At 39.5% G+C, this 57,671-nt stretch carries 53 protein-coding genes and 4 tRNA genes (1 of these 57 running past the window's edge); 15 read left to right on the top strand and 42 right to left on the bottom strand.

The window, feature by feature from the left end:
• Positions 1 to 454: the 5' portion of a LysR family transcriptional regulator gene (locus ACIF8R_RS16220; protein WP_396481924.1), read on the bottom strand. 419 nt of this gene lie to the left of the window's left edge; 454 of the gene's 873 nt are visible here — the first part of the coding sequence; its start codon is at positions 452 to 454; the stop codon falls past the left edge of the window.
• 255 nt (positions 455 to 709) lie between these two features.
• Between ACIF8R_RS16220 and ACIF8R_RS16215 the strand changes: the two genes are divergently transcribed.
• Entirely contained in the window at positions 710 to 1,318 is a 609-nt protein-coding gene (locus ACIF8R_RS16215; RefSeq protein ID WP_396481922.1) for a LysE family translocator, read from the top strand.
• 101 nt (positions 1,319 to 1,419) lie between these two features.
• Here the strand turns inward: ACIF8R_RS16215 and ACIF8R_RS16210 are convergent, their stop codons facing one another.
• Positions 1,420 to 2,445, bottom strand: coding sequence for a fatty acid desaturase (locus ACIF8R_RS16210; protein WP_396481948.1), 1,026 nt, complete (start codon positions 2,443 to 2,445; stop codon positions 1,420 to 1,422).
• Positions 2,446 to 2,660: 215 nt separating this feature from the next.
• On the opposite strand from ACIF8R_RS16210, the gene ACIF8R_RS16205 reads away from it, so the two are divergent.
• Positions 2,661 to 3,668: an AraC family transcriptional regulator gene (locus ACIF8R_RS16205; RefSeq protein ID WP_233930547.1), complete on the top strand. Its 1,008-nt coding sequence runs from the start codon at positions 2,661 to 2,663 to the stop codon at positions 3,666 to 3,668.
• A gap of 57 nt (positions 3,669 to 3,725) precedes the next feature.
• On the opposite strand, the gene ACIF8R_RS16200 is transcribed toward ACIF8R_RS16205, so the two are convergent.
• Both ACIF8R_RS16200 and ACIF8R_RS16195 read right to left on the bottom strand, forming a co-directional pair.
• Positions 3,726 to 5,093: an amidohydrolase gene (locus tag ACIF8R_RS16200; RefSeq protein WP_396481920.1), complete on the bottom strand. Its 1,368-nt coding sequence runs from the start codon at positions 5,091 to 5,093 to the stop codon at positions 3,726 to 3,728.
• Positions 5,094 to 5,126: 33 nt separating this feature from the next.
• Positions 5,127 to 6,512 carry a long-chain fatty acid transporter gene (locus tag ACIF8R_RS16195; RefSeq protein WP_396481918.1) on the bottom strand — a complete coding sequence of 462 codons (1,386 nt, stop codon included), beginning with the start codon at positions 6,510 to 6,512 and terminating at the stop codon, positions 5,127 to 5,129.
• A gap of 298 nt (positions 6,513 to 6,810) precedes the next feature.
• Here ACIF8R_RS16195 and ACIF8R_RS16190 point away from each other — a divergent pair, with 298 nt between their 5' ends.
• The 6 genes from ACIF8R_RS16190 (at position 6,811) to tcuB (ending at position 13,904) form a co-directional block, all read left to right on the top strand.
• Positions 6,811 to 7,740: a LysR family transcriptional regulator gene (locus ACIF8R_RS16190; protein ID WP_032050009.1), complete on the top strand. Its 930-nt coding sequence runs from the start codon at positions 6,811 to 6,813 to the stop codon at positions 7,738 to 7,740.
• Positions 7,741 to 8,018: 278 nt separating this feature from the next.
• Complete coding sequence (locus ACIF8R_RS16185; protein WP_191000678.1) at positions 8,019 to 9,329, top strand: MFS transporter; 1,311 nt, start codon at positions 8,019 to 8,021, stop codon at positions 9,327 to 9,329.
• 86 nt (positions 9,330 to 9,415) lie between these two features.
• Positions 9,416 to 10,210, top strand: a complete 795-nt coding sequence (locus ACIF8R_RS16180; protein ID WP_396481916.1) for a substrate-binding domain-containing protein — start codon at positions 9,416 to 9,418, stop codon at positions 10,208 to 10,210.
• 131 nt (positions 10,211 to 10,341) lie between these two features.
• Positions 10,342 to 11,271, top strand: coding sequence for a LysR family transcriptional regulator (locus ACIF8R_RS16175; RefSeq protein WP_396481914.1), 930 nt, complete (start codon positions 10,342 to 10,344; stop codon positions 11,269 to 11,271).
• 103 nt (positions 11,272 to 11,374) lie between these two features.
• Complete coding sequence (tcuA, locus tag ACIF8R_RS16170) at positions 11,375 to 12,781, top strand: FAD-dependent tricarballylate dehydrogenase TcuA (RefSeq protein WP_396481912.1); 1,407 nt, start codon at positions 11,375 to 11,377, stop codon at positions 12,779 to 12,781.
• Positions 12,771 to 13,904: a tricarballylate utilization 4Fe-4S protein TcuB gene (gene tcuB, locus ACIF8R_RS16165; protein WP_396481910.1), complete on the top strand. Its 1,134-nt coding sequence runs from the start codon at positions 12,771 to 12,773 to the stop codon at positions 13,902 to 13,904. Before tcuA ends, tcuB begins: the two co-directional genes overlap by 11 nt.
• Before the next feature lie 77 nt (positions 13,905 to 13,981).
• On the opposite strand, the gene ACIF8R_RS16160 is transcribed toward tcuB, so the two are convergent.
• Complete coding sequence (locus ACIF8R_RS16160) at positions 13,982 to 14,515, bottom strand: HPP family protein (protein ID WP_348889094.1); 534 nt, start codon at positions 14,513 to 14,515, stop codon at positions 13,982 to 13,984.
• A 97-nt stretch (positions 14,516 to 14,612) separates the two neighbouring features.
• On the opposite strand from ACIF8R_RS16160, the gene ACIF8R_RS16155 reads away from it, so the two are divergent.
• The gene (locus ACIF8R_RS16155) at positions 14,613 to 15,161 is read left to right on the top strand and encodes a TetR/AcrR family transcriptional regulator (RefSeq protein WP_014208449.1); all 549 of its coding nucleotides are present in this window, start codon (positions 14,613 to 14,615) and stop codon (positions 15,159 to 15,161) included.
• A 14-nt stretch (positions 15,162 to 15,175) separates the two neighbouring features.
• Positions 15,176 to 15,835 (top strand): VOC family protein, encoded by a 660-nt coding sequence (locus tag ACIF8R_RS16150; RefSeq protein WP_396481908.1) that lies wholly within the window; start codon positions 15,176 to 15,178, stop codon positions 15,833 to 15,835.
• Positions 15,836 to 15,920: 85 nt separating this feature from the next.
• Here ACIF8R_RS16150 and ACIF8R_RS16145 read toward each other — a convergent pair whose 3' ends face one another.
• From ACIF8R_RS16145 to ACIF8R_RS16135, 3 genes are all read right to left on the bottom strand, one after another.
• Positions 15,921 to 17,150: a CaiB/BaiF CoA transferase family protein gene (locus tag ACIF8R_RS16145; RefSeq protein ID WP_396481906.1), complete on the bottom strand. Its 1,230-nt coding sequence runs from the start codon at positions 17,148 to 17,150 to the stop codon at positions 15,921 to 15,923.
• A gap of 52 nt (positions 17,151 to 17,202) precedes the next feature.
• Positions 17,203 to 18,525, bottom strand: a complete 1,323-nt coding sequence (locus tag ACIF8R_RS16140) for an MFS transporter (protein ID WP_396481904.1) — start codon at positions 18,523 to 18,525, stop codon at positions 17,203 to 17,205.
• Positions 18,526 to 18,750: 225 nt separating this feature from the next.
• Positions 18,751 to 19,971, bottom strand: coding sequence for an acyl-CoA dehydrogenase (locus ACIF8R_RS16135; RefSeq protein WP_002055095.1), 1,221 nt, complete (start codon positions 19,969 to 19,971; stop codon positions 18,751 to 18,753).
• A gap of 246 nt (positions 19,972 to 20,217) precedes the next feature.
• On the opposite strand from ACIF8R_RS16135, the gene ACIF8R_RS16130 reads away from it, so the two are divergent.
• The gene (locus ACIF8R_RS16130; protein ID WP_396481902.1) at positions 20,218 to 21,165 is read left to right on the top strand and encodes a LysR substrate-binding domain-containing protein; all 948 of its coding nucleotides are present in this window, start codon (positions 20,218 to 20,220) and stop codon (positions 21,163 to 21,165) included.
• A gap of 89 nt (positions 21,166 to 21,254) precedes the next feature.
• On the opposite strand, the gene ACIF8R_RS16125 is transcribed toward ACIF8R_RS16130, so the two are convergent.
• The gene (locus ACIF8R_RS16125; protein ID WP_396481900.1) at positions 21,255 to 22,430 is read right to left on the bottom strand and encodes a zinc-binding dehydrogenase; all 1,176 of its coding nucleotides are present in this window, start codon (positions 22,428 to 22,430) and stop codon (positions 21,255 to 21,257) included.
• Between the two features lie 402 nt (positions 22,431 to 22,832).
• Between ACIF8R_RS16125 and add the strand changes: the two genes are divergently transcribed.
• On the top strand, positions 22,833 to 23,828 hold the full coding sequence (add, locus tag ACIF8R_RS16120; RefSeq protein ID WP_396481898.1) for an adenosine deaminase: 996 nt from the start codon (positions 22,833 to 22,835) through the stop codon (positions 23,826 to 23,828).
• A gap of 276 nt (positions 23,829 to 24,104) precedes the next feature.
• On the opposite strand, the gene ACIF8R_RS16115 is transcribed toward add, so the two are convergent.
• From ACIF8R_RS16115 to rpe, 14 genes are all read right to left on the bottom strand, one after another.
• Positions 24,105 to 24,181 (bottom strand) — tRNA-Pro (locus ACIF8R_RS16115).
• A gap of 4 nt (positions 24,182 to 24,185) precedes the next feature.
• Positions 24,186 to 24,261, bottom strand: a tRNA-His gene (locus ACIF8R_RS16110).
• A 33-nt stretch (positions 24,262 to 24,294) separates the two neighbouring features.
• Positions 24,295 to 24,371, bottom strand: a tRNA-Arg gene (locus ACIF8R_RS16105).
• Between the two features lie 56 nt (positions 24,372 to 24,427).
• Positions 24,428 to 24,504, bottom strand: a tRNA-Pro gene (locus ACIF8R_RS16100).
• 142 nt (positions 24,505 to 24,646) lie between these two features.
• Positions 24,647 to 25,711, bottom strand: a complete 1,065-nt coding sequence (gene nadA / locus ACIF8R_RS16095; protein WP_024433993.1) for a quinolinate synthase NadA — start codon at positions 25,709 to 25,711, stop codon at positions 24,647 to 24,649.
• A 145-nt stretch (positions 25,712 to 25,856) separates the two neighbouring features.
• Positions 25,857 to 27,077, bottom strand: a complete 1,221-nt coding sequence (gene argJ / locus ACIF8R_RS16090; RefSeq protein WP_396481896.1) for a bifunctional glutamate N-acetyltransferase/amino-acid acetyltransferase ArgJ — start codon at positions 27,075 to 27,077, stop codon at positions 25,857 to 25,859.
• A gap of 136 nt (positions 27,078 to 27,213) precedes the next feature.
• Complete coding sequence (locus ACIF8R_RS16085; protein WP_100290458.1) at positions 27,214 to 27,693, bottom strand: methylated-DNA--[protein]-cysteine S-methyltransferase; 480 nt, start codon at positions 27,691 to 27,693, stop codon at positions 27,214 to 27,216.
• 11 nt (positions 27,694 to 27,704) lie between these two features.
• A complete protein-coding gene (locus tag ACIF8R_RS16080) occupies positions 27,705 to 28,025 on the bottom strand; it encodes a multidrug efflux SMR transporter (RefSeq protein WP_002050323.1) in 321 nt (106 codons plus the stop codon).
• A gap of 149 nt (positions 28,026 to 28,174) precedes the next feature.
• Complete coding sequence (locus ACIF8R_RS16075) at positions 28,175 to 29,161, bottom strand: cation transporter (RefSeq protein WP_396481894.1); 987 nt, start codon at positions 29,159 to 29,161, stop codon at positions 28,175 to 28,177.
• A gap of 28 nt (positions 29,162 to 29,189) precedes the next feature.
• The gene (locus ACIF8R_RS16070) at positions 29,190 to 29,945 is read right to left on the bottom strand and encodes a copper resistance protein B (protein ID WP_396481892.1); all 756 of its coding nucleotides are present in this window, start codon (positions 29,943 to 29,945) and stop codon (positions 29,190 to 29,192) included.
• Positions 29,932 to 31,869 (bottom strand): copper resistance system multicopper oxidase, encoded by a 1,938-nt coding sequence (locus ACIF8R_RS16065; protein WP_396481890.1) that lies wholly within the window; start codon positions 31,867 to 31,869, stop codon positions 29,932 to 29,934. The genes ACIF8R_RS16070 and ACIF8R_RS16065 overlap by 14 nt, the downstream gene beginning before the upstream one ends.
• Positions 31,870 to 31,908: 39 nt before the next feature.
• A complete protein-coding gene (locus ACIF8R_RS16060) occupies positions 31,909 to 32,301 on the bottom strand; it encodes a hypothetical protein (protein ID WP_396481946.1) in 393 nt (130 codons plus the stop codon).
• A 101-nt stretch (positions 32,302 to 32,402) separates the two neighbouring features.
• Complete coding sequence (locus ACIF8R_RS16055; RefSeq protein ID WP_396481888.1) at positions 32,403 to 33,224, bottom strand: Cof-type HAD-IIB family hydrolase; 822 nt, start codon at positions 33,222 to 33,224, stop codon at positions 32,403 to 32,405.
• A gap of 436 nt (positions 33,225 to 33,660) precedes the next feature.
• Positions 33,661 to 34,347: a ribulose-phosphate 3-epimerase gene (gene rpe / locus ACIF8R_RS16050; protein ID WP_019456697.1), complete on the bottom strand. Its 687-nt coding sequence runs from the start codon at positions 34,345 to 34,347 to the stop codon at positions 33,661 to 33,663.
• A 184-nt stretch (positions 34,348 to 34,531) separates the two neighbouring features.
• Between rpe and ACIF8R_RS16045 the strand changes: the two genes are divergently transcribed.
• Complete coding sequence (locus tag ACIF8R_RS16045) at positions 34,532 to 34,804, top strand: DUF2218 domain-containing protein (RefSeq protein WP_396481885.1); 273 nt, start codon at positions 34,532 to 34,534, stop codon at positions 34,802 to 34,804.
• 3 nt (positions 34,805 to 34,807) lie between these two features.
• Here ACIF8R_RS16045 and fghA read toward each other — a convergent pair whose 3' ends face one another.
• The 6 genes from fghA to ACIF8R_RS16015 form a co-directional block, all read right to left on the bottom strand.
• On the bottom strand, positions 34,808 to 35,653 hold the full coding sequence (gene fghA, locus ACIF8R_RS16040) for an S-formylglutathione hydrolase (protein ID WP_396481883.1): 846 nt from the start codon (positions 35,651 to 35,653) through the stop codon (positions 34,808 to 34,810).
• Positions 35,622 to 37,073, bottom strand: coding sequence for a C13 family peptidase (locus tag ACIF8R_RS16035; protein WP_396481881.1), 1,452 nt, complete (start codon positions 37,071 to 37,073; stop codon positions 35,622 to 35,624). Before ACIF8R_RS16035 ends, fghA begins: the two co-directional genes overlap by 32 nt.
• 136 nt (positions 37,074 to 37,209) lie before the next feature.
• A complete protein-coding gene (locus ACIF8R_RS16030) occupies positions 37,210 to 38,001 on the bottom strand; it encodes a class I SAM-dependent methyltransferase (RefSeq protein ID WP_396481879.1) in 792 nt (263 codons plus the stop codon).
• 11 nt (positions 38,002 to 38,012) lie between these two features.
• Positions 38,013 to 38,678: a tRNA (adenosine(37)-N6)-threonylcarbamoyltransferase complex dimerization subunit type 1 TsaB gene (tsaB, locus tag ACIF8R_RS16025; RefSeq protein ID WP_002050333.1), complete on the bottom strand. Its 666-nt coding sequence runs from the start codon at positions 38,676 to 38,678 to the stop codon at positions 38,013 to 38,015.
• A gap of 132 nt (positions 38,679 to 38,810) precedes the next feature.
• Positions 38,811 to 39,338 carry a gamma carbonic anhydrase family protein gene (locus ACIF8R_RS16020; protein ID WP_114253416.1) on the bottom strand — a complete coding sequence of 176 codons (528 nt, stop codon included), beginning with the start codon at positions 39,336 to 39,338 and terminating at the stop codon, positions 38,811 to 38,813.
• A 22-nt stretch (positions 39,339 to 39,360) separates the two neighbouring features.
• Positions 39,361 to 39,987 (bottom strand): CoA pyrophosphatase, encoded by a 627-nt coding sequence (locus ACIF8R_RS16015; protein WP_396481877.1) that lies wholly within the window; start codon positions 39,985 to 39,987, stop codon positions 39,361 to 39,363.
• Between the two features lie 114 nt (positions 39,988 to 40,101).
• On the opposite strand from ACIF8R_RS16015, the gene ACIF8R_RS16010 reads away from it, so the two are divergent.
• Positions 40,102 to 40,650 carry an NUDIX hydrolase gene (locus ACIF8R_RS16010; protein ID WP_396481875.1) on the top strand — a complete coding sequence of 183 codons (549 nt, stop codon included), beginning with the start codon at positions 40,102 to 40,104 and terminating at the stop codon, positions 40,648 to 40,650.
• Positions 40,651 to 40,698: 48 nt separating this feature from the next.
• Here ACIF8R_RS16010 and ACIF8R_RS16005 read toward each other — a convergent pair whose 3' ends face one another.
• The 6 genes from ACIF8R_RS16005 to ACIF8R_RS15980 form a co-directional block, all read right to left on the bottom strand.
• Positions 40,699 to 42,624 (bottom strand): protein FilF, encoded by a 1,926-nt coding sequence (locus tag ACIF8R_RS16005; protein ID WP_396481873.1) that lies wholly within the window; start codon positions 42,622 to 42,624, stop codon positions 40,699 to 40,701.
• Between the two features lie 18 nt (positions 42,625 to 42,642).
• Entirely contained in the window at positions 42,643 to 43,896 is a 1,254-nt protein-coding gene (filE, locus tag ACIF8R_RS16000; protein WP_396481944.1) for a putative pilus assembly protein FilE, read from the bottom strand.
• 14 nt (positions 43,897 to 43,910) lie between these two features.
• Positions 43,911 to 45,575 (bottom strand): OmpP1/FadL family transporter, encoded by a 1,665-nt coding sequence (locus tag ACIF8R_RS15995; RefSeq protein ID WP_396481871.1) that lies wholly within the window; start codon positions 45,573 to 45,575, stop codon positions 43,911 to 43,913.
• A 12-nt stretch (positions 45,576 to 45,587) separates the two neighbouring features.
• Entirely contained in the window at positions 45,588 to 46,772 is a 1,185-nt protein-coding gene (locus tag ACIF8R_RS15990) for a hypothetical protein (protein WP_396481869.1), read from the bottom strand.
• Between the two features lie 44 nt (positions 46,773 to 46,816).
• Positions 46,817 to 47,650 (bottom strand): C39 family peptidase, encoded by an 834-nt coding sequence (locus ACIF8R_RS15985; RefSeq protein ID WP_396481867.1) that lies wholly within the window; start codon positions 47,648 to 47,650, stop codon positions 46,817 to 46,819.
• Between the two features lie 297 nt (positions 47,651 to 47,947).
• The gene (locus ACIF8R_RS15980; RefSeq protein WP_002050459.1) at positions 47,948 to 48,796 is read right to left on the bottom strand and encodes a DUF6160 family protein; all 849 of its coding nucleotides are present in this window, start codon (positions 48,794 to 48,796) and stop codon (positions 47,948 to 47,950) included.
• A gap of 351 nt (positions 48,797 to 49,147) precedes the next feature.
• On the opposite strand from ACIF8R_RS15980, the gene ACIF8R_RS15975 reads away from it, so the two are divergent.
• The gene (locus tag ACIF8R_RS15975; RefSeq protein WP_396481942.1) at positions 49,148 to 50,503 is read left to right on the top strand and encodes an anthranilate synthase component I family protein; all 1,356 of its coding nucleotides are present in this window, start codon (positions 49,148 to 49,150) and stop codon (positions 50,501 to 50,503) included.
• Positions 50,504 to 50,506: 3 nt separating this feature from the next.
• On the opposite strand, the gene hisC is transcribed toward ACIF8R_RS15975, so the two are convergent.
• From hisC to ACIF8R_RS15940, 7 genes are all read right to left on the bottom strand, one after another.
• A complete protein-coding gene (gene hisC, locus ACIF8R_RS15970) occupies positions 50,507 to 51,592 on the bottom strand; it encodes a histidinol-phosphate transaminase (RefSeq protein WP_396481865.1) in 1,086 nt (361 codons plus the stop codon).
• A 69-nt stretch (positions 51,593 to 51,661) separates the two neighbouring features.
• Positions 51,662 to 52,951: a histidinol dehydrogenase gene (hisD, locus tag ACIF8R_RS15965; protein WP_396481863.1), complete on the bottom strand. Its 1,290-nt coding sequence runs from the start codon at positions 52,949 to 52,951 to the stop codon at positions 51,662 to 51,664.
• A gap of 105 nt (positions 52,952 to 53,056) precedes the next feature.
• Positions 53,057 to 53,740: an ATP phosphoribosyltransferase gene (gene hisG / locus ACIF8R_RS15960; RefSeq protein ID WP_068934120.1), complete on the bottom strand. Its 684-nt coding sequence runs from the start codon at positions 53,738 to 53,740 to the stop codon at positions 53,057 to 53,059.
• A complete protein-coding gene (gene murA / locus ACIF8R_RS15955; RefSeq protein WP_396481861.1) occupies positions 53,740 to 54,996 on the bottom strand; it encodes a UDP-N-acetylglucosamine 1-carboxyvinyltransferase in 1,257 nt (418 codons plus the stop codon). Before murA ends, hisG begins: the two co-directional genes overlap by 1 nt.
• A 6-nt stretch (positions 54,997 to 55,002) precedes the next feature.
• Positions 55,003 to 55,254 (bottom strand): BolA family iron metabolism protein IbaG, encoded by a 252-nt coding sequence (ibaG, locus tag ACIF8R_RS15950; RefSeq protein ID WP_002050455.1) that lies wholly within the window; start codon positions 55,252 to 55,254, stop codon positions 55,003 to 55,005.
• Positions 55,255 to 55,392: 138 nt separating this feature from the next.
• Positions 55,393 to 55,731 carry a ribosome hibernation-promoting factor, HPF/YfiA family gene (gene hpf / locus ACIF8R_RS15945; RefSeq protein ID WP_001167461.1) on the bottom strand — a complete coding sequence of 113 codons (339 nt, stop codon included), beginning with the start codon at positions 55,729 to 55,731 and terminating at the stop codon, positions 55,393 to 55,395.
• 169 nt (positions 55,732 to 55,900) lie between these two features.
• Positions 55,901 to 57,349, bottom strand: a complete 1,449-nt coding sequence (locus tag ACIF8R_RS15940) for an RNA polymerase factor sigma-54 (protein ID WP_396481859.1) — start codon at positions 57,347 to 57,349, stop codon at positions 55,901 to 55,903.
• Positions 57,350 to 57,671: the final 322 nt, after the last annotated feature.

The raw sequence follows: 57,671 nt of genomic DNA, 5'->3' as shown, positions 1-57,671 counted from the left end.
AATCAAAGTCATTTCTACGAATCGCGATATCAATATTATCTTTTTCAAAATCGACCACGCCACCTGCGGTAAGTAGCACCACTTCAAAATCATGACCGAGCTTTTTAAATTTTGATAACCGCGGTATGAGCCATTTCATGGAAAGAGTGGGTTCACATGACAAAACTAGTTGCTTGTTATGAGTTTTGGGCTGGCTGAGTTCTATTAAACATTCATCAAGTTGACCAAAAACTTGATGGCAACAACTCAATAAAATTTCACCTTGCTCAGTCATCACAAGCGTTTTATTTTTTCGGTCGAATAAAGTCGTATTTAAAGCTTCTTCTAAATTATAAATCTGTTTACTAACGGCACTTTGCGTCACAAATAATTTCTTTGCGGCTAAAGTCACGCTGCCATACTTCGCCACAAAATAGAAAAATTTTAGTGAATTCAGCGATATTCTTTCGATCATTCCAAAAACTCATAGATATGTAGTCGTTTTTATCGATTTTTATTTCTAGGTTTCTGTTCAAAATAAAAATCACCTTTATTAAAACCTATTTTAGATGATGAAAAATATTTTAAATATCTATATCTATCTTCATAAATGTAAAGCCGCAATCTTTCTCACCAAAAGGATAGTAGCTTTAAGTAAAACAGTTCTCCTCTCGAATACATTCCAAAAAGTACAGAATAGATCCCTCGTTTTCACTGAGGGTACAAGATAATGGCAGAGTTTATTGCGGTTATTCTCATTACGATTTTGGCAGTGGTAAGCCCCGGCGCTGACTTCGCGATCGTCACAAAAAATAGTTATCTGTATGGCAGAAAAATAGGGGTTTTCACTTCACTCGGCATATCGCTTGGTGTGTTGGTGCATGTGACCTATACGTTAGTTGCGGTTGCCTTTGTGATGGCTTATACGCCACAAATTTTGACTATTGTTAAGTACATTGGCGCACTTTACCTGATCTATATTGGTTATAAAACCTTTACGCAAAAACCTGTTTTAGATGCTGTTGCTTTAAACGCTATAGGCACTTTTCAAGCCATAAAATACGGCTTTTTTACCAATGCCCTGAACCCTAAAACCACGCTATTTGTGATTAGTACCTATACCCAAATTGTGAGTTTAACCACGCCTGAAAGCATTCTTTTAGCTTATGGCTTTTTTATGTCATTTGCCCATTTTATATGGTTTGCACTGGTGGCTGTGCTTTTCTCTTCAATGCTCTTAAGACAGAAAATGTTAGCCAAACAAGCTCAGATTAATAAGGTAATTGGTTCTATTTTATGTGTGTTGGGTGTGATTCTGCTTTTTACTAATTTTCAGTAGAGGCACTTAATTTTTAAGAAACTCTTTAGTGAAATTATGGTTAATGGACTGAGTGCTTCGTACAGAACTCAGTCCATTTGAGTGAGATAAAAAGCTATGTTTTAACTTTTTGATTCTGATAAATCATTTACGTTCCAACGGTTTGCTCTTTTAAAGGTTCCAACATCGTTAAACCGCACTCCCATATCACGCATGACTTTATGGGCAACTGGTGCGGTCATTTGGCGAATGTAGAATGGTTCTTTCACCACAAAATGATGGATGGCATGCGTTGAACCAAAGTTAAAGCAAAACAATTGGAACGGAGTCATCCACCACGGTGTTAATACTTGAGTTTGTTGAATGACATTACCCAATTCAACGTCACCGTAGTAATGCATATTACTAGTCACAAAATGCAAGCAGAAGGTACGCAGCACATTCGGTGCAACCCAAACAACAGTCAAAATATTAACTACATGCATGATATTTAAAGTGGTAGCTGACCATGCAATCGGTGCATTCGCCCAACCTGCAACAGCATCAATTGCGTGAAAACCTAAGAAGATATACCACAGCGACCAGTGAATAATTCCTAGCGGGAAATAGGCCATAAATGCACGTTTAAAAATTACTTTTCTAACAGTCCAATTGCTTGCAGAAATAATACGGAACAAGACCGCCAAGCCGTTATCACCAATCGCGATGAGACGACGTATGCTCCACTGTTCTCCGTTGGTTAAAGCTCTTTCTTCTAAATCAACTTCGGTGCCTGAGTTTTTATGATGGTTAAAATGCAGCTCACGACGTTTCCACGGGTTAATGGTACTTGGTCGAGCTAACCAGACTAAGCCCATCATTAAATGATGTGCCCATGGTTTCTTTCTAAAATACATCCAGTGAATCAGGTCATGCTCTAACTCATGGGTGAGCGATGCAAAAAAAGCAATAATTGGAATTGCAAACCAAGCTGAAAGTTGATGATTTATATAGAGCACGGCAGTCGCTATCATGCTGACCAAAGATATAAATAGAATCATCGCCCCAATGGCATTTTGATGGTTCAAAATAGGGTGGCGTTTGCGTAAAGCCACGCCTTCTGCTGTTACTACTTTTTTAATATGTTCCGTTTTTTCGCTATCGGTCATTCCGGCAGGATTTTTATAAATATAGGTCATCCGTTATTCCTCAGTTTTTCATGCCTCTACTTTATTTAGATCACCCTAAGTGTGCTTAGCTCGAAACGCCAATCTATTGGCTATGGATGCCAAAATAAAAAGATTCAGAATAAACAAAAGATTTTTTAGTTTTGAATCTTTTATACTGTTCAGAGGAATATGAATCACAAGTTATAGGACATAACATGCCACAGACAGCAACGGCACTGGCTAGCTGGGTGAAAGCGATTCAAAAAGCGCTCGAAAAAGCCGGTGTTGATAGTCAACCTTTATTACAACAAGCAGGTTTAGATATTCAGGCTCTGAGTAATCCTGATGCACGATATTCATTAAAACAAACAGCAAATTTATGGAAATTAGCAGTTCAGAAAACTCAAGATTCATGTTTTGGCCTTAAAGTTGCCAGCCAAGTCAACCAAAATACTTTTCATGTGTTAGGGCATTCACTGATTACTAGCACCACACTAAAAGAGATGTTTCTAAGAATTATTCGTTATTTTCGTGTGGTTACGGATATTCCAGAGCTAGAGTTTTATGGACAAGGAAATAACCATTATTTCGTTATTCATGTTCCCGACGAAGTTCAGCCCGAATCTATCGATGCATTTATTTCCGTTTTTATTCGCTCAAGTCGTGCTTTACAAGGCTCTGTTTTTTCGCCATTACGCATTGAACTTAGACGTTCAGAGCCCGAAGATTTAGAAACTTTTCAGAGTATTTTAAAAGCTCCGATTGTTTTTAATGCACCCAAAGATATGATTGTGTTTGATACGGCAACGATAGAACAACCACTAGAAGGTGCAAATCCGACTCTCACTCAAGAATATGATGAAATTATTAATCGTTATCTGGCACGGCTCGATAAAGAAAATATATTGGCACGAGTGAAAGTAAAATTAATTGAAAAATTATCTACAGGTGATTTTCAACAACAAGACGTTGCGAAAAGTCTAGGCTTAAGCATACGGAGTCTGCAACGCAAACTTTCTGCCGAAAACACCTCTTATAGTGAGTTACTTGATCAGACTCGGCATGAACTCGCCTTATCGTATATTAAAAACTCAAGCCATAATATTACTGAGATTGCTTATATTCTTGGCTTTACCGATGTAAGTAGTTTTACCCGCGCGTTTCGCCGCTGGACCGATTTATCACCTATCCATTATCGAGAAAAATATTTGGCTTGCTCTTAACTTTTAAAAACTTAGATAAAAAAGATGCATGTGAATGCATCTTTTTTTATGAGTAACTTACTTTTTAGTGAGTAGTTCTAACATCGAAACTGTAGTGACCTTGGCACCAACTGGCAAAGCTTTTAAATCAACAATGTAGTTTGGACTATGTGGAATATAAGGTACAGGTTTGCCTTGCTTGACTGCATTTGCAAACACAACTGGGTCTGCCACACCAATAAACATAAAGTTAAAAGGAATATCTTTTTGGTCGCCTAACAAATGATGAACATCTTCAGACCCCATAACCGCAGGATACTCAGTTAGAACATGTTTATCGCCCAATAGTGCCTTTAAAGGCCCATTTAAACGTGCCGAAAATTCTTTATTGTTAACTACAGGTGTGCTCGAACCTTTAAACGTAAAGGTAGGTAATTGATCTTTACCCATACCCTGCATTTGGGCGGCACCTTCACTCATAGACTTAATATTATTTAACATGGTTTCACGCACTTTTGGATCAAACCAGCGCAAATTCATTTTGACTAATGCCGTAGAAGGAATCACGTTATTCGAGTTTCCAGCCTGAATTGAGCCAATCGATAACACTGCTGCTTGTTGCGGATCAACTGCATTACCCATAATGGTTTGATATTGAGTCACTGCGTTTGCAGCCATGCTAATCGGGTTCTTGGTGAGCATTGGTAATGAGCCATGCCCACCCACACCTTTAAATAAAACATCAAGCTGGTCGGTTCCCGCCATACGTGGTCCCGGTGCATTGATGACCACGCCCACAGGTGCAGGTGTGGTATGCACGGCAAAGAAATAATCAGGTTTTGGTAAGTTGTATTTTGTCCATAAGCCATCGGTCACCATAGCTTTTGCACCTGTGATCGGCTCTTCGGCAGGTTGCGCGACTAAAATAATAGTTCCGCTCCATTCCTTTTTTAAAGCCACTAATGTTTTTGCCATGCTGAGCATCCATGTCACATGTGCATCATGACCGCACATATGTGCTACAGGTGTTTCAGTTCCATCATCGAGTTTTACTCGTACTTTACTCGCATATGGTAGACCAGTCGCTTCTTCAACAGTATTGGCATCCATATCGGCACGGTACATGACTGTTGGCCCTTCACCATTTTTTAAAATACCGACCACGCCTGTTTTGGCTATTCCCGTTTTAACATCAAAACCTAGTGACTTAAGCTCTTTGGCAACAATGGCAGAAGTACGCGTTTCCATAAACCCAAGTTCAGGGTGTTCATGAATGTCTTTATAGACCTTGCTTAACCATTCTGTTTGGCCATCAATAATAGTTAACGCTTTTTGCGAAACCGCTGGCAAAGTTGTTGGACTTGCTTCCGCATGAAGGAGAGTTCCATAACTTGCAATGAAAGTCGATAATCCTAAAAATAGGCTGTTTTTAATGATTTTATTCATGAAATTAAAACCTTATAAATGACTGATTTAATTTTAAAATTTATATCCAATTTTTAAGCCATAGCTGACTGAGTGGTTATCCTTAAACTCACCTACATAATAGTCACTACCCGCCTGTGCGCCAAGCTGAGCTTTTGCATCGCCTAACCAGTAATACTTCACGCCACCAGAAATAAAGTATCGCGATGTCGGGCTATATTGAGCACCCACGCCCAAGTTGTAATATCCCTTAGTTGGGCCACCCGTTGACACTTTATCTCCTGCTCCTGAGTCCCATCCAACTGACACAGAACCTAACCATTTTGGCGAAAAGCGTTGTCCTAAACCCAAATTTAAAGACCATTGGTCATCATAATAACGAACCAAATTAAAACCTTCCGGACGGCTTGGCGTTGATAGTACGCCAACAACTTTTGAGATCTCACCGAAGCGATAAGGTTGCAAAGCAAGGTCACTCCAATTTACCCAGCGTAAACTACCAAACAGTAACGTTCCCTGACGAAGTCCTGTCTGGAACTCCAAATTCACTGAGTCTGGAGATTTAAATTTTGTTGTACCTGCATCTTCTTGTTCTGGCAAATTGCCAATAATCTGATTTAAGTAAGCTTTCTTTTGTGGAGTCATCTGACTAATAGAAATCATGTAGTCTAGATGCTGATTAACTAAATCACGACCTTGTTGAGTGCTTAACATCTCAATGAGTGGGGCATTTTCAGTCGCGTTTAGTTTGTGAGTAATGGCTGAACGGTAGGTTAATGAGACTTTCACAGCTTTTTCTGGAATCTGGTAGGCAAGCCCTGCTAACCATCCCAAGTCACCTACAGTTTTGGTGTGAAAGTCATAGCCGTTATAAAGACTAAATACATTACCCCTTAATTCAACCTGACTTTTAAAGGTTTGATAGACTGGCCCCGCATAAAGATTCCAGTTTTTTGTGGGTTGATATCCCAAAATAAAGCTTAAATTTTGTATATCAAATTCTGATTTTGCATTTCCTGTAGGAGCCTGACCAGAAGTAGCATTGGCAAGCCCTGCTGTTGTAATGCCGGGTAACATAACTGTGTCTTTTGGCGTTGCAACAAAGCCATTTAGGCCTGAATATTCTGTGTCGGCACCAAATGGTTGATCGTAAAGCAAGCCAAATGAATACTGCGGTGCTAACTGTAGTTTTAACGCTGCGGTAGGTCGATAATCGGTGTTGGCGATATCTGAAATTGAATGATGTGACGGGTTTGTGCCCGATTCTACACCACTTAAATCAGCATCTGTGATTCCTAAACTTGCTTCAAAATAGTTGCCCGGTTGTAAAAATGCCGCTACAGACTGCCCTGTTTTATCAAATGCAGCAGCATGTAATGTACTTGTGCAAATTGAAGTTATTCCTAAGATAAATATTTTTTTATTCACAACAAAATTCATAGATCCATCCTGGATATTTTTTATTTTGATTCCTCACTTTATGTAGATTTGAACGATTATGCTTAGCTCCAAACGCCAATGATTTGACCGTAGATGCCATATTGAAGAGTTAGGGTTTGTGTAGCTGTAAGCAAAACATCATCTTTTTATTAACCATAAAAATTGATTGGACTTTTAGGCTAGAGAGTGATTTTTTAAGAAACTTTTTTATATATTGCTGTTAATATTAAAACGCATGATAGATTTCCCAATCCTTCATATCTCTATAAATCAAGGATGATGAGCGAATACATTTATTATGGAAATCAAGCAAATAAAGTATTTTTTGACGGTGGTTGAATCAGGCAGTATTGGTAAAGCTGCCCAAAAACTCGATGTTGGCGCTTCGGCGATTAGTCAGCAAATTAGCAAGCTCGAACAAGAGCTAAGCATTCGCTTATTACAGCGTAATGCCTTTGGTGTCACGCCTACACCTGCCGGCCTTGCCTTTTTAAAGCACTCACAACTGATTTTGCGTCAAGTGAACTTCGCCATAGATGCTGCGCATTCTGCGCGGCTATCTGGTCATGTGAGCCTTGGTTTTCCACCGACTATTACCGCTTTAATTGGCATCCCTTTAATGAAACTAATGTCTGAACGCTATCCAGACATTCGTTTAGAGATTGTGGAAACCCTGTCAGGTAATCTCATTCAGTACATTAACTCGCGTCAGCTTGATATCGCGATTATTTTTACTAATGAGATTGATAAGCAGTGGTCTATACAGCCCTTGGTACGCGAGCAAATGTACTTGATGGCACGCAAAGAAGTGCTTGAAAAATACGGTCTTAGCGATTGCATTAAAAGCGGCATTATTCAGTCGCAGCAAATTGGCGACATTCCTTTAGTGTTGCCACGTCAGCGTCATAGCTTACGAAAGCTGCTTGAGCACAAGATTGGACAGCTTAATGTCGTCTATGAAATTGATGGCTTACACTTACTCATGGACAGTCTAATTCACCTCGACCTTGCCAGTGTTCGCCCCGGAAGTGCCTGCCTGCAAGAATACAAACATCAGCTGCAATTGCTTAAAGTGATTGACCCAGAAGTGGAACGAATTAACTACTTAGTGAGCCTTGCAGAAGAAGAATTATCACCCGCTGCACTTGCTGCCAAGTCAGCCATTAAGGCATGTGTGAAAGAGTTGATTCAAAACCAAATTTGGCCATGTTCTGAAATTATTGTTTAAAGGGTCATTAATTTTTCTAAATACCTAATTAATTTTCGCCTCTCACTCCTCCCTGCTTTTTAAGATTACATTTTTATACGAATGATAAGTGGTTTTCTGTTTATCGAAATATAGATGTGTAGTTTTAACTGGAAACAAGGCATCACATTTTCTACCAAGGACACCTTTAAATCTCATCTCTAACCCATTTCCTATTTAGGTTTATTGATTGAATCAATTTACGTCCAAACTTTGAAGATCGTGAATGTTTCCATTTTGTCAGGCCAAGGAGGTCTCCAATGGATGTCGTTAATAACCGTAGGGCTACTTTTAAAAAAATATTAAATGTAACGAGTGGCAACTTTTTAGAACAGTACGATTTTTTTCTTTTTGGTTTCTATGCTACTTATATCGCAGCAAAATTTTTCCACTCTGAAAATGAATATGTCTCGTTAATGATGACATTTACCGTATTTGCTGCGGGCTTTCTTATGCGTCCTCTCGGCGCTATTTTCTTGGGTGCTTATGTCGACAGAATCGGTCGCCGTAAAGGTTTGATTGTGACTTTAAGCCTCATGGCTATTGGTACAATCTTAATTACCTTTGTACCGGGTTATGACACCATTGGTATTATGGCTCCTATTTTGGTGGTCATTGGACGCCTATTACAGGGCTTCTCGGCAGGTGTTGAATCTGGCGGTGTGTCTATTTACCTTGCAGAAATTGCAACCGATAAAAACCGTGGTTTTATCACAAGCTGGCAGTCTGGTAGCCAACAAATTGCGGTGGTGTTTGCTGCGTTATTTGGTTATTGGCTCAACACCGTCTTAACTCATGCGCAAGTGAGTGAATGGGGCTGGCGTATTCCGTTCTTAATTGGTTGTTTAATCATTCCTTTAATCTTCTTATTCCGTCGTACTTTAGAGGAAACTGAAGCATTTAAAGCGCAAAAAACTCATCCTTCAACCAAAGAAATTTTCAGCACACTGGCGAGCAACTGGCGCATCGTACTTGCAGGTATGATGATGAGTGCGATGACCACAACCACCTTCTACTTTATTACGGTTTACACCACAGTATATGCAAAACGTACTTTAGAAATGTCGGTCACAGATAGCCTGTTAGCAACCGTGTTTGTGGGTTTATCGAATTTCTTCTGGTTACCAATGGGTGGCTTACTTTCAGACAAAATTGGTCGCCGTCCAGTGTTAGTGGGTATTACGACACTTGCGATCTTTACCAGTTATCCAGTTTTAAGCTGGTTGGTGAGCGACATTAGTTTTTCAAACTTACTGATCACGCTTGCTTACTTCTCGTTCTTCTTTGGTATGTACAACGGGACTATGGTCGCAACACTTGCCGAAGTAATGCCAAAACGTGTACGTACAGTTGGCTTCTCTTTAGCGTTTAGTCTTGCAGCCGCTATTTTTGGTGGTATGACGCCAATGGCATGTACTTACCTTGTGGAAAACACAGGCAATGCAAGCACACCAGCGTACTGGCTGATGCTCGCTGCGGTATGTAGTCTCATCTCAAGTTTATATCTATGTCGCGGTTCTAAACAGAACAAATCTGACGCGATTGCTGAACCTGCAAAGGTTAGCGCTTAAAACAACTCCTTAACCTGAAATTTTAATGAACAGTACGGCGCATGTTGCAGCCGTACTGTGCTCTCCTATCATTAAAGCGAGATACTATGAAAAAGTCCCCTATCTTCATGACCATTTGCCTAGCTGGTGCAGGCTTAGGCTCAACCCTTGCTAACGCAGATACCCTCGAAGTGATTAGCTCAGGCGGTTTTTATTCATCTATGGAAAAACTCATTCCAATATTTGAAAAGCAAACTGGTCACACGGTTCACCTTTCGTCTGGTTCATCTATGGGTGCATCGCCAACGGCAATTCCAAACCGACTTGATCGTGGTGAACATTTTGATGTGGTGGTGTTGGCTGCTCCTGAACTGAACAAGCTTGCAGAAAAAGGTTATGTAGACCCAAATTCACAAAGTGCTTTAGTCAATTCAAGCATTGGCATGGCTGTGCCTAAAGGTGCACCAAAGCCAGACATTAGCTCTGCGGCAAAATTTGAAAAAGTTTTATTAAATGCCAAGCACATTGGCTATTCAGCAAGTGCAAGCGGTACGCATCTTGAAAAAGATGTTTTCCCAAGCTTCCCACCTGTCGAGTACAAAGTGATTTCTGGTAAAGCAGAAAAAGTAGTCGGTGACCGTGTTGCAAAACGTATTGCTGAAGGTCAGTTCGATATTGGTTTCCAGCAAATTAGTGAAATCAAACCTTTTACTGGCCAATATGGTCAAGTTGATTTAGTCGGTCCAATTCCTGCCCCTTATCAAAAAGTCACCGTGTTTGCTGCTGGCATTGGTAAAAACTCTGAACATGCAAAAGTCGCAAAAGAACTTATTCAATTTGTGAAATCGCCTCAAGCGAAACAAATTATTGAAGAACAGGGTCTTGAGCAGGTTAAACAATAAAAGCTCTAAAAGGCAGCATTTTGAGAGGATGTTGCCTTTACTCTTTAGACGGTTTACGTAGCGTAATAGAACAAAATGCAGAGCGATAAACCAGTGTAGAATAATGAACAAAGGACAATGTAGTATTTGCCGTGGAACTCAAACAATTAAAGTATTTTATTGCAGTGATCGAGTCTGGAAGCTTAGGTAAAGCTGCAAAAAATCTCGATATTGGAACTTCTGCATTAAGTCAGCAAATCTCAAAATTAGAAAGTGAGCTTTCTATTCGCCTTTTACAACGTACTGCTTTGGGTACGGTTCCCACCCCCGCGGGCTTAGCTTTTTTTCAACAGATTCAACTGGCACTTAGACACTTAGACCATGCTGTAGATTCTGCACACTCTTCACGTTTAAGTGGTCACGTCACTGTCGGTTTTTCGCCAAGTGTCGCATCGGTTATAGGCACGCACTTTTTAAAACTCATGAGAAACCGTTATCCCGACATTAAAGTCCGTTTAATTGAAGGGTTATCGGGTGACCTCAAGGCATTAGTTAATGCAAGGCAGCTCGATGTCGCGATCATCTTTAGTGACGATGTCGACCCGCAGTGGGCTATACAGCCTTTAGTCAAAGAACAGATGTTTTTAATCTCGCCTAAAGAAGTGCTGAGTCAGTACCATCTTGAAAGCTGTATCGACACTCAAACCATTACTCATTCACAGCTTAAAAAACTTCCGCTGATTTTACCGAGTCAACGACATGGACTGCGCTTGTTGCTTGAACAGAAAATTCATCAGCTTAAAGTGGCCTATGAAATTGATGGGCTACATTTGTTAATGGAAAGCATTAGCCAACTCGAAATGGCAACCATTCAACCTGCTGGTGCCTCATTAAACTCACGGCAAGACCTATGTTTGCTACGCATTGTAGAACCTGCCATTGAGCGTATTAACTATTTAATTAGTCTGTCTGAAGAGGAACTCTCGCCTGCTACCTTAGCTACGAAAGTAGTGATTCGTGCTTGTGTCACCAACCTGATTAATGAAAAGCGTTGGCCAGGTGCGGAACTCATAAACACTTAAGCGCTTAGTGTTTATTTTTACTAAACACCCATTCAAGCTTAGCCTCTCACTTCACCTTCCCTTTTAAAGCTACATTAGTCCTAGCTGAGAAAGGGAGAAATCCATGCATGATGTGATTGTAATTGGTGGTGGGAATGCCGCACTCTGTGCCGCGCTCACGGCAAAAGAAAGTGGCGCGTCTGTGCTAGTAATAGAAGCAGCACCTAAAGAATGGCGTGGTGGTAACTCACAACACACTCGTAACCTTCGCTGCATGCATGATGCTCCTCAAGATGTATTGGTCGATGCCTACCCCGAAGAAGAATATTGGCAAGACCTACTTAAAGTGACTGCGGGCAAAACCAATGAACATTTAGCTCGTCTGGTCATTCGTAGCACGGCAACCTGTCGTGACTGGATGCGTAAACATGGCGTGAATTTTCAGCCACCCCTATCGGGAGCTTTACATGTTGCACGTACTAATGCCTTTTTTATGGGTGGCGGTAAAGCCCTCATTAATGCGTATTACCGTAGTGCCCAAGAACTTGGTATTGAGATTTTATACAACACAAAAATTAAAGATCTAAAGTTAAACCAAGGACATTTTGAAGCTGCAATTGCGGAAGATGGCCGTGTATTTAAAGCGAAAAGCTGTGTATTGGCCGCAGGTGGTTTTGAGTCAAATCTGGAATGGTTAAGAGAAGCATGGGGACAAAATGAAAACGGTGAATGGCCTGCCGATAATTTCATTATTCGTGGAACCCGCTTTAATCAAGGCAACTTACTCAAATTTATGATAGATCAAGGCGCAGATATTATTGGTGACCCATCGCAATCGCATTGTGTAGCTGTAGATGCACGCGCACCGTTATATGACGGCGGCATCTGTACCCGTATTGACTGTGTTTCATTAGGTATTGTGGTCAATAATAAAGCCGAACGTTTTTACGATGAGGGCGAAGACTTCTGGCCAAAACGTTATGCGATTTGGGGCCGCCTTGTTGCCAAACAACCTCAGCAAATCGCCTATTCGATTATCGACTCAAAAGCCATTGGTCGCTTTATGCCACCTGTGTTTGCGGGTGTAAAAGCGAATAGCATTCAAGAGTTAGCCGAAAAAATCGGGCTAGATGTAAAAACCTTCTGTCACACGGTAGAAGAATTTAATCAAGCCTGTGTGCAAGGTACCTTTAACCATACCGTTTTAGATGACTGCACCACCGAAAATATTGTTCCCAACAAGACCCATTGGGCCGTTCCTCTTGATCGCCCACCCTTCTATGCCTATGCGCTTAAACCCGGCATTACCTTTACCTATTTAGGCTTAAAAGTCGAAGATGATGCTGCTGTGCGTTTTAACAATAAAGCCAGCCGTAACCTGTTTGTCGCTGGCGAAATGATGGCAGGTAATGTACTCGGTCAGGGCTATACCGCAGGCGTTGGTATGTCGATTGGCACAACCTTTGGACGCATTGCCGGAAAAAATGCAGCCCACTATGCACTTTCACAAGGAGTTGAACATGAATGCTAGTACTAAAGCCCTAATTCCAGTTGTTCAGCTCTCTGACCATGAGCAGGAAGTTCAAAGAGCACTACAAATTTGTAATGCTTGTCGTTACTGTGAGTCGTTTTGTGCTGTATTTGCGGCCATGACCAAACGTCTTGAGTTTAATCAAGCCGATATTCATTACCTCGCAAACCTGTGCCATAACTGTGGTGCATGTTTACACGCTTGCCAATATGCCCCGCCACACGAGTTTGGGGTAAACATTCCAAAAGCGATGGCGCAAGTACGTTTGGAAACTTACCAAGAGTTTGCGACCCCTCAGCCTTTAGGCCGACTTTATAAGTCTGTTGGGATTCCTTTTGTTTCGGCGTTATCAGTTATTTTCTTCTTATGCATGTTAGCTGTGGTGTGGTACAAAGGCACCGACCTGTTTGCAGGCTATCAAGGTAATTTCTATGCAATTTTCCCGCATAACTTTTTAGCGCTACTGTTTGGAGCGACCTTTACAGTTGCGATTGTTCTGCTCGGCATTGGGATTAGTAAATTTTGGAGACAGACATCTAAAGTTATTCACGGCAAAGTTGAGAAACCCGACCTTATTCAAGCCTCTCAAAATGTATTAACACTTAAATATTTAGATGGTGGACATGGCAAAGGCTGTAATGAGCAAGATGACCGTTACACACAAATCCGCCGCGTATTCCATCACCTGACGTTTTATGGCTTTATGCTCTGCTTTGCAGCCACAGGTGTAGCGACTTTATATCACTATTTCCTAAACCTACATGCCCCTTACCCTATCTTTAGCTTGCCTGTTATTTTGGGTACTTTGGGTGGGTTGGGCTTAGTGATTGGACCAGCTGGTTTGCTTTATTTAAACCTTAAACGTCATCCATTACATGGTGACCGTGAGCAAAAACCTGTAGATCGAGGCTTTATTTTCCTTTTAATTTTAGTCAGTGCTTCAGGCTTAGCTCTTATGGCATTTCGCAATACACCCTACATGGCACTTTTACTGATTTTCCATTTAGCTACGGTCATGACCTTCTTCATTACCATGCCATTTGGAAAGTTCGCACATGGTTTTTACCGCAGTGCTTCTTTACTCAAATTTGCCATCGAAGAACGTATTTCTAAGAAGTCATAATTTCATTCAAAAGTATTCACTATCTTGGCGTAGTGAATACTTTCATTATTTTAAGCTCAAAATACTTCATAGCTTCCCTACTTTTTACTATTTAAAATTCCCAAGCCATACATCGGCCACTTGGTACTCGCTTTAATATTATTAATCAGCATCGCCACCAAAACTAAAGACACTGCGCCCACCAAAACAGGGAAAATTAAGAAACTCCACTCATAATGTATGCTGCTTGCGGTGAGTAAAATAACTAAAGGATTGGCCCCAGCAGGTGGATGAACGCATTTAAACACTTGCATGAGCGCAATTGCGCAGCCCACTGAAAAAGCAATTGTAAAAATAGAAACACCGACAAATTTTAGAAAAAACAAACCCACAAAAGCCGAAATAAGATGTCCAAATATAATATTTCTCGGCTGCGCCAAAGGTGACTGCGACACGGTATAGAGCAATACACAGGTCGCACCAAACGGCGCCATGATAAAGATATTGTGTGTGAGCTTACTCAACCACAAAAGTATAAAAATACTGACCGTCCCCCCAATAAGGCTTCTTAAAACATCAACTTTAGTGGGCGATGGAGCCAGTTTTTCTTTGCCATAAAAGATCGAGAACATGGTTTTATTCCTTAAACAGACATTGCTTTTTAAAAAGCATATAGATAAAATTTCAAATAGTACAGATCTGTACTATTTTATTTTTTGGAAAAGACACATGTCAAAATCTGCCTTAAAAATATTAGATACAGCCGAGAAGTTATTTAACGAAAATAGTTTTGTCGGGGTTGGCGTTGATTTGATTCGCGATGAATCTGGTTGCTCTAAAACCACCATGTACACGTACTATAAAAATAAAAATCAACTAGTTAAGTCTGTACTTGTTGCACGTGATGAGCGGTTTAAGCAAAGCCTTCTAGGCTATGTTGGAGATGCAACAGGGTTAGAAGCCATCAATAAAATTCTGGATTGGCACACCAATTGGTTTAGACAAGATTTTTTTAAAGGCTGTTTATTTGTAAGAGCGGTCGCTGAATCTAACCAAGATGATCAAGACATTATTTCTATTTCTAAAGCCCATAAACAATGGATTAAAGTATTGATTGCGGAAAACTGCAATATACCGAATGGTGAAGCTTTATCTGAGCTGATCTATACGGTGATTGAAGGATTAATTAGCCGCTTTTTAGTCGATGGTTTCGATGAAACACTTGCGATAAATATGAAAAATTCTATTAATCAATTATTTAATATTCATCAACATTAGCATGAGAACTTAAAATGGAAGTGGACCATATTTTTATTTGTGTACAATCAGGCGCTCCCGAAGCTGAAACTTTAAAAAAATTCGGTCTAACAGAAGGTTCATCCAATAAGCATCCGGGTCAAGGTACCGAAAACAGACGCTTTTTCTTTAAAAATAGCTTTATCGAGTTAATCTTTTTAAATAACCCAGAAGAAGCCTCAAGTGATCTCGCCAAACCTACTCTGCTTTTTGAGCGACTAAGTACTCAAAATAATATCGCGTCCCCTTTTGGTATTTGTTTTCGCCCTAAAAATAAAGATGATAATGGTGCAAAATTTCCTAATTGGGTTTACAAGCCAAGCTATTTACCAGCCAGCTTAGAAGTAAATGTTGCCAAAGATTCTGTGGTATCTGAACCAATGTGGTTCTTCCTTTCATTTGCTTCACGACCAGACCTTGCTGCGAAAGAAAAACAACAACCACTTGTGCATAGCAAAGATTTATCAGAAATCACTGCGATTAAAGTTTCTGTTCCAAACCTAGAGCAGCACCCTACTTCGTTGCTGTTCAATACAGTTGATAATTTTGAAGTCACCGATGGATCGGAGCATTTAATGGAAATTAGTTTTGATCATGAGCCTCAAGGAATAATTCATGATTTCAGACCAGAACTGCCGCTTATTTTTAAATATTAAAACGCTTACTTTTTAATAAAAAAACTGTGATTTATTGCAAATCACAGTTTTTATTTAAATTGAATCACATTAAAAAAGTAACAGCTTAAGCAATTTTTCCATCAATAATGCCCTTCTCTTTTAACGCAACCAGTTCTTCTGCTGTTTTAAATCTCGATAAGATTTGAGCCGTATGTTCACCTAGCTCTGGCGGTGCATGATGATATTCAACTGGAGTATCAGACAACTTGATGGGTGAGCCAATCGTTTCGAAGTTTTCATTTAAACGATGAGGAATATTCACCACCAAATTACGATGTACGATTTGTGGTTCAGCCAAAGCATCTTCAATAGAGTTGATAACACCTACTGGCACTTTAAGCGCATGAATCATCTCAACCCATTCTTTAGCAGTTTTCTGCAAAAAGTGCTCGGACAATAAAGGAATCAGTTCATCTCGATATTTGACACGATCCTGATTACGCACAAATTTTTCATTTTCGAGTAGCTCTGGATAACCAATCGCAATACACAAATCTTTAAATTGTTTGTCGTTACCACAAGCAATAATAAATTCTTTATCTTTGGCCTTAAAAGTTTGATACGGCACAATACTCGGGTGTTGATTACCCATGCGCTGTGGCGCCTTACCCGAAGCTAAATAGTTCATTCCCTGATTTGCCAATGCCGCGACCTGTACATCAAGGAGTGACATATCAATATACTGACCACGTCCCGTTTGCGAGCGTGCAATCAACGCCGCCTGAATCGCGATGGTGGAGTACAATCCAGTTTGAATATCTACAACAGCCACACCAACTTTTTGCGCACCACCGCCTGCCACATCATCAGGCTCGCCAGTAATGCTCATTAAGCCAGACATACCCTGAATAATAAAATCATAGCCGGGTTCTTCTGCACGTGGGCCATCTTGCCCAAAACCAGTAATCGAGCAATAAATAATATTTGGATTTAACGCACTTAAGGAAGCATAGTCCAAACCATATTTAGCCAAAGATCCTGTCTTATAATTTTCAATTACTACGTCGGCAGTCTTGGCAATTTCATAAATTAAGGCCTGACCTTCTGGTGTGGTAATGTCCACTGCAACCGAATATTTATTGCGGTTGGTACACTGGAAATAACCAGATTCACGGGTCATGTTTCCATCTTGGTCGAGCATCCATGGTGGGCCCCACATACGGGTGTCATCACCGACTCGAGGACGTTCAATTTTAATCACTTCTGCGCCAAGGTCTGCCAAGATTTGCCCACACCATGGCCCCGCAAGCACACGACTTAAATCTAAAACCCGAATTCCTTGTAATGCACCCATAACGATACCCTTATCTTTTTAGAAGGTACTCAGAGCACCTTCCTGTCATTGTTTATGATTGTTTTTGCGGATCGTATTGACGATCTTTAATAAATAATCCCGGCAATACACCTGCAACAAAATACGCAGCGCCCATCACAATAAAGGCCATAGTAAACGTACCGCCCGATGCCAAGAATCCAATGGTGGCTGGTGCAATAGCAGCCCCGACACGACCAATGTTATAGGCACCGCCAATGGCTGTTCCGCGTACATCAGTTGAAAAACTTTCAGCCATATAAGTCGCGTTTACACCATATGGAATGCCATATAAGAAGCCAAAAGTGATCAATAAATACAAAATATTGTCAGGAGTATTGAAGAAAATAATGATTGGCAAGAACACGGCGCTGGCAATTGTTCCAAACACAAAAACAGCACGGCGGTTAAATTTGTCAGCAAGATACCCTGCTAAAATTTTGCCTAAAATCATTGCGGTATATGAACCCACCATATAACTGGTTAAATTTTTAAAGTTCATATGTACTTCTGTTTCTAAATAACTTGGCATCCAGTTGTTAATGCCGTAATAACCAAACTGTAAGAAGAATGCTGTGGTCATCCACAACAAAAACATTTTACGGTGCTTAAAGTTATTAAAGATTTGCTTATAAATGCTGCTACTTTTTGGCTTTTCAGCCACCACTCTTTCTTTAGGCTGTCTGCTGCCTTGCAAGCTTTCAATTTTGGTGAGCTGCCAAGATTTTGGCTCCGGCACAAATCGTTGTAGGAAAATATTAACGAAAGCAGGTACAACGGTCAGGAAGAATAAAACACGCCAGCCATGATCTGGAATAATTGCGCCAGCTAATAGCGTCGCAGCAATATAACCTACGGTTTGTCCCGTCTGTAATGTGCCCAAGACCGTTGTACGGTAAGTGGTGGGTACATATTCAGCCATTAAGGTATTACAAGCCATATAAAGTGCTCCAATACCCAAAGCACCAATAAAACGTAAGGCCATAAATTGCTCGAAGCTTTGCGTAAAGCCCAATAAGCAAGTCGCCACCGAAAAGAAAGTTACCGAGTTAGCAATGGTTCTTACACGGCCAAACTTGTCACATGCCCAGCCACCCAAAATACCGCCAATACCCATACCCGCCAAAGAAGCACTACCTAAGGCACCCGCTTGAAAGGTACTTAACCCAAACTCTGCTTTTAAACTGGTCAAGCTATAAGACAGCAGCATAATATCTATGCCATCGACCACCATCGCAAAATAGGCAAATAACAATGCCCATTTCCATGTATTTGGTCCAATCTTTTCATATGTTCCTAGGTTACTTGGAAATGTAGTTCTTAACTCTTTCGATATTACTTGAACGTCATTGTTCATCTTTAGTTCCTCATTTTCCCAAATGAGTCATCGATAGCTTACTTATGTTTTCTGTATGACTTAATCTTCTATACTTTTCATCATCTTACATTTAGTTTTAAGTACACAGAGGCACATCTTTACATGAGTATCCTTACGATGAATCTTGTCATTTTCCATAAATTTTTGCGTAAAAATCCCTAAAGGCGTTCTCGAAAGAACACCTCTATCTTTTAAATGAATGAGTTAGTTACTAAATGCTGCGATGCCTGTTTGTGCACGACCTAGAATTAAAGCATGAACGTCATGTGTACCTTCATAGGTGTTCACAACTTCAAGATTGACCAAATGACGTGCCACGCCAAACTCGTCACTAATACCGTTTCCACCCATCATGTCACGCGCCATGCGGGCAATATCAAGCGCCTTTCCACAGTTGTTACGCTTAATTAAAGATGTGCCTTCAACTGATGCAATGCCTTCATCTTTCATACGGCCAAAACGTAAAGCTACTTGCAAGCCTAATGCAATTTCAGTTTGCATATCTGCCAGTTTCTTTTGAATCAACTGATTTGCAGCCAACGGACGACCAAATTGTTTGCGGTCCATGGTGTATTGATGTGCAGTATGCCAGCAAAACTCGGCAGCACCCATTGCGCCCCATGCAATACCATAACGGGCGCTATTTAGACAGGTAAATGGGCCTTTTAAACCTCGAATTTCAGGGAACGCATTCTCTTCAGGTACAAATACGTTATCCATCACGATTTCACCTGTAATCGATGCACGTAAACCAACCTTGCCATGAATGGCAGGTGCAGATAGACCTTCCCAGCCCTTTTCTAAAATAAAGCCGCGAATATCACCGACATTGCCTTCAGCAGAAACTTCTTTTGCCCATACTACAAATACATCGGCAATTGGACTATTGGTAATCCACATTTTTGCGCCAGTCAAACGGTAACCACCATCAACTTTCTTAGCACGGGTAATCATACTGCCCGGGTCTGAACCATGGTCAGGTTCAGTCAAACCAAAACAACCAATGTATTCACCCGTAGCTAGTTTAGGTAAGTACTTTTGCTTTTGCTCTTCGGTACCAAATTCATGAATCGGAACCATGACCAATGAGCTTTGCACACTCGCCATAGAGCGGTAGCCCGAATCGACATATTCAATTTCACGCGCAACCAAACCATAACTCACATAGTTCAAACCCGCACCACCGTATTGCTCAGGGATGGTTGGACCCAGTAAGCCAAGCTCTCCCATTTCACGAAAAATAGATGGATCTGTTGTTTCATGACGGAATTGTTCAAGTACACGGGGTTGCAGGCGTTCTTGGCAATAGGCATGAGCTGCATCACGAATCATGCGCTCATCTTCGGTAAGCTGTTGTTCAATTAAAAATGGGTCTTGCCAGTTAAATTGAACTTTTGCCTTTTTTGTTGTCACCATGTGATTCATCGCATCCTCTGCTTGATTTAATCTTCTTTATTTAACTCGATGTTATGCGTGAAAAATGCAGTAATCAAACGATAAATGTTCATGCAGATATGCGACTTACGCATATTTAAAACAAGACGCATTAAATTTAGATATTTAATTCATTGTATTTCATTAAAAATGGCTTATTTTTATACTAAACTCGGATAACTGCATTTAGGTCATATGCTGTTTTGAAATATGACGACAAATAAAAGGATTTTATTTATGCGAAGAAGCATCCCATCCATTCAGGGCCTGATTTGCTTTGAAAGTGCAGCAAAACATCTAAGTTATACCTATGCTGCGCAAGAGTTATGTATTACCCAAAGTGCGGTCTCTCGCCAAATTCAGCAGTTAGAAGATTTCTTGGGTGTTGAACTCTTTATACGTACTCGGCATGGTGTTGAACTAACCATTGCAGGTCAGCAGTATTTTAAAAGTATTAAGCCTTATTTATTGGGTTTAGAGAAATGTACAGCCGATGTGATTTCTCATAAAGGTTTAGGTGGAACATTAAAGTTAGGCGTGGTGCCTACCTTTGCAACGCGTTGGCTGTTACCCAAGCTCCATCTTTTAAATCAAAAACACCCTGAAATTACAGTACATTTAGAAACCAGTACCAAACCTTTTTTATTTAACGATAATATTTTTGACGCTGCTATTTTTGCAGGTACTCAGCAGCAAATTGACCACTGGCCTGGCATACAAGCACATTATTTAATGGATGAAGAAATTGTACCTGTGTGCTCACCCAGACTCATCGAGAAGTATTTTCCAGATGCTGTGATGATTAATGAAAATACCTATGATCTAAGCTCAGAAGATTTACTGAAAATTCCCCTGCTACAACAAACCACTCGGCCTAGCATTTGGCAAGAATGGTTTCTGACCCATCAGATGCAGCACCCTAAACCTTTTGATGGACAACGCCATGAGCTATTTTCAATGCTTGCGGTTGCTGCCAGCCATGACATGGGAATGGCTCTAATTCCGCAAATGCTGATTGAATCTGAACTACAAAAAAAGGAACTGGTGATTGTTTCCAATAAGAAACTAAAAGGTAGCCGAAAATACTATCTCATTCACTCAAGCCAAGACATAACCCCAACCATTCAGAAATTTGTTGACTGGATTTACCAAGAACTAGGACAACTAAAAAGCAATACAAATTAGCTGAGCCACTTTGTGCGATCTATACGCATAAAAAAAGATTGTGATTGATAAGATCACAACCTTTTTAGTTAAGCATAAATGACTTTGAATTAATGACTCATCAACTGAATGTCTGGACCACTACGTTTTGGGTCAATCAAAATTTTGGCATGCTGTTCAGGGTCACGTAACGCTTCAAATGCATTGGTAACTCCTTCTAGGCCAACAACACCGGTAATGAGCGGTAAACAGTTCACTTTACCTTCTGCAATCATGTGTAATGCATCTCGGAACTCCAGCGGTGTATAACCCAACACAAACTGAATTTCTAACTCTTTATTAATTGCAAGTGCTGGTTCTATTTTGTCGCTTTGCATGCAGACGCCCACCCCAACAATTCGGGAAAACAAAGGTGCACCTTCAATAATTTGCTGCAAAACACCCGGTACGCCCACACATTCAAAAATAACAGGACGTTTTGGCAGAGCACCTAACTTATCAATCATGCGCCATCCATGCCACCACGGTAAGCGTGTCGCTTGCAACTTATCAAATAGTCCCATGCCCATGTTAATTGCGTCAGAAACATTGCCAAGCAAACCAAACTCTTTCCAGTTGGCAAATGGCGATGTCTCTTTAGGGTCTACCACAATATCCGCACCACATTGCTCGGCAAGCTTACGGCGGTTTGGTGAAAAGTCACTGGCAACTACAGTTTTAACCCCAGCCGCTTTAAGCATTAATATGACACCTAGCCCAACAGGACCGCAACCAATCACAATAGCGGGTTCACCAGTTTTCACACGGCTACGGCGAACAGCATGCAATGCAACAGCCATAGGTTCAGTCATGGCAGCACTATCTGCATCTAGACCATTGGGTACTTCAAACATCAAACTCGACTGAGCCAATACTTGCTCGGCATAACCACCTGAAGCATTTGGAGAAAGTCCTGTAGACAAGTAACCATGCTGATCTACATTTAAAAGCGGCATTGCACAAACAAGTGTATCTGCTTTAAATTTATGACGTGTTTTTGGACCATAATCCAAAACCTTGCCACAGAACTCATGTCCTAGTACAAACGGATCTGTAGACTTCGCTAAACCATTAAACCCTACACGTGCAGCCAAATCATGCATGTGGTCGCAGTGATGCTGCATATGCAAATCAGAGCCACAGATCCCACATCGCACCACTTCCAATAAAACCTGTCCTTTAGCAGGGGTTAATTTTGGTTGGTCCACCACTTGTAGTTTTGCTTGATGACAAAGTACCGACTTCATTTGAGTGCTTCCTATTTCTTCTTTTTCATTTACTTGCCAGAAATAGATTTCTACAGATAAATTAATCGCTTTATCAGTTTGGTCTTTAGCAAGCCTTTATTCATATTTACAAGTAAAAGCCAAAATACCAATGACCATTCTTCAGCCAATCCACTCTTGAAGAGTCAACAAAAAATAGGCTCAGCGAAATTAAAAACAATAAAAATCTTGGTGCTCGTATCTTACACAGACTGCGTTGTCTTCTTAGGCCAGAACAATGTCATCAAAATTAAAACTAATACAAATATAGTAAGTTCAAAAAACTCAACTCAACGCTTTTCACAAAAACATAGCAAATCCAAACTTTTATCAGCAGTCTTAAACAGGCATGATGAATTAATAGCAACAGATAAGAAGAAATTTATGATTACTAAAATGCTTCCACTTACAGATATACACCGCCACCTTGATGGCAACATCCGCATTCAAACCATTTTAGACTTGGGGCAACAATACAATTTAGATTTACCTGCTTACGACATTGAATCTTTACGACCCCACGTACAAGTGATGGATAACCAACCAGACTTATTAAGTTTTTTATCTAAGCTCGATTGGGGTGTAAAAGTATTAGCGAGCCTAGATGCCTGCAAACGTATTGCTTTTGAAAACATGCAAGATGCAGCACAACAAGGCCTAGACTATGTAGAACTACGTTTTTCATCAGGTTATATGGGAATGACCCATCAGCTCCCCCTCGAAGGTGTGGTTGAAGCAGTTATTGCTGGTGTAAAAGAAGGTAGTCAGGCGTACGGTGTAAAAGCGAATTTAATTGGCATTATGAGCCGTACTTTTGGTCAGGAAGCATGCGAAAAAGAATTAAATGCCCTACTCGCCCATAAAAATGATATTAAAGCACTGGATCTTGCTGGAGATGAGCTTGGTTTTCCGGGCAATTTATTTATTGATCACTTTAAAAAAGCGCGTGATGCAGGTTGGCACATTACTGTACATGCAGGTGAAGCTGCCGGCCCAGAAAGTATTTGGCAAGCTATTGAAGAATTAGGGGCCGAACGAATTGGACATGGCGTTAAAGCAGTTCAGGATTTAAAACTTTTAGATTATTTAGCGAAACATAAGATTGGTATTGAATCTTGTCTCACCTCAAACATTCAAACTAACACAGTGCCTTCTTTGGCAGAGCACCCATTAAAGACTTTTTTAGAACATGGTGTACTTGCCACCATTAATACGGATGACCCAGCAGTAGAAGGCATTGAGATACAACATGAATATTTTACTGCCGCCCCATTAGCAGGTTTAAGCCCTGAGCAAATTTATACAGCTCAAGAAAATGGTCTTAAAATCGCATTTTTATCAGATCAAGAAAAGGATGAGTTAAGACAGAAATATCAATAACAGAGAACAGAGAACAGAGAACAGAGAACAGAGAACAGAGAACAGAGAACAGAGAACAGAGAACAGAGAACAGAGAACAGAGAACAGAGAACAGAGAACAGAGAACAGAGAACAGAGAACAGAGAACAGAGCTTATATAAAGAAGTTCAAATATTGGAGTGTGTATGAATTAAAATTTAAATATATAAAAACAAAAAAATTCCTTCTGCCTGTAAGACTAGAAGAAATTCTTTTCAATATTTGGGATATTTTTAAAGCTTGAACGCTTTTTAAATATGGTCGGAGCAGTAGGATTCGAACCTACGACCCCCTGGTCCCAAACCAGGTGCACTACCAGGCTGTGCTATGCTCCGAAATTGGGGTGAATGACGGGATTCGAACCCGCGACAACTGGAATCACAATCCAGGGCTCTACCAACTGAGCTACATCCACCATCAAATAAGTTCTATGTACCAAGCTACCAAATGGCGCGCCTGACAGGATTCGAACCTGTGACCATCCGCTTAGAAGGCGGATGCTCTATCCAACTGAGCTACAGGCGCTTAACCGATGATACTTATCATGCGATACTTCGCCGATCTTAAAATATTATTTTAAGTGGTCGGAGCAGTAGGATTCGAACCTACGACCCCCTGGTCCCAAACCAGGTGCACTACCAGGCTGTGCTATGCTCCGATCTATCTCAGCTTTTGCTGTATCGCACATCGTGCGGTACGGTGTGCATTCTAGGCGCGACGCCCTCAGACGTCAACACCTATTCTCAAAAAAAGTTAAAAATCCTTATCAAATGTATATTTAACAAGCATTTTGAGGTTTTTTAACGTTTTAACGATGCACTAAAGGCTAACATTCGATCTAAAGGCATTTTGGCACGTTCAGCTAGCGCTGGATCAACGTGTATTTCCTGATCACCTTTTTGTAAAACTTCTAAAATTCCGTCGAGTTCATTCATTGCCATCCACGGACAATGAGCACAGGAACGACAAGTTGCCCCCTCACCCGCTGTTGGTGCTTCAACTAAAATCTTATTTGGTACCGCTTGCTGCATTTTGTAGAAAATACCGCGGTCAGTTGCCACAATGAGTCTTTCGTTTGGCAAAGTCTGCGCAGCTTTAATCAGTTGAGAAGTACTACCTACCGCATCGGCAATTTCTACAACCGACTCTGGTGACTCTGGATGTACCAATACAGCCGCATCTGGATACAGTGCTTTCATGTTGGCAATGCCACGTGCACGGAATTCTTCATGCACAATACATGCACCATCCCAAAGCAACATATCTGCACCAGTTTTCTTTTGAATATAGCGACCTAAGTGCTGATCTGGTGCCCAAATAATTTTTTCGCCCAAGCTATCTAGATGCTCAACAATTTCAACAGCACAGCTTGAAGTCACTACCCAATCTGCACGTGCTTTAACAGCTGCCGATGTGTTGGCATAAACAACTACGGTATGGTCAGGGTGCTGATCACAAAATGCCGTGAACTCATCAACTGGACAACCCAAGTCGAGTGAGCAGGTTGCTTCAAGTGTTGGCATTAAAATTGTTTTTTCAGGAGACAGAATTTTAGCTGTTTCTCCCATAAACTTTACACCAGCCACAACCAGTGTAGAGGCTGCATGATCTCGTCCGAAACGGGCCATTTCTAAAGAGTCAGAAACGCATCCACCTGTTTTTTCAGCAAGTTCTTGTACATCCGGATCGCAATAATAGTGAGCAACAAGGACAGCATCACGTTTTTTGAGCTCTGCTTCGATCTGTGCAAACTTTTGTTGTTTTGCTTCTTCACTTAGGCGGTTGTCTTTTGGCTCACCTAAACGGTCTAAATGCGCTTGTACAATGTTTTTTGCATCGTTGGCAATTAAAGTCGCATCACTCATAAAACGTCTTCTCTATCCTTCATGCTGGCATACCTGCTCGCATATAACGTTACTGCTTAAATGATTTACGGATTGAATCATTTAATATCAAAAGTTGGGGCTAATAAAAAAGCCTCTTTGTCGAGGCTTGATTATAACTGAATATTTACGAACGGTAATCTGCATTAATCTTGACGTAGTCGTAAGATAAGTCACAGGTGTAGACTGTGTCCTTGGCTTGACCGCGACCTAAATCAACACGAATGGTAATTTCCGTTTGTGCCATAACGCGCGCACCAGCTTCTTCGGTATAGTCCTCTGCCGCACCACCATCTTTACAGATTTGTACGTCGTCTAGCCACACCTGAATTTTAGACACGTCTAAGTCTTTCACTCCAGCATAGCCAATTGCCGCTAAAATACGTCCCCAGTTCGGGTCAGATGCAAAAAGTGCAGTTTTAACGAGTGGAGAATGCGCAATGCTGTACGCAATGTCACAACACTCCTGAATGTTACCGCCGCCCTCTACAGCAACAGTAATAAACTTCGTTGCACCTTCGCCATCACGAATAATTAACTGCGCTAAACGGTTCATGACACGAGCAAGCACTTCTAATACTTTTGCGTAGCGTGCATCGCTTTCTGATGTAATTTCAGTGCCACCTGCCTGACCAGTCGCCACAAAAATACAAGAGTCATTTGTTGAAGTGTCACCATCAATGGTAATACGGTTAAATGAATGCTCAACCGTTGTCTTTAATAGTTTTTGTACTAAATCGCGGCTAATAGGCGCATCTGTCGCAACAAAGCTCAACATAGTTGCCATATTAGGACGGATCATTCCAGCACCTTTACTAATACCTGTCATGGTATAAGTAATGCCATCAAGTTCAATTTTTTCAGATGCACCTTTAGGCACTGTATCTGTCGTCATAATACCAGTTGCAGCATCATTCCAAGCAGCATCTTGTACGCTATTTAATGCAGGCTGAAGTCCAGCAAGTAAACGCTCCATTGGAAGCTGCTCACCAATCACACCTGTAGAAAACGGAAGTACTTCAAAACTGTTCACACCAGCAAGCTCAGCTAACTTCGCGCAAGTGTCTTGGGCATTTTTTAAGCCTGTAGGCCCAGTACCCGCATTGGCATTACCTGTATTAATCACTAAATAACGAGGATTACTTTGAGCAAGATGAGCTTTCGATACATGAACAGGTGCTGCACAGAACGCATTTTTGGTAAATACACCCGCAACATTTGAACCTTCTGCAAACTCAAAAATGACTAAATCTCGTCGGTTTTGGTAACGTACATATGCTTCTGTTGAGCCAATTTTTACACCTTTTACCACATGCATTTGTGGCATTGTTACGTCGCCGACAGCCATTTTTAGAACATCCAGAGTTTGTTATGAAAAGATTAATATTTCAGAAAATAGCGATGCAAGAAAAGCCGCTTTACATGAAATATCAGTGTTAACAGCTTATTAGAAAAGCCTGAAAAAATCGAGCGCTAAAAATAGCTTATTTTTGCTCTAATTTTAATAAAATATCTTTCTTATCAAGACCACCAGCAAAACCGACCAAGGCACCGCCTGCCCCAATGACTCGGTGACAAGGTGCAATAATTGAAATCGGGTTTTTACCATTGGCAGCACCTACTGCACGCACGGCTTTTTCATTACCAATTTGAACAGCAATCTCTTTATAACTTCTTGTTTCACCATAAGGAATGCTGAGTAATGCCGCCCACACCTGTTTTTGAAATGGTGTACCTTCAAAATCTAATGGCAATGTAAATTCACGGCGCTTGCCTTCAAAATATTCTTTTAATTGTTGTTCAGTTTTTAATAAAACCGGATGCTCAGTTTGTTCGACCAGCTCTGCCAGTCGAACACGTTTTGGATTTTCATTGTCCCAAAGTACTGCTACCAAAGCATTTTCATTCGCAACTAGTTTTAATTGCCCAACAGGCGAATTGATATACTTATAAGACAGCAACATACTTTATCCTTTTAAGATGGAGACGAAATTTTCATTAGAACCAGTCCCGATACAATCAGTACAGCGGCAATCATTCTCATCGCACCAATAGGTTCATTAAGAAAAAATATACCCACTAAAAATGATCCAATTGCACCAATGCCTGTCCAAACCGTATAAGCAGTACCAAGGGGTAACGTTTTCATTGATATTGAAAGCAGAACTACACTCAAAATCATAAAAACTACGGTAATAACACTAGGGGTTAAACGTGTAAAACCTTCAGACATTTTCATAGAATATGCCCAAATGATTTCAAATACACCTGCTAAAATTAAAATAGCCCAAGCCATAACATTCACTAATTTTTATAGTGTCAGGTCGTCCTGACATGATTACCCATTATGGGGGAGGTCGTTCCTCCTTATGTGAAGACCCAGTTTACTTTAAAATAAAAAATGAAGGCAAACCTGCACTCAAGTCCGCCGTAAATCTATAAATCTTATTCATTTTTGAGTTGTAAGATTTTTCGTGCACCATTTAAAACAAATAAAACAATAATCAATCCAATAATTAAATCAGGATAACGAGAACCTGTGATTGCAACTAATATTCCCGCAATAATGACACCTAAGTTTACGATGACATCATTTGCAGAAAATATATAACTCGCCTTCATATGTGCCCCACTCTCCTTATGGTCTCTCATTAAATAAAGACAACTAATATTGGCCGCAAGTGCTAAGCCACCAATTAAAATCATGAGAATTGAAACAGGTTCACTGCCGTATATAAAACGGCGCAATACATCAACTAACACAATGATGGCTAAGCCAAACTGAAACCATCCGGAAATATGTGCAGCCTTTAATTGAGCATTGAGGTTTTTACCCACCACAAATAAAGCAATGCCATAAATTGCCGCATCGGCAAACATATCGAGTGAGTCAGCAATTAACCCAGTTGATGACGCAATAATACCTGCCATAAATTCGATAAAAAACATCACAGCATTAATGAGTAAAAGCCACTGTAAAACCTGTTTTTGTGCTGCATGGTTTGAAGAGCTAGCACGTACCTTTTTAGGTTTTTCAACAGGTTCATAGTGTGGCTGGGTTTGTTGCAACTCTGCCCCTAAACCTAAGCGTTGCAGGCTTCGGGTAATTTTTTCAGCGTCTGTACTGTGATACACCGCTAAATGCCGAGCAGGCAAATCAAATTCAAGTTCTTGAATATGTTCAGCATAAAGTGCTAAAGCCATTCGCACCATTTGCTCTTCTGCTGCGCAATCCATGTGAGGAATATGATAATAACTCACCCATTGGATTTTATTCGCCATAGATTCACTCGGCATAGAATAGTCCTGAGTTGCTACGCTTGAGCACCCACAGCTTTTATTTACATTTATTTGATTCTCTTGTTTTTCTAAAGCCATCTTTGCACCATAACTGACACAAAAAACAATGCCATCAGTATAAACCAATGGCATGTCATTAAGCTTACTTTTTGTTCGGCAATTAAAACTTAAGTGTTAACCCTGCACCATAATACCAACCATGTTCAGAGTCAGTTCCAGTTTGCCAAGCAGTTTGTTTTAAGCCTTTTTCATAGCCGTAACCGACATCAACAAATGGCATGACCTTTTTATTGATTTCATAACGGGTTTGAAAGCCAGCTTGTAAACTTGATAGCCCCGTTTTACTGGCATAGCGAGATTCATCTTGTAAAACAACATTTGCTTTTAAATAGGGCTTACCAATCAACTTTTGGGTAAAGAGTAAGTCCCTTTCAGTCTCTAGGCTCAACTTCCATAACTGATCTTCACCTGCGTAAAGATAAGCATCGGTTTCAAAAAAGTAAGGCGCCATGCCATGTAAACCCACTACACCTGCCCAGCGATCTTGCTTTTCATCTTCACGTTGTAAACGCTCATAGTTTACCCCGGCCTGCACATCCCAATAGTCAGCTACATTTCGGCTATAAAGTACTGAACCGCCATAATTAGCATCTTCTGACTCGGCTTTTTCAACGTGGGCTTTGATGAATAATTTATTTTCATCAGTTCCCACCCAGCTTTCCAATTCAGAAGAAAAACTGCCTTCACCCTCTTCATTTTGAGTCCAGCCAGTATCAATCTTTGTTGCTTGATAGATCTGTCCACCATGTTCACGTAAATGATCATGAGTTAAAGGTTCTTGTGCCAAAGCAAGAACCGATACACCAGAGAAAACACCGCAACATATCATTTGAGAAAATAACTTAGTGATGCGCATGACTAGCTCCTTTTTCATTTTCAGATTGAACAGGTGCTTGAGATGCATCTACTACTCCATCATTCACTTGAGCCACAATCAACTTATTCATCATTCCCGCACTCATGTGATAGAGCAAATGACAATGAATCGCCCATTCACCCAAGGCATCGGCTGTTAATAACGCAGTAACTGTCTTTCCGGGTGGAACAATAACGGTATGTTTATTTGGCAAGTTTTCAGCTTGTTGACCATTTTCCAATTGCATGAACATGCCATGTAAATGCATTGGATGGGCCATCATGCTGTCATTCACGAACTTCAAGCGAATACGTTCGCCATATTCAACTTGTAATGGTGCAGCTTCGTTAAATTTCTTGCCATTAATGGTCCAGATATAACGTTCCATGTTGCCGCCTAAACGAATGACTAACTCACGCTCGGGCGCACGAGTATCTGGCTGCGGTGTTAAAGACTGCAAATCACTATATTGCAGTGCTTTCATACCTGCTGGTGTTGAAGCATTTGCCCAGCCATAAACGGGCTCATCATTTTTAGTCTTATTCTCAGATTGAGATGGCATCTCATGCTTCATATTCATCATAGCGTGGTCATGTTCGCTAGACGACATTGCCTGCATATCATGTTTCATTTCAGGCATAGCCGACATATCGTGCTTCATTTGCATCATAGAGTGATCATGTTCTTCAGATGACATATTTTTCATGTCATGATCCATGTTCATCATTGCATGATGATGGTTAGCACTATTTTGAACAGCCTCTTTTTTCATTTCAGGCATTGATGGCATGTCATGTTGCATATTCATTTGATGGCCAGCATGTTCATCACTTCCACTACCATGATTCATGCCCATATCGTCCATGGTTAATAAAGCACGCGGACGCGGCTGTGCCATTTGAATTGGCCCTACAGCTTGCGCATTTTCATTGTGCAAAGTGCCGATAGCAAAACCACTACGATCAATAGACTCTGCTTCAATCTGATAATTTGCTTGTTTAGGTTCTACAATGACATCGTAGGTTTCGGCTGTACCAATACGAAACTCGTCAATTGCTACAGGCTTCACTGGCTGTCCGTCTGCACTCACAACAGTCATTTTCAAATTTGGAATTCTGACATCAAAAAATGACATTGCTGATGCATTAATAAATCGTAATCGAACCTTATCTCCAGCTTTAAAATTACCTGTCCAATTTTGCTCTGGTGTCTTGCCATTAACTAAGAAGGTATAACCCGTCACATCAGACATATCGGTTTTTAACATCCGCATCTGATTCCACATGGAACGATCTTGCCAAGTTGCCTTTAAGCCTTGTGCTTTAACTTGCTTCCACACATCAGATACGGTTTCACGGCGGTTTTGATAATACTCAGCAGATTTCTTTAAATTCTTTAAAATACTATCGCTAGAAGAATTATGAAAATCTGAAAGCATCACTACATAATCACGATCAGTTTTTTCATGCGCCGCAACTGGTATTTTCCCTTTGGGGTAAATTACGAGTGGCCCATATAAACCATCTTGCTCTTGGCCTTTACTATGCGCGTGATACCAATAAGTACCATTTTGCTTCACCTTAAAGCGGTAAACAAAATCTCCGTTTGGCGCGATTCCTTTGAAATTATTAAAACCCGGTACACCATCCATTAACCCTGGCAGTAACAACCCATGCCAATGCAAAGACGTATCTTGATTCTTTAATTGGTTATGAACATGAATAACAGCCTCATCCCCTTCCTCAAACTCAAGAAGTGGGGCTGTAAATTTTCCATTTACGGTAATTCGTTTGAGCGGCTGACCAGTAATATTGACCTGTTGTTCATTAATATTAAGGTGATATTCCTTAATTGCCGCGAGGGCCCATGGTGAAACCAATAGACCAAATACAGCGACGAGGCTGCTAATTGTTTTATGAGACATTGCTGTAATCCTTTGAACTAAAAAATAAGTAAGAAAGGATTAAGCTTTTGGAGGACGTAAAATTTCTTGCCAGTATCCGGCTAAATGCTGAGCCTGATAAACACTACTAAATTGAGATGTAATAGGAATAAATGAAGTTTCAACATCTGGTACCGTTTGCTGCAAAGCCAAATTCACCATCTGGCAATGGACGGGATTACAGTCTTGGCAGTGTTCACCATGTTGAGAAACTTTCACCATAGATTGATGACACATCGCCTGATCATCAGCTTGACCCTGCATAGTGTGATGTGTCATTTGTTTACTATGGCATGGCATTGTATGAAGATCATGCTGCATAGGCATCTGAGCAACAGACACGCCACTCCACCCAACGACCAAAGTCATTAGGAACACAAACCAAGCATACTTGCGTAAGTGTTGCAGTGTCATCATTTATTGCCTTGAGCAATCCATTTATCTATGGTGTATTAGCATAACCAAGTTTTAAATCAGATACAATTTTACATCTTAATTGATTGTTTTTACGGTCATTAAGCAAACGGAGGTTGATGCTGAAGGACTAAATCAATCACATCTAGTGCACCTTCTTGTTCATTACTTACTGTTGCATAAGGCGCTACTGCTTTTAAAGCTTGAACAGCATTTTCAACAGCAAAACCATAACCGACTGCTTTAATCATCTGGATATCATTATTGTTGTCACCTATCGCCACCACTTCATTAGGCTCAATCTGCCATTTTTGTAGTAATAGCTTCAAACCATGCGCTTTATGCTGATCAGGAAGAATTAAATCGATAAAACCAAAACCACTTGAAACAGGCACTAAAACTTTATCTGCTACAAAACTTTTTTTCTGAAAATGTTCAAAAATCGCAAAGCTTTCGTTTTCCTGAGCAGTAAAAGTAATTTTACACACCAAGTCATCTAGTGCATAAAAATCATCAATAACTGTCAGCTTCTCAAAATATCGAGCGACTTTAGCGTAGTCCTCTGCATTCATACTCCTATGTACATAAGCACTCTGTTTCCCACAGATCACCATAGTCGAGGTATACGCAGAGTCAATCGCTTTTATAATATTACTAAATTGTTCTTTGCTTAAATGGGCAAAAGCGAGTTCTTGTCCAGCATCTACAACATGTGCGCCATTTTCTGCAATAAAAGCTATTTCATGATTAATTTCTGGAAAATAGGTCACAAGCTTTGCGAGTTGGTTACCGCTGGCCACCACAAAATGAATATTATTTTGTTTTAATTGTTCATACTGTTTTAAAAAACGTGCTTTGTTGTACTGCTTCTTAGAATTAAGAAAAGTCCCATCCATATCTACCGCTAAAATTTTTACTGTCATTAATGATCTAGGTCTCTTACTAAAATCTTATTAAAGCAAATTTAGCTTTACTTTTCATGACACTTTTACAGTTTTCTCTCTATAAGTTTTTAAAAGTTTTATACAGCCTCATTTCGTTTTTTGCACAGGTTATTTTTTAGCAAAGCTTAATAAAAAACCAGACAATAAAATATTCAATACGCATAAAAAAAGAACGCCAAAGCGTTCTTTTTTCGTACATTTTGTTTAGAGAGTAAACGGTTGATCTAGTTTTGTTTATTTTACCAACATCTTATCCATACGGTTATCAACACAGTTATCCATACAGTTATAAACAAAGTTATCCACATGAACGAGGGGTAGCAGCGATTATGTATCGCTGCCCGAGTGCAAGACGAACAGCTATGCTGTGAGTGGCGAAAAGCACTTCTCACATTATCCAAGCACAAAAAAGCTGTTAAACCTCTTTCGTCCCTACTTTAGCAAGCTCTGCACGCATTTGATCAATCACAACTTTATAATCTGGTTGACCAAAAATAGCTGAACCAGCAACAAACATATCTGCACCCGCTTCTGCAATTTCACGAATATTTGCTGGGCCAACACCACCATCAACTTCTAAACGGATATCACGGCCACTTGCATCGATAATTTTGCGCGCTGCACGTAATTTCTCTAAAGTCATTGGAATGAACTTTTGTCCACCAAAGCCAGGGTTTACACTCATTATTAAAATTTGGTCAACTTTATCAAGCACATAATCTAAATGGTGTAACGGCGTTGCTGGGTTAAAGACTAAACCTGCTTTAGCACCACCAGACTTAATCAGCTGTAATGAACGATCAATGTGGTGAGATGCTTCTGGGTGGAAAGTAATAATATCAGCGCCAGCCTCTAGGAAATCACCAATAATACGGTCAACTGGAGACACCATTAAATGCACATCAATTGGAGCTTTAACACCATAGTTTTTTAGAGCCTTACATACACCAGCACCAAAAGTTAAGTTTGGAACATAGTGATTATCCATCACGTCAAAATGTACTACATCGGCACCTGCGGCTAACACTTTGTCTACATCTTCGCCTAAACGAGCAAAATCGGCAGATAAAATAGAAGGAGCAATCAAGTAAGGCTTGGACATAGGTGGATGACCTGGCTAAAAATTTAAGGAGAGGCTGAAAATTATAACAAAAAAGAACCTACTTGGCCTGCCCTTCCTTGCTTAAATGATAACATTTCAAACTTGCAACGTAACGTTGCAACAATAGAATGCTAACGGCGAAACGAATTTGTTAAGGTACATTAAACCAATGTGAGGATTGATAATGAAAAGCACAACTCATCTATTAACAAACGATGGAAAACGCATTGCAAAACGTCTAGTCAATCATTGGAAGCACAAGTTTGAAGTACAAGAAACTGAACAAGATTTCAAAATCTTAATGCCTACAGCAACGATCACGCTTGCACCAGAAACAGAGCAGTTAAGCGTTGCTATTGATAGCCAGTTAGATGACCACGATCACTTAGAAAAAGTGGTGCTTGATCATCTAAACCGTATGGCTCAACAAGAATTTCAAGTGGAATGGCAGCACTAATTATTAGCCAGCGACCTTTTCCAACTGGATTGCATGAAACTGCAAATGCTCATCCATAAAGGTCTGGATAAAATAATAGCCATGATCATAGCCCGCATGTTGTCTTAAAGTTAAAGGCTGTCCTGCCTTTAAACATGCTTGCTTAAATTTTTCAGGGTGAAGTTGTTCATAAAATTGATCATCTAATCCCTGATCAACCAAAATTTCGCTAAAAACCGCACCATTTTTTGAGACTAAAGCTGTGGCATCATGGTCCAACCAGCTCTCACGATCTGCACCTAAATAATGGCTAAATGCTTTTTCACCCCATGCACATTCACTTGGCGAACAGATCGGAGCAAAAGCGGATACCGACTTAAACTTTTCAGGATATTTAAACGCTAAAGTTAATGCACCGTGGCCACCCATTGAGTGTCCAAAGACACCAACTTGCTGAGCATTTACTGGAAAGCTTTTTAAAATGAGTGGATATAACTCATCAATTAAATAGCTTTCCATCTGATAATGTTCAGACCATGGCGCTTGCGTTGCATTAATATAAAAACCTGCACCTTGTCCTAAATCCCAATTGTCACCAGCTGCTACCTGTTCACCACGAGGTGAAGTATCAGGCGTAATCAGTATAAGACTAAGCTGGGCTGCCATATGCTGTGCATGTGCTTTAATGGCAAAGGTTTCCTCAGTACACGTTAAACCCGCCAAGTAAAACAATGTAGAACATGGTTTACCTTCTAATGCAGCAGGTGGCAAATAGACACCAAACTTAGTAGAGCCTTTTAATAATTGAGAATCGAACTGGTAGATACGCTGCTCACCTTCAAAGCAGCGGTTTTTTTGCAGGAGTTGCATTGTTTTTAGCCTCTGTTTGTGTTTGAGCAATATTTACACTACCTGTACTTTGCTGTGGAAAAAGATATTTTTCCAACTGAGGTAGCATAAGTTCCATATTCTTACCAATCATCCATTGTGGCTCTGAAGGGTCTACACCTTGAGCTACTTCCCATTTGGTTACGGTTTGCTTGGCAGCATTAAACGAATCTTTCATTGAAGACTGCTCTCGCATCGCCAAGTCAAAGAAAGCTCGTCCAAAATAAGTATAGTCAGCTTCGTTATTACAGCCAAAAGAGGTTTTGTCTGCCGCAGATGCCGTAATAATTAAAGTATCTGGTGACTGTAAAGCAGGAATAAAACTTCCAGAGTAACAAGCAGAAATGACAATCACGCGCCAACGAATACCTGCTTTATCGAGTGTTTCACGTAACCATTTCGGATCGACTTGCCCCAAATCTAAAGGTGCATTTTCAATTTCAAAATGATTCTGTTCACCGTGCGATGTCATGTATAAGAACAGCACATCACTATCACGGTTCATTTGTTGGCCCATACGGCGTAGAGCCAACTCTATACTAGTTTTAGATGCAATCGGGATTTCAGTTCGAGTGTCCGGATTATTGACCAGCATCATCGAACGCCCAACTGTACCAAAACGCGTATCGAATTGTTCCTTAATACGGACCACTTCCGATTTAAAAACATCTTGGTAACTATCGCCCGCAACACCCAAGAAATACCAATGACTTTTCGCCACTTCACCATATTGGACCTGTTCTAAGGCATCATGAAGTAACTTGCTTTGTGCATAGAAAGCATCTTCGGCAAACGTAGGTGGAGAGTCTTCTACTTTCCAAATAGGCTGATCTTTTACAGAAAGCTGCCAAACAACCATGGTCGCAATAGTCGCAACCATGACCAATGCCCGCTCCCACCAAGGCCACTTGAGCTCACGTGAGAAAACCCAAATAACAGCTAAACTTTGCCACACAAAAAGTGCTACAAATAGGCTTGGTAAAATACCGTTATAAATGGCATCGGGAATAAAGTTTAGATAACCATTAGAACCCAAATATTGAATTAAACATTGGATTAATAAAATATTGGTATCTAAAACCAGCCAAAGCAAAGCTGGAACTAACATCAAACGCGGTTGATTAATACGCTGTGATAAAAAAATACCGACAATAAGCGCGATAAAAGGCCAGAGTGCGTACCCAATTAAGCCTTGCGAGTTGAAATCACCCGTTTGACCAGCAACAAGCCAGCTATAAAGTGAGTTGGTACATCCACCTAATATTCCCCAAACAATAAGCTGAAGAATAGAGGGATGTACAATCTGTAAGGAACGTCTTGACCCCAAAAATAACCACATTCCGGCAAGCTGGTTACTTTTAAAATCATGCCAAAAGTTAATGGAAGGTTTGAGATCAATCATAAAAAGGTTTCAAAAATTTCGTTTTTGTCAGGCACCATAAGTGTATGCCTGCTAAGAATTTTAGCAATCATGCTTTTGAACTATATCACATATATTTGTGCATTATTCAAGCAATAAAACTTAACCTTACATAAGCTTACTGAAAGTAAGCATCAAAACGACAAGCATCCCCCTGCCACTGATGGGCTGGCTCTTGATTTGCTAAAAAAACAGCATGTCGTGGCCGTTTCACAATCACTCGCTTGGCAACTTTCTGAGCCAACTCAAGCAAATTATCGCCTAAGTCCATTTCTCCATCTTCTGGTAAAAGTAAATGCAAAAGCTGCATCTGCTTTTTGACTTGGGCTTGTTTCTTAATCGCTTGTTGGTTCTGGTCACGTTGTGGAAACATCGGGTCTAAATAAACCACATCAACCGTTTTTGCTTCTTGATCTAATTGCTGTAAATAGCTTGCAGAGTCAGCAAACACCAGTTGAATACGATCCATAAACTGACCTAAAAATGGATCATGCTGTGCCTGAGCTTTTGAATCTTCAAGTAAAGTAAATAAAATCGGATGGCGTTCAACAAGCTGTATTTGAGCACCTAAATACGCCATGAGTAAGCTGTCGTGGCCTAAACCCGCTGTTGCGTCTACAAGTACTGGTTTTTCGCCCAGCTGACAAGCTCGAGCAATCATTTCTGATTTAAGACTTGCTCGTTTTAAGCGTGGAATTTCAGCTTTCCAGTCAGGCTGCATTTTCATACCATTTGCAGATAACCAAAGTCCGTTTTCATCTACACAAAGTGCCAGTTCGGGGTTTAAACGTAAGAAACGAGCATTGAGTTTTTCAATGGGCTGTAAGACGGCTGTCACACCTCTAGAACAAAGCACAGCTTGGTAGTGCTGTGCTTGTTCTTGAAAATCTACTTCAAAATATATGTGCATGAGTAGTGCCTTTATTTTGCTTTACCCTGATCTGCTATTTTTTTCCACGCATCATCACGCAAGTAAACCGGTAAAGCATGTTCTGCATCAACCCACTGCTTTTGCGTGGCATAGACACGTGCAATCGAAGCAATGTCTTGTGCAGTGGCAGTGATTGTTTGATGCTCTGCATCGGCTTGAAGAAGCTTAGCACCTGAACCAATTAAGCAATGCTTTGCATAAGCAGCCGCTTGCTCGTAGTTCATTAATTTTTCTTCATCGATACACTGCATGATGCCTTGCTCATCTAGAACAAAACTTGCAATGTAAACTTCGTTCATACGTGCATCGAGTACCGCAGTCACCTGTTCTAAACCTTCAAGTCGGTAAGCCGCCTGTGCGAGAGCTTGTAACGTAGAAACTGGAACCACTGGTAAATCTTGTGACCAAGCTAATGCCTGAGCAACAGCAGCATTAATTCGAACACCACTAAAAGAACCTGGCCCTCGACTAAAGGCAATTGCATCTAAACCAGCTACGTCAAGTTCGGTTTGTTGCAACCCTTGCTCAATCATTGGCAGAATGGTCTGAGTTTGTGCTTTCGCTCGCGTATCGAGTTGGAAAAATAGTTCTTGGGTTTCATCAATTAATGAAATGGAACATTGCTCGTTTGCAGTTTCCAACGCCAGCAGTTTCATGCACAACCTTAGTATTGAATCAGATTAAAAACGGAAGTAATGATACTCCACTCGGCCCTGTTAGGCGAGTTGTTCCTATCTAAATAAAAATGCCAAGCGAGTGCTTGGCATAGAAAATTTCTTACTAAAATTTTAAAAGTGAAATTCTTTTAAATCAGCATAGCTTTTAAAGTGTTCAGCATAATGTAGTGCGCTCAAACGTATTTTTGCCGCGCCATCTTCATCCAAAGTTTTCACAATTTTTCCTGGTGAACCCATCACTACTGAGTTATCTGGAATCACTTTACCTTCTGGTATTAAAGCATTAGCACCGATAATACAATTTTTACCAATCACAGCCCGATTTAAAATGACGGCGTTCATACCAATCAGGCTATTATCACCAATCGTACAACCATGCAGCATGACTTTATGTCCGACCGTGACATATTCACCAATATTTAGTTCAAGGCCTGCATCGGTATGTAATACCGAGTTTTCTTGAATATTAGAAAAATTACCAATCCGAACGACACAGTTATCAGCACGTACTACCGCTCCAAACCAAATACTGACCTGACGGCCTAATTCTACTTGTCCAATAAGCGTTGCTGTTGGAGCAACCCAGCCATCCCATGGCTCATGTAATGCTTTTGGGTGCTGTCCTTGATAGCTATACATCATAATTTATCAATCCTGATCTTCATTTTTTATGAGAAAATTTTGGCATCCCAAACGTTGGCGAGTTGAGTAAAAATGGCCATTCTTTTTGGTAGCCTAAACCATATTTAAATAGAGCCACCAACATACGAGCAGTTAAACCCCAGATAATTTCATTATCAATCTGTAAGCTTGGAAAATACAAAGACTGATGAGCATATCGAACTTCATAGGGCGTCGGATGCGTCTCTATAAGTTGTTGTAAAGGCACAAAAAAAATTCGATCAATTTCAGTAGGCTGAGGTATTAAATGAACCTCTGGTGGAATAAGCCCAACAATTGGTTTTACAGACAAACCACTTCTTGCGCGCTGCATCGGCAAATCACCTAACAACTGCACATCAAACGGGTTTAAAGCCGTTTCTTCTTGAGCTTCTCTTAGCGCTACAACAATATTACTGGTATCACTGGGGTCACGCTTTCCCCCCGGAAAAGAAACCTCCCCCGCATGGTTGTTCATATGTATTGAACGGCGTGTAAGTAATACCTTAGGATTATTTTCATTTGTAATCGCAATAAGTACCGCAGCTTGTGCTTCTTGTATGCGGGTGGAAAAGCGCAATCTTTGCTGTAACTTTTGCGTTAGCAAGTGCTCTTCCATACCTTTCACCTATTATTCTGTCTCTCTTTTCATCATATCTGAAAATAAAACTTAGGGAATAGAGTTGATGCGTAAGTCTAAAAATTCAGTTATGCTGAGTCATCTCTATACTCGATGATAATTATGAGTTTCTGTGTAGCGTGTGGGCATAAAACCGAACAAAAAATTCCTTTAGGTGATCATAAAGTACGCCATGTTTGTACTCATTGTGGCAATATTCACTATGAAAACCCCAAAGTAATCTGCGGTGCCTTAGCGTTATGGGAAGACAAAGTATTACTCTGTCGTCGAGCTATCGAACCTCGTTATGGTTTATGGACGCTTCCTGCTGGTTATATGGAATTGTTTGAAACCATGGAACAAGGCGCAGCACGTGAAACTCGTGAAGAAGCAGAAGCCGAGATAGAAATAGAACAACTCTACTGTATGTACAATATTCCTCGTATTGGCCAAATTTACGTACTTTTCAAAGCACAACTGAAAGATGGAATTTTTGGTGCAGGTGAAGAAAGCATCGAGAGTCGTCTGTTTGAAGAGCATGAAATTCCATGGGGAGAGCTAGCTTTCCCAAGTGTCGAGCACACACTCAAACATTATTTTGAAGACCGTAAAAAACAAGTTTTTCCAACGCACCTAGAAACGCTAGGAACTCGTTTAGACCATACAGGCTAATGAGCTAGATAATAAAAAAGACCGCATTTGCGGTCTTTTTTTGGACTTTTATTTTGTCTTAATTTGATAACAATCAGCAGTCCTAATCGTTATCGTTCCACTCATTCGCTGAGCTAAAGCTTTATCATCTTCTGTAGGAGCTGGGCTCACATCTTTAATATTGTTATAGACTCGTTGATAGAAGGCATATGGATTTAACCATGACACTGTCTTGTTATCATACGTTGTCAGATTAATACCATTTAGCTGTCCTTGTAATAGGTTAGCAACGTTAATTTTTGCCCCACTTACAATCAATGTTTGACTACCAGTCGCAGTAGTACCTTGAACAACATTCGAGTTTAACCCTGCCAAAATACCATTGAGATTACCTAACTTCGGTTCAGCAAAAATCATTTTTACTGTAATTGATTTATCATTTGAAGCAGACTCAGTACCACCCGTTGTTCCTATGCGATACTGTTGAACCCCATAGTTATCAATTAAAGTATTATCTGAAACGACGCCACATTGGCCAGACATATCTGTTGCGGTTGCATTAGGTTTAATATCCGTACGAATATCACCATTTTCATCAATCACAATACCTAAATCGATTGGAGAAATTCCAGCTGTATCAAATTTAATATTTAAAGTTCCGTATAACGGGAAAATATAAGTTTGCCCAGAGCTCACATTTTTTGAAGTTCTAAAGATATCTTTTGCAAGATAACTTGCTGGGGTCACTTTATAGATATCTAGAGAACCATTATAGTTTTGGTTGCCTATACTTTGACGCCATAGCGCATAGTGTTGAGGATTTGGTGTTTTACTATTTGTTGCCCCTAAATATAGACTTTCACGACCAGCAATAAACGAATCATTTAATAATTTACCTTGATAAATTAGTAAATCTTCATCGCTATTAGCTGAAGCTTTTAAATGGAATGGTTGTGTTGATTTTATCTCAGCCTGTACTGGATCAAGCCATGTGGTTTGAGCATTTGCTGTAAGTTGAGCTGGCTTAGATTTAGTTAATACTTCCATAACTGCTGTAACTGTTGAGTTACTGGTAGTCGTACTTGTTCCTTTCCATTGTAAGCCATAACCAAATGTATAGCCTTGGCGATCTGAAAGTAAGAATAAATTACCTATCACGTGTTGGGTATTCGCTGCATTTTTTGGACAATTCGCTAAATTCGCTAAATTACATCCATAAAAATTCTCAGAGATTAAATTAGGTTCAGCTAGCGTCAAGTAATCCGACTGATATAAACCCACTAAACTTAAATGAGCCAATTGAGTTACTAAAGCAAAAGCTTGATTATTATCAATTTGACTAACATCTAACCAAGGTTTCAAAATACCAATGTATGCACCACTTTTCCATTCAGCAGCAGTAATATTTTGAAGTACAACATTTAACGTGTTTTTCTTATCTTCAGTAAATAGTGTAGGTTGTATATCTCCAACAATATTATCACCACGCTCTAAACCAACGCTTTGAAAGAGTTTAACTAAGGCCATCGCTACACGAATGGTCGGATCATCTTGACTTAATGAAGCGGGTGCTACACCCGTTAAAGCCGTTGCCATATCCATAACTTTTAAACGTGGCGGAACAACTACCTTAATTTTTGAAATATTATCTAAATTGATGGAACCCAAATCGATCTTTGTTTTAGTTTGAGTACCTTGTAAAAAGAAGTTTGCTGTATCACCAAGTTTACATGTACCAACAACACTGTTTCCTGAAGCTTTAGTAACAAAACTCTGATTTGCAGCACTACTACAGGTAAAATTTAGACCAGCAACCGGATAATCGAGTGAAAACTCTAAACAATCATTGCTTGATGCAGCGCAACTTCCATTTGCATTTGAACTACCAGAACCACTTGTAGGATCTTCATTAATGGTTGAGCTACCACCGCCACAACCATTCAGCATGATTGCTAATGTGGTTAATGCAAAAGGCCATAATAATTTTTTATTCATTAGATACCCTACTTATTTTTAACGTAATACTGAAATTTGAATCTGTCCCTGATTTGATAACTCGTGTTCTGCTACATCTACAGAGGAAGATAACGGAGTTAACATCATATAACGTGCATGAGGCGGCACTCTTAAAGTACCTTGAATTGATGCATGTTGTAATATCGTAGAAGGATAAGACTTGCTCTTAAAACCACTTGCACCCTCTAAAATACAACCCTTCTCATCTAAAAATATAGCTAAAGGCCAATAATATAGAGGCGCAGAATTACTCGCTGCAAATGACATAAGCTGTAAGTTTTGTACAGATGGATCTAGTTTTACTAGCTCATATTCAAACTTTTCTTTTAACGGCTTACGAGGCCATAAATTTACTTCTTTTTTAGATCCAAGCACTTTGATTGACTTTTTGTAGCCTTGCACAAAACACTTATCTTGCTCAAAAGTCGTTTCTAATTCTTTTTGAGACAGACGTATATAGGTTGGAGCTAAAACAATCGCTGCTTGATCATCCTGAGATTGCTTATTAAACAATTGTTCTAGCGTAGATTTACTTACACCCTTTTTCCGCTCAATAAACTCTGTTCGCCCTAAACCATCCGGCATAACATAAAAGCGTTTTTTGCCTTCAAGATTAAATTCCTGATCTTCTAAATACTCATTATTTACATATTCTACTCCGTCAACAGTTGTAAATTTAGATGGATCATTTGACGAATTTTGAGTAGAAATGGTTTGTGAAGTATTTGGTACAGATGAAGAAACTTTAGCTGGAGTACTTTCTTCCTTAACAGTACTCGTTTGCTTTTTAACTTCACTCTTCTGAGCTTTACTAACTGTTAAAGGAAGCTCTGATGCAGTCGGTGCAGTCGGTGCAGTCGGTGCAGTCGGTGCAGTCGGTGCAGTCGGTGCAGTCGGTGCAGTCGGTGCAGTCGGTGCAGTCGGTGCAGTCGGTGCAGTCGGTGCAGTCGGTGCAGTCGGTGCAGTATTTAATTTTTTTGTAGCGCGCGGTTCAAACTTTTTAGGTTCTTTTGAATTATGAGAATTTTCACGAGGTAATTCTTGAACAGGTATAACGACAGATTTAGGCTGCGCAACTTGCTTGGGTGCTTCTACTCTAATACTTGATTGCTTCTGTTCGACTTTTTTACTCGGCACAATCAATGGGCGACCATCTGGACCAATGATTGTATAGAAACCATCTGCATAAGATACAGAAACGCTTGCTATCGCAATACATAAAGTTGAGATAGCAAATCTAGGTCGAAACATCCATTTATATTGTTTTACCATTTTGTTCTATAGCTCAAACCAAGTACTGTAACTTTTGTATTCGTTTTTACATCTAAACCAGAATAAGGGTTTAATAAAATATTATCGACACCACACTTGTTTGATAATGTACTCGTACAAGCTGGAATATTGTCACGACTACGTAAAAAACCCACTGAAAGATCTAGATCAGTATCCGCATCAAAACGATACCCTACTCCAAGACCGAATAATTGTGCATTATTGATCGGAACCATGGTATTACGCTTATCATCAGGTATCGAACTGGCACGAGGCTCATAACCAGCGCGTAATTTCAAACGATCAGTTGCTGAGTATTCAAGGCCAATTCCCCAGCTCCATGGCGAAGTAAATTTCAGTGGCAATGCCAATGAATTATCGGTAACGTCATTAGATAAAAGCTTAGCCACTTTTAATAACGTAATTTGGCGATCGAATTCGAACTTAAATTTATTCCAAGCAGAATAATCGGTCCATCCGACATCAAAGTTAACTTGTAAATCTGGTAATATTTTATATTTAATACCCGCTTGGAAATGTGCTGGATATTCAAGATCCATTGCGACCAAACCAGACTCAACATTAGGTACACTTCCTGGTAGTCCAAGAATAGCTGCTAAAATTTGTCCTGTAGCAGATGAGTTAAGACCCTTGATAAGTTCTTGAGGTGCTCTGGCATTATCAATCATGTACTTGCCTTTTAAACGCATTTTGGCAGCACTTTGATAAACCATACCAAAGCCAAAATCATCAGTTGGTTCCCAGAGTAAACCTAGGTTATAACTTGGGCTTAATGATTGTTCTAACGAAACTTGTAGTGCGCCCATTTTATTAAATGGATTCATGCCTTCTTGAGCATTACACATACCAAATAATAGTAAGTCCGTAATCATGTCACTATTATTTTTAAAAGGCGCACATACCACTTCATCAACCATACGCAATACACCAATCATCTCATTGGGAAAACGTAGATCAGTTTTCAGTGCAATCGCGTTGTAAGACATCCCCACAGAAGCACCAAGTGATAAATGATCATTTACTTGATAACCAAAAGATGGTGATAAATAGGTAATTCTCTCTACCGCAACTTGTTGCCCCATGTAGTTACCAGGATTACCATTCTCTGCTCCAAACCCTGCTACCAATGGTGCATATACTGCTGTCGCATAAGTAACTTTTGAGCCAGGTGGTTTATAGGCAATACCAGCTGTAGGAGCAACTAATGGATACCCTGCTCCGAGATCAACCATTTTCTTAAGGATAGGTACATATAGGCTTGCGTACTCGACATCGCCATGCACTGTCCCTTTAAAATCTGTACAAATATTAGCAGAAACTTCTGGACCATCATTACAAACAAGAGGGTCATCCGAATAGCCAAAGATGTTATAACCAGGAGGAGCCGAGAATTCACGCTGAATATCAAAATTAGCAAGAATCCCTTGCACATCTGTTTGCAGCCCATCAATTTTTGCTAAGGCCGCAGGGTTAAAGTGAACTGCACTAATACCAGGAGGATCTGCAGTTACAGCATTCCCCATCGATAGTGAACGAATATCAACAGCTAGGTTTTGTCCTAATTGAGCATTGGCAAAGCTAGAAAAACCGGAGATAACAATTGCCGCCGTTAAAGGACATAATTTAGGATATTTCACCTGCTTATCTCCTTATTTTTGTTTTTTATTAAAACCTAAAATATCTAACGGGAACGACAAACCAAGTGAAATATCTGGTGCATCTTCAGTTAAACCAATACCAACAGTACCGTTGACAATCGTGTCAGGCGAAACGCGAACACCTAAAGCAAAAGATAACATTCCACTACTTTGATCTGGTGACTTATAAGACTCGCCATTATTAAATTGGAATTCAGCATTCATATTAAAACTTTGCTGATATGACATTGTTAAAGACACGTCATAGTTAAACGAATAGGCAAAACCAAATGAGAAGCCACCACTAATCCCTGGATCAAAAGACTCTAAAATACGTGAACCTCGGGCTTGATTCAGGCCACTTTCTTTAAAGCCATAGTTGGCAGATGCAGAAGCGAAGAGAACGACTGGATCAATATATTTACGGGTACTCGCCCCTACACCAACCGAGTAATACCCTTTACCTGTTGACAGCTCATCTAAACCGATCTCATAAGGACTATCACCTGTTTTAGTAGATACACTACCAAAAAGAACAAGTGGTAAACGGCCTTGCTTTAACGGGAAAGGTTCCCAACGTGCACCAAAAGAAATATCCCCTAAACCAGCTGTTGTTTTATCTTTAATAATTTCAGACTTTGCAACGAAAGGAAGAGTTGCTGATAGAGTTAAGTTATCTAATACCCCATACTGAAAGGTGAAACTGTTCGTCAATGTATGGTTAGCATCTTCCTCAACACGTAAACGGTTAAGTTGAGAAGAACTATCCGATAAAGCCAAATCAATACGGGTATCGCGGTAGTAAGTGTAATCAAGGTCATAATAAGAAGAAATTACACCCTTCTTAATCAAAGAATATTGGCGTTCATTTGAAGTAAATACTTCTTGTAAGTTTGTTTCCTGACTAGCATCACCTTCTTTTTTCTGTAACGCACTTGCAGCTTGATGTGCCTCACTATTTGGAGCTGGAGCTGCGGCATTCGTATCTACTGCATTCGATGCTTGCGTAGTATTATCTGCTGTAGCTGAACTAGAGGTTGTAGCTTCTGAAGAGTCAGAGCTTTCTGTTCCATTTGCTACAGACTGATTCGAACTAGATACTTGTGCTTGTTGTACTTGATCTTCGGCATAGATTGTTCCAGTAATGGCACTCATGCTTAAGGCCAATACACTCATCTTCATCCATCGATTATTCATGTTTTTCCCACCCAATTTATTTATTTTACTAACTTTAAATTTGACTATTTACGTTTGTAATAAAGACGCATATAGGTTTCTATCGGCTTTCCATATGTTGCAGAATGGCTATCACTATCCAGCACACGTCTCATCGTCGAAGCTTTATTTGCTGTACGATCATAATTAAACGCTGGATATTGCACATCAACAAAAGCATATTTATTGACCGTGGCATCTTCCACATGGCGCATGTCTGCATCTTTTAATGCCAATAGATCTTTACGCTGTGATTCAGGAACAGAAATAACAAATAAAGTATTATTATCCCAAATTTGTTTAAAACGACTTTCATCAAAGCTGATATTCCCTAAAGCAGGGTCAGCTACATATACCCTTCCATCTTTATAAGCTTTATATACGACAAAATGTTTAAAGCCTGCATAAGAAATAGGCACAATTGCAGGTTGACCGAGTTTAACTAAATCAGAAAACTCACCTCGATAACCACCACTATCTAAGCCAATTGCTGTGACAAAACGCTTCATATCAAGTAATGAGAAACTTCGGCGCTCAATAATTCGTTGATATTCGCCATACTGAAGCAAACCACTCATTGTTTGCTGTTCAGTTAAACTCGTTCCAACATAGCCATTTAATAAAGTCGTAAGTGCAGCAGAACCACAACTATAATCATAGGCTTGTCGAACAATGCCACGAAACTGATCTTCTACAGCCGGTTTTATTGTGACAGGTTCAATATGGTTACGATGAAATGATAAATTACGTGAATCGGCAGTCTCTGTATAATAAACAGTTCCCGGCGGTTTTTTTTCTATTTCGAAGGCTTCTGTCGCAAAGTAATACATCAATGCTGAGCCTAAAACTATCTCTAACATAAGCACTTGGTCTAAATGGTGGCCTAACTGGCCTTATTCATTTTATTCTTAGAGCAATAGCTCTACATCCCTGTGTGTTGAAGATACCTTTTTTTTTTGTAAAAAACAGCTTTTTTTTAATCTTTTTGATGAATGCATAGTTTTACATTTATAAACTGTTAATTAATTCTCATTTCAAATGTTTTATATTCTTTCTTATTATATAAGCCAATATTATTTAAATAGTAAAGTATAGATATTAGTTATTAAGATAAATAAAAAAGCGCGTATAAACGCGCTTTTTTATTAGCCTTTAAATTAGTGACCAGAAATAGTAATTGTAGAAGTTCCTACATTTAAACCTTGAATTTCTAAATCACCAATTGAAGCATTACCCGCTGCACCTAGGTGTACGCCCTGTGCATAAACGTTCATACCTTGTGTACTGTTATTTTGGATACGTAAACCTGTAGGAACAACAGAAATGTTCGCATTTACATCCAAGTCACCAGTTGTATTACCTGAACCACGAACCATTACTTTGTCTAGGACAATTTTACCACCACCAGCAGCATCATTAATACCGAAGTTAGATAGTGTTAAACCACCTTGCAAGCTAGAGTTTACTTTGATCATCGCGCCTTGCGGAGTTGAACCTAACTGAACATTTGCAGAAATTTGACCTAAAGATAAATCTAAGCCAGAAATAATTTCAGTTGGAGCTGTTTCAGTAATACCACGTACAGCAGTAGTCGTATTTAATGTACCAGAAGTACCTACGCCAATTGAACCTACGTGTACATCAACTGCACCTACTGTTGCTGCAACGTTTAAGAAAGCGCCGTTTGAGCCTGAAGCACCATTTGTATCAATTGCTAAATCTAAAAGATTACCTGTACCTTTTTGAGTTACCGTAACACCACTAATTGCGATTGAACCAGCAGTACCTGAAGCACCAGTAATACCTGTTGATGTTGCTAAACCATCATTATCATGTAGGTATAGTTTATCGATAGAAATACCACCAGAACCTAAAGCAATACCGATATTAATACCATCTTGACCTGTAGCAGCACTAAGCGCTGCATCATCCATTGATTGCATTGCCATTGCATTTGCACTGATAGCTAAAGAAGAAACTAAAGCAAGTTTAGTGAACATTTTCATTGAGCACTCTCCCAAGAGCATTTATTTTTTGACTTAACCACTCTTACTGTCTCAAGTTGCATTTTTCTTTTATGGCAACCGAAACTTCCAATCCTTGAGTAGTTTTGCTTAGCAATTACTAAATTACAGCTACGTTAATTTTTGTTCAACTACTGTAATGCATTTTTTGCCAATTACCCGACAAACGGTACAGATGCTGATTGCCTGATCATGCTCATAAATTATTCTTAAATCTGAGAGATTGTTCGGTTATTTTTTCCACGAAATACTAAACTCTTTCGACTCATCCGTCTGATGGGCCAGAAGTTGTAGTAAACTATGTCACCTCTTCCAAGCACCTTCATGTTTAAAATGTCTCAGTTAAAGAAAAAAATCTCTTTAGAAAGCTATCAATCGGCTAGCGATATTTTAAAAAAATTAGAAGAGTTAATTGGACTTGTATATCTTCATGATGATAACAACCCAATTATTGGTTTTTTGCCAAATAAATATTTAATCATTCAGAATAATCAAAAAAAATTATTTGATAAAACTGATCTAAATCGTTATGAAATTTCCTCTAATACACAAAGTCTCTTAGATTTTACGCAGTTCCAATCTCAAGAACCAAAAAATAAAAATATTAAAACCATAAGCTTCAATGGAGGTTATATTGGTTTTATTAGTTATGACTTTTCTGCGAATCAATTTATAAATAATCAAACACATAAACAGCCCTCTTTATTTATAGGTTCTTATTCTTCTTTTCTCAAAAATATAAATAATGAATGGTACTTTTTTAGTGATGAGCCTAATGCTATAGAAATTTTTAATTACATTATAAAACTATTAAAAAAACCTTATAACAGCTCAAACATAAATAACTTTAAAATAGAAAAAAACATTCAACCGCGCTGGTCTAAAAATGAATATTTAACTGCTTTTTACAAAATACAAGAATATATTAAAGCAGGAGATTGTTATCAAATTAATCTTACACAAGAGTTTAATACAGCTTTTACAGGTACATTATTAAATAAAGCAGAAGCTTTATGGAATTTAACAAATGCTCCATATTCTGGTTATTTAAAATTAAAAAATTTTGAGTTATTAAGTTGCTCTCCTGAATTATTTATTGAATTTAATACAGATAAGCACATAAAAACTCGACCAATTAAAGGCACAATGCCTCGTTACAAAAATAAAGAACAAGATTTTCTTTCAAAGCAAACCTTAAAAAACTCTCAAAAAGATCAGGCAGAAAATGTCATGATCGTTGATTTATTACGTAATGATTTGAGCATTTATGCCAATACGGGTTCAGTAAAAACAACGAAATTATTTGAAATTGAAAGCTTCAATCAAGTTCATCATATGGTAAGTGAAGTTACGGCTACACTTAAAAATGATATTAATCCTATGCAAATGTTGCTTAGCGCTTTACCAGGAGGCTCAATTACTGGTGCCCCTAAAATTCGCGCAATGCAAATTATTGAAGAGTTAGAAGGTGCGCCAAGAGGAGCATATTGCGGGACTTTGGGATATTTTAATTTTGATGGTACTGGACGTTGGAATATTCTGATTCGTAGCTTTCAACAATATCAAAACCAGCTCTCTATTTGGGCAGGTGGTGGTATTACTATCGCTTCAGAGGCTGAGGCTGAATATCAAGAAAGCTTAGATAAAATCTCTGCTATGCTGAACTTGATGAACAGCACAGCAGAATAAATATTAAAGAATATCTTGCTTCAAAGTTTGAACTAAACGCGCATTTTGCTCATCAGTTCCAACCGTGATACGTAAAAACTGATTAATACGAGGCTTATTGAAATAACGGACAATAATGCCCTGCTCACGCAACTTCTGGGCTAATTGCCCAGCATCATATTGCGAATGTGAAGCAAAAATAAAATTCGCTTTTGATGGCAAAACATTAAAGCCAAGTTCAGTTAAATCACTAACCAGTTTTTCTCGACTTGTAATAACTTTTTGACACTGCTCTTCAAAATAAGCTTGATCTTCAAAAGAAGCAACAGCCGCTGCTATAGCGAAGCGATCAATTGGATATGAATTAAAACTATTTTTTACCGCTTCAAGTGCCGCAATCAAGTGTGACTGAGCAATCGCAAATCCAACGCGTAAACCAGCCAAAGAACGAGACTTTGAAGTTGTTTGGCACACCACAAGATTTTCATAACGGTTTACCAAACTTACAGCTGACTCAGCACCAAAATCAACATAAGCTTCATCAATCACAACCACACGGTCTGGATTAGCTTGTAGCACTTGTTCAATCTCTGCCAAGCTGAGCGCAATACTGGTTGGTGCATTAGGATTAGTAATAATCACGCCACCATTAGGTTGTGCATAGTCTTTGACATCAATCTCGAAATTCTCATTGAGTGGAATTTCTTTTGTTTTTGTTCCAAAAAACTGGCTATAAACTGGATAAAAACTATAAGTGATGTCTGGATACAGAATTGGTTCTTCTTGAAGGAAAAATGCTTTAAAAATATGAGCCAATACCTCATCAGAACCATTACCTACAAAAACTTGAGATACATCAATATTCTGTTGCTTAGCAATCGCTTGTTTTAAAGCTGTAGCATCCGGATCTGGATATAGACGAAGCGCATCAGCTTGTTCATGTAATACCGCTTGAACTGCTTCTACTACTTTGGGTGATGGCGGATATGGATTTTCGTTAGTATTTAACTTTAATAAATTTTGGATTTTCGGTTGTTCACCTGGCACATAAGGCTCTAGTTCACGAACCTCAGGACTCCAAAAACGCATTTGTGCTGTAGATACAGTCATAGTCTTATCTCAAAAAAGGGCTGAAAGTCAGCCCTGAATAATCATTAAAAATACTAAAAGGCTTAAAGCTTATTGATAACGATAACGAGCCGAACGTGCATGGGCATCAAGATTTTCTTGGACAGCAAGGACATCAGCCGTCTTAGCTAATGTTTTAACGCCCTCTTTTGAGCACATGATCAAGCTAGAACGCTTTTGAAAATCATATACACCAAGTGGCGATGAGAAGCGCGCTGTACCAGATGTTGGCAATACGTGGTTTGGCCCAGCACAGTAATCACCAATTGCTTCAGGTGTATAACGTCCCATGAAAATTGCCCCTGCATGACGAATGTCTTCGCTCATCGCTTCAGCATCATCAAGACATAACTCCAAATGCTCTGGTGCAACCTGATTAATCAAATCAACAGCTTCTGCACGGTCTTTTACTAAAACTAAAGCTCCACGATTTTCAATCGATGTACATGCAATATCAGCTTTTGGCAATTCACTTAAGTGTTTCTCAATAGCAGACTCTACAGCTTCTAAAAGAGCTTCATCAGGAGTAATAAAAATGGCTTGAGCGACTGTGTCATGTTCAGCTTGAGATAATACATCCATCGCCAACCACTCAGCATTATTCACTCCTTCTGCATAAACTAAAATTTCAGAAGGCCCTGCAATCATGTCAATACCAACCTGACCAAATACGGCACGTTTAGCTGCTGCTACAAATCGGTTTCCAGGGCCAGTGATTTTATCTACACGTGGAACAGTCTGAGTACCATAAGCTAAAGCAGCAACAGCTTGTGCACCACCAATGGTAAATACTCGGCTAACACCGGCTAAATAAGCAGCAGCTAAAACGAGTGGATTTAGTTCACCATTTGGCGCAGGCACCACCATAATAATTTCAGGTACACCTGCCACATGTGCGGGTACTGCATTCATGAGTACAGATGAAGGATAAGATGCTAGTCCACCTGGTACGTAAATCCCAACACGGTCAAGTGGAGTCACTTTTTGTCCTAGGGTGTTACCTAAATCATCTACATAAGTCCAGCTATCTTGTTTCTGAGCCTCATGAAATGTACGAATACGGTCAGCCGCAAGTTGCAAGGCTTCACGAATCTCTTGATTTAAGCCATCAAACGCAGCTTTAAGTTGTTGTTGAGACAATTCTAGATCGGAAAATTGATGCGCTGGATGTCGATCGAACTGTTGAGTAAGTTTTAAAACATGATCATCACCATGCTGACGAACATCAGCAATAATTTGATCTACTGTTTGAACTAAATTAGGATCATTAACGGTTTCAAAAGCCAAAAGCTCTGCAAAAACCTGTTTGAAGTTCTGATCTTGAGTCGATAAACGTCGCATCAATTTACCCACAAGGCGAAAAAGAAAAACCAAGTTTACTCTTTTTCTAAGGCCTTGTGGGCATCATATCTACAACTATCGCAAAAGCATGATAGGAAATTACTTTTAACGTGATTGAACAGCTTGTTCAAGTTGGGAAATGATTGGGTTTAATAAAACTTGCTTACGCTTAAAGCTCGCTTTATTAACAATAAGACGTGAGGATACTTTGCAAATTTCTTCTAATGGTTCAAGCCCATTTGCTCGTAGAGTATTTCCAGTATCAACCACGTCAACAATATAATCGCCTAAACCAACGAGTGGTGCTAGCTCCATAGAACCATAAAGCTTAATAACATCCACCTGCTCACCTAAGCTTGCATAGTATTGACGTGTTAGATTGACGTACTTAGTTGCAATTTTTAAACGACCTTTTGGACGTTCCATTCCTACTTTACCAGCAGTCATTAACTTACATTTTGCAATCTGTAAGTCCAGTAACTCATAAACATGTTGAGCACCATGTTCCATAAGTACGTCTTTACCTGCTACACCTAAATCAGCTGCACCATTCTCAACGTAGGTTGGCACATCAGACGCACGTAAAATCAAAATACGAACTTGCTTATGTGTTGTAGGAAAAATCAACTTACGAGATTTTTCCGGGTCTTCAAGCAAGTTAATACCTGCTGTTGCAAGTAAAGGTAAAGTTTCTTTTAAAATACGCCCTTTACTCAGTGCCAAGGTCAAACCATGATCAAAATTACCCATTACATCAAAATTAGGATCATCGTTTCTTACGTCATTCATTAACTTACTCGCTTAATTCTGGCACCTAAACCTTGAAGTTTCTCTTCGACATGCTCATAACCACGGTCAATATGATAAATACGATCAATTAACGTATCACCTTCAGCAACTAAAGCTGCTAAAACCAAAGAGAATGAAGCACGCAAATCTGTTGCCATTACAGGAGCTGCTTGTAATTTTTCAACACCAGTCACTACAGCATCATGGCCTTCAACCTGAATATTAGCACCCATACGTGACAATTCAGGAACATGCATGAAACGATTTTCAAAAATGGTTTCAGAAATCGTTGCAAATCCACGACCAATTGCATTTACGGCCATAATTTGCGCTTGCATGTCAGTTGGAAATTCTGGGTGAGGTAATGTTCTAAAGCTTACTGCTTTAGGTCGCTTACCTAACATATCCAATTCAATCCAGTCATCACCACGGGTGACTTCAGCCCCCATTTCTTCAAATTTGTCTAAAACAGATTCAAGCAATGAAGGGTCTGTATGTGTTGTTTTTACACGACCACCAGTAATAGCCGCCGCAGCTAAGTACGATCCCGTTTCAATACGATCTGCAACAACTGCGTATTCACAACCATGTAGACTTTCCACACCAGTAACAACTAGTGTATCTGAATCTATACCTTCGATTTTTGCGCCCATTTTAATAAGCATTTGAGCAAGATCAGTAATTTCAGGCTCACGCGCAGCATTACGAATTGTAGTTACACCATCCGCTAAAGCAGCCGCCATTAAAATATTTTCGGTGCCGCCTACAGTGACCATATCGAAGATCACTTCGCCACCTTTAAGACGACCATCTACAGTCGCATGCACATAACCATTTTCAACTTCGATATGCGCACCCAACGCTTCTAGGGCTTTTAAATGTTGATCTACAGGTCGAGAGCCAATCGCACATCCACCAGGCAACGAAACCTTAGCATTTCCATAACGTGCCAATAATGGTCCTAATACCAAAATAGATGCACGCATTGTTTTTACAAGTTCATAAGGCGCAAACTGGTTATCTAAAGTAGAGGTATCAGCTTTGACTGTATCGTTCTCATAACTGATCGTGACACCTAAACCACCAATTAATTTCACCAAAGTATTTACATCTTTAAGATTTGGAACATTGGTTAATGTAATTGGAGAATCAGCAAGAATCATTGCCGCAAGTAATGGTAAAGCCGCATTTTTAGCACCAGAAATGCGTACTTCCCCTTCGAGCTTAACACCGCCCGTAATTAAAAATTTATCCATTAATATTTAAGCTCCGAAAAGGCTTGCTTTGCGCCATTCATCTTTGGTCATCGCACGAATTGTTACGGCATGGACTTCGCCACTTGCAATATAAGTATTTAATGGTGCATAAACTGCTTGTTGACGGGCAACAGTACGCTTACCTTCAAATTGATCATCCACAATACGGAGGTCAAATTTTCCAGCCTGTCCGCTCACCGCTACTTCCGCTTCAGGAAAAGCTTCTTTTAAAATTTGAGTGAGCTGTTCACTATTCATTGCAAAGACCTCTGGCACAACCTACGGTGTAAAACGAAGTATTTTACTATAACTTTTTCAAAGAATTCAGTACGTGTTTATATTTTATCAATAAAAAAGAGGCTATATTTCAAGCCTCTCACAATTATTAAAAACTTATTAAATAGAAACAGCAACTTGTGAATACGTACATTGCATTTTTCGATATTTTAACAATTGTTTTTTTAATTTTTCAGTCAGTTTTTTAATTGAAGTATACATGTCATCTGCTGTTGCTTGAGCAAATAGTTCAATTCCAGGTAACCGGACTATCGCTTCGGCCACATGATTAGAGCTACCTTTATGCGAGCGCTTATCAATCTGATGATCTTTCGTTAATTTAATCTGCATACTATTCACCTGATCAAGATGTTTCGTTAACTGATTAAATTTTGCTTTAATATTTTCTTCTATAGCTGGTGTAATTGCTAAATGATGTCCACGAATCGTTATTTGCATAATTCTATCCCTCACCTTTTTGGGTTATATAAAGAAGAACTAAAACGATTTAATGCAATCTAAAAAAGATGATTTGGGACAATTAAATCATTTTAGCTACTCCTCTTGGTGAAATTGAAATTTCATTATTTCGTCATAATGAATATCTAGAATAGTCATACTTCAAAATTTAGATCAAGACTTTTCTTTCGGATGACGATGGAATATGTAACGATTCACGATATTTTGCTACAGTCCTCCTCGCAACTTCTATCCCTTCATCTTTTAGTAAACTAGCAATTGCATTGTCAGACAACGGTTTACGTGGATTTTCATTAGAAACTAACTTTTTAATCATAGCCCGAATTGCGGTAGAGGAAGCCTCCCCTCCAGCTGTTGTTCCCACATGACTAGAAAAGAAATATTTCAACTCAAAAAGTCCACGTGGTGTCAGCATGTATTTATTTGTTGTAACCCGAGAAACGGTAGACTCATGCAACTCCACTTCTTCAGCAACATCCCGTAGTACTAACGGCTTCATTGCTTCAGGACCTATTTCAAGAAATGCTTTTTGATGCTCAACAATACAAGTAGCGACTTTTAATAAAGTTTTATGTCGCTCATCGATACTCTTTATAAAATTCTTGGCTTCAAGCATCTGATTACGCAGATATAAATTATCATCACTCTGATCAGCCCTACGAATCATACTCGAATAAAAAGAATTAATTCTTAGTTTTGGCATAACATCAGGATTTAACTGAACTTGCCAATGTAAATCCTTCTTAGCAACTACTACATCAGGAATTTGATATTCTGATTCTTGCTTTTCAAAATCCATACCTGGGTAAGGCTTTAACGTCTTTAATAAATCAACTGCAAACTTTAACTGATCTTTAGAAAGACCTGTTTGTTTTAATAATTTATTAAGATCATTCGCAATTAATAACTCATAATATTGAAGTAGATTTTTAGCTTCTTTTAGATATTCAACATCTTTTGGTAGAAATTCCAACTGAACCTTTAAACACTCAGCAAGATTACGAGCTCCAATACCAATCGGATCAAGGCGTTGAATATGCTTTAAAACAACAAAGACTTCATCTTCCTCGACTTCTTCCTCAACATCCATGTCATTTAATAAATGTTGTACAGCTAAGATAATCTCTTCAACCTCAGCATCTAAAAACCCCTTATCGTCTAACGCGTCCACGATACAATAAGCAATCAACTGATCTATTTTTGAAAAGTGCAGTAAGTTGACTTGTTCTAACATATGCTCTTTAAGTGTCATCTGAACTTGACGGTTATCCTCACGCTCTTCAAATTCAGGAGTAGCCAAAGCTGTAGACTGATGGGTATAAATATCGTCCCACTCAGTATCCACAGGCAAATCATCTGGTAAATGGTTTGCATTTAACTCTGTCGTAAGATCATCTGCTTCTTTTTTTTCTAAAGTGGATAAACTTTCTACTAGTGATTCGTCTTCCACTTTTTCAAGTAATGGATTACTATCTAATTGAATTTGAATTTCTTGCTCTAATTCTAAACTTGAGAGCTGCAGTAATCGGATTGCCTGCTGCAATTGAGGCGTTAACGATAAAGAATTCGCAACTTTCAATCCAACAGATAATTTCATATATTTCTCTTTCCAAAAAACAAGCAAAAATCATGCCTATTTACTATTTATAGCATATAGTAAGGGTTTATCCTATATATTGACTCAAGATTTCATGAGAAAAATAGTAATTTACTCCTTTAAAGTAATATTAAATTTATTTCGAGCTATGACTAATAATCTATTTTAGTTATCGGAAAGATTTGTTGTTTAGTGGATTAAACTTCGCCTTTATTCCGTGCATAAAGCAACACCCCAATCTCTTTTGAGATTGGGGTGTTTGGAATAATGAGCTGGCGATGACTTACTCTCACATGGGTAACCCCACACTACCATCAGCGCT

The organism is Acinetobacter sp. ABJ_C4_1, from assembly GCF_044538495.1.
GTDB lineage: Bacteria > Pseudomonadota > Gammaproteobacteria > Pseudomonadales > Moraxellaceae > Acinetobacter > Acinetobacter nosocomialis_A.
This window is presented reverse-complemented; position numbering and strand designations above follow the sequence as displayed.

Coding starts and splice junctions, on each gene's coding strand:
- ACIF8R_RS16215 (WP_396481922.1), top strand. CDS start 710: ATGGCAGAGTTTATTGCGGTTATTCTCATTACGATTTTGGCAGTGGTA.
- ACIF8R_RS16210 (WP_396481948.1), bottom strand. CDS start 2,445: ATGACCGATAGCGAAAAAACGGAACATATTAAAAAAGTAGTAACAGCA.
- ACIF8R_RS16205 (WP_233930547.1), top strand. CDS start 2,661: ATGCCACAGACAGCAACGGCACTGGCTAGCTGGGTGAAAGCGATTCAA.
- ACIF8R_RS16200 (WP_396481920.1), bottom strand. CDS start 5,093: ATGAATAAAATCATTAAAAACAGCCTATTTTTAGGATTATCGACTTTC.
- ACIF8R_RS16195 (WP_396481918.1), bottom strand. CDS start 6,512: ATGAATTTTGTTGTGAATAAAAAAATATTTATCTTAGGAATAACTTCA.
- ACIF8R_RS16190 (WP_032050009.1), top strand. CDS start 6,811: ATGGAAATCAAGCAAATAAAGTATTTTTTGACGGTGGTTGAATCAGGC.
- ACIF8R_RS16185 (WP_191000678.1), top strand. CDS start 8,019: ATGGATGTCGTTAATAACCGTAGGGCTACTTTTAAAAAAATATTAAAT.
- ACIF8R_RS16180 (WP_396481916.1), top strand. CDS start 9,416: ATGAAAAAGTCCCCTATCTTCATGACCATTTGCCTAGCTGGTGCAGGC.
- tcuA (WP_396481912.1), top strand. CDS start 11,375: ATGCATGATGTGATTGTAATTGGTGGTGGGAATGCCGCACTCTGTGCC.
- tcuB (WP_396481910.1), top strand. CDS start 12,771: ATGAATGCTAGTACTAAAGCCCTAATTCCAGTTGTTCAGCTCTCTGAC.
- ACIF8R_RS16160 (WP_348889094.1), bottom strand. CDS start 14,515: ATGTTCTCGATCTTTTATGGCAAAGAAAAACTGGCTCCATCGCCCACT.
- ACIF8R_RS16155 (WP_014208449.1), top strand. CDS start 14,613: ATGTCAAAATCTGCCTTAAAAATATTAGATACAGCCGAGAAGTTATTT.
- ACIF8R_RS16150 (WP_396481908.1), top strand. CDS start 15,176: ATGGAAGTGGACCATATTTTTATTTGTGTACAATCAGGCGCTCCCGAA.
- ACIF8R_RS16145 (WP_396481906.1), bottom strand. CDS start 17,150: ATGGGTGCATTACAAGGAATTCGGGTTTTAGATTTAAGTCGTGTGCTT.
- ACIF8R_RS16140 (WP_396481904.1), bottom strand. CDS start 18,525: ATGAACAATGACGTTCAAGTAATATCGAAAGAGTTAAGAACTACATTT.
- ACIF8R_RS16135 (WP_002055095.1), bottom strand. CDS start 19,971: ATGAATCACATGGTGACAACAAAAAAGGCAAAAGTTCAATTTAACTGG.
- ACIF8R_RS16130 (WP_396481902.1), top strand. CDS start 20,218: ATGCGAAGAAGCATCCCATCCATTCAGGGCCTGATTTGCTTTGAAAGT.
- ACIF8R_RS16125 (WP_396481900.1), bottom strand. CDS start 22,430: ATGAAGTCGGTACTTTGTCATCAAGCAAAACTACAAGTGGTGGACCAA.
- add (WP_396481898.1), top strand. CDS start 22,833: ATGATTACTAAAATGCTTCCACTTACAGATATACACCGCCACCTTGAT.
- nadA (WP_024433993.1), bottom strand. CDS start 25,711: ATGAGTGATGCGACTTTAATTGCCAACGATGCAAAAAACATTGTACAA.
- argJ (WP_396481896.1), bottom strand. CDS start 27,077: ATGGCTGTCGGCGACGTAACAATGCCACAAATGCATGTGGTAAAAGGT.
- ACIF8R_RS16085 (WP_100290458.1), bottom strand. CDS start 27,693: ATGTTGCTGTCTTATAAGTATATCAATTCGCCTGTTGGGCAATTAAAA.
- ACIF8R_RS16080 (WP_002050323.1), bottom strand. CDS start 28,025: ATGGCTTGGGCTATTTTAATTTTAGCAGGTGTATTTGAAATCATTTGG.
- ACIF8R_RS16075 (WP_396481894.1), bottom strand. CDS start 29,161: ATGCCATTGGTTTATACTGATGGCATTGTTTTTTGTGTCAGTTATGGT.
- ACIF8R_RS16070 (WP_396481892.1), bottom strand. CDS start 29,945: ATGCGCATCACTAAGTTATTTTCTCAAATGATATGTTGCGGTGTTTTC.
- ACIF8R_RS16065 (WP_396481890.1), bottom strand. CDS start 31,869: ATGTCTCATAAAACAATTAGCAGCCTCGTCGCTGTATTTGGTCTATTG.
- ACIF8R_RS16060 (WP_396481946.1), bottom strand. CDS start 32,301: ATGACACTGCAACACTTACGCAAGTATGCTTGGTTTGTGTTCCTAATG.
- ACIF8R_RS16055 (WP_396481888.1), bottom strand. CDS start 33,224: ATGACAGTAAAAATTTTAGCGGTAGATATGGATGGGACTTTTCTTAAT.
- rpe (WP_019456697.1), bottom strand. CDS start 34,347: ATGTCCAAGCCTTACTTGATTGCTCCTTCTATTTTATCTGCCGATTTT.
- ACIF8R_RS16045 (WP_396481885.1), top strand. CDS start 34,532: ATGAAAAGCACAACTCATCTATTAACAAACGATGGAAAACGCATTGCA.
- fghA (WP_396481883.1), bottom strand. CDS start 35,653: ATGCAACTCCTGCAAAAAAACCGCTGCTTTGAAGGTGAGCAGCGTATC.
- ACIF8R_RS16035 (WP_396481881.1), bottom strand. CDS start 37,073: ATGATTGATCTCAAACCTTCCATTAACTTTTGGCATGATTTTAAAAGT.
- ACIF8R_RS16030 (WP_396481879.1), bottom strand. CDS start 38,001: ATGCACATATATTTTGAAGTAGATTTTCAAGAACAAGCACAGCACTAC.
- tsaB (WP_002050333.1), bottom strand. CDS start 38,678: ATGAAACTGCTGGCGTTGGAAACTGCAAACGAGCAATGTTCCATTTCA.
- ACIF8R_RS16020 (WP_114253416.1), bottom strand. CDS start 39,338: ATGTATAGCTATCAAGGACAGCACCCAAAAGCATTACATGAGCCATGG.
- ACIF8R_RS16010 (WP_396481875.1), top strand. CDS start 40,102: ATGAGTTTCTGTGTAGCGTGTGGGCATAAAACCGAACAAAAAATTCCT.
- ACIF8R_RS16005 (WP_396481873.1), bottom strand. CDS start 42,624: ATGAATAAAAAATTATTATGGCCTTTTGCATTAACCACATTAGCAATC.
- filE (WP_396481944.1), bottom strand. CDS start 43,896: ATGTTTCGACCTAGATTTGCTATCTCAACTTTATGTATTGCGATAGCA.
- ACIF8R_RS15990 (WP_396481869.1), bottom strand. CDS start 46,772: ATGAATAATCGATGGATGAAGATGAGTGTATTGGCCTTAAGCATGAGT.
- ACIF8R_RS15985 (WP_396481867.1), bottom strand. CDS start 47,650: ATGTTAGAGATAGTTTTAGGCTCAGCATTGATGTATTACTTTGCGACA.
- ACIF8R_RS15980 (WP_002050459.1), bottom strand. CDS start 48,796: ATGAAAATGTTCACTAAACTTGCTTTAGTTTCTTCTTTAGCTATCAGT.
- ACIF8R_RS15975 (WP_396481942.1), top strand. CDS start 49,148: ATGTCTCAGTTAAAGAAAAAAATCTCTTTAGAAAGCTATCAATCGGCT.
- hisC (WP_396481865.1), bottom strand. CDS start 51,592: ATGACTGTATCTACAGCACAAATGCGTTTTTGGAGTCCTGAGGTTCGT.
- hisD (WP_396481863.1), bottom strand. CDS start 52,951: ATGCGACGTTTATCGACTCAAGATCAGAACTTCAAACAGGTTTTTGCA.
- hisG (WP_068934120.1), bottom strand. CDS start 53,740: ATGAATGACGTAAGAAACGATGATCCTAATTTTGATGTAATGGGTAAT.
- murA (WP_396481861.1), bottom strand. CDS start 54,996: ATGGATAAATTTTTAATTACGGGCGGTGTTAAGCTCGAAGGGGAAGTA.
- ibaG (WP_002050455.1), bottom strand. CDS start 55,254: ATGAATAGTGAACAGCTCACTCAAATTTTAAAAGAAGCTTTTCCTGAA.
- hpf (WP_001167461.1), bottom strand. CDS start 55,731: ATGCAAATAACGATTCGTGGACATCATTTAGCAATTACACCAGCTATA.
- ACIF8R_RS15940 (WP_396481859.1), bottom strand. CDS start 57,349: ATGAAATTATCTGTTGGATTGAAAGTTGCGAATTCTTTATCGTTAACG.